The organism is Chengkuizengella marina (genome assembly GCF_009910845.1).
Lineage (GTDB): Bacteria > Bacillota > Bacilli > Paenibacillales > KCTC-33759 > Chengkuizengella > Chengkuizengella marina.
Genome location: NZ_SIJB01000005.1, coordinates 1 through 57,671 on the forward strand (window position 1 = coordinate 1; position 57,671 = coordinate 57,671).

The 57,671-nt window shown below is 34.3% G+C and carries 54 protein-coding genes, 10 tRNA genes and 1 other RNA gene (1 of these 65 running past the window's edge); 61 read left to right on the forward strand and 4 right to left on the reverse strand.

Features of this window, described 5'->3' with window-relative positions:
• Positions 1 to 225 precede the first annotated feature (225 nt).
• From ERL59_RS01580 to ERL59_RS01695, 24 genes are all read left to right on the forward strand, one after another.
• Positions 226 to 316: transfer RNA gene (locus ERL59_RS01580), tRNA-Ser, on the forward strand.
• A 17-nt stretch (positions 317 to 333) separates the two neighbouring features.
• Positions 334 to 410, forward strand: a tRNA-Met gene (locus tag ERL59_RS01585).
• A gap of 63 nt (positions 411 to 473) precedes the next feature.
• Positions 474 to 549, forward strand: a tRNA-Val gene (locus ERL59_RS01590).
• Between the two features lie 3 nt (positions 550 to 552).
• Positions 553 to 628, forward strand: a tRNA-Thr gene (locus tag ERL59_RS01595).
• 11 nt (positions 629 to 639) lie between these two features.
• Positions 640 to 716 (forward strand) — tRNA-Asp (locus ERL59_RS01600).
• A 144-nt stretch (positions 717 to 860) separates the two neighbouring features.
• Positions 861 to 936 (forward strand) — tRNA-Phe (locus ERL59_RS01605).
• A 23-nt stretch (positions 937 to 959) separates the two neighbouring features.
• Positions 960 to 1,044: transfer RNA gene (locus ERL59_RS01610), tRNA-Tyr, on the forward strand.
• 6 nt (positions 1,045 to 1,050) lie between these two features.
• Positions 1,051 to 1,126 (forward strand) — tRNA-Lys (locus tag ERL59_RS01615).
• 174 nt (positions 1,127 to 1,300) lie between these two features.
• Entirely contained in the window at positions 1,301 to 2,098 is a 798-nt protein-coding gene (locus tag ERL59_RS01620) for a ParM/StbA family protein (protein WP_160643828.1), read from the forward strand.
• A complete protein-coding gene (locus ERL59_RS01625) occupies positions 2,095 to 2,319 on the forward strand; it encodes a hypothetical protein (RefSeq protein WP_160643830.1) in 225 nt (74 codons plus the stop codon). The genes ERL59_RS01620 and ERL59_RS01625 overlap by 4 nt, the downstream gene beginning before the upstream one ends.
• Before the next feature lie 131 nt (positions 2,320 to 2,450).
• Positions 2,451 to 2,535 (forward strand) — tRNA-Leu (locus ERL59_RS01630).
• Positions 2,536 to 2,751: 216 nt separating this feature from the next.
• Positions 2,752 to 4,173: a dihydrolipoyl dehydrogenase family protein gene (locus tag ERL59_RS01635; RefSeq protein WP_160643832.1), complete on the forward strand. Its 1,422-nt coding sequence runs from the start codon at positions 2,752 to 2,754 to the stop codon at positions 4,171 to 4,173.
• A gap of 16 nt (positions 4,174 to 4,189) precedes the next feature.
• Positions 4,190 to 4,849, forward strand: a complete 660-nt coding sequence (locus ERL59_RS01640; protein WP_160643834.1) for a TVP38/TMEM64 family protein — start codon at positions 4,190 to 4,192, stop codon at positions 4,847 to 4,849.
• A gap of 24 nt (positions 4,850 to 4,873) precedes the next feature.
• Positions 4,874 to 6,115, forward strand: coding sequence for an ABC transporter substrate-binding protein (locus ERL59_RS01645; protein WP_201763448.1), 1,242 nt, complete (start codon positions 4,874 to 4,876; stop codon positions 6,113 to 6,115).
• Entirely contained in the window at positions 6,099 to 6,992 is an 894-nt protein-coding gene (locus tag ERL59_RS01650) for an ABC transporter permease (RefSeq protein WP_160644037.1), read from the forward strand. The genes ERL59_RS01645 and ERL59_RS01650 overlap by 17 nt, the downstream gene beginning before the upstream one ends.
• Positions 6,983 to 7,795, forward strand: a complete 813-nt coding sequence (locus ERL59_RS01655) for an ABC transporter permease (RefSeq protein WP_160643836.1) — start codon at positions 6,983 to 6,985, stop codon at positions 7,793 to 7,795. The genes ERL59_RS01650 and ERL59_RS01655 overlap by 10 nt, the downstream gene beginning before the upstream one ends.
• Positions 7,796 to 7,819: 24 nt before the next feature.
• Positions 7,820 to 8,908, forward strand: a complete 1,089-nt coding sequence (locus ERL59_RS01660) for an ABC transporter ATP-binding protein (protein WP_160643838.1) — start codon at positions 7,820 to 7,822, stop codon at positions 8,906 to 8,908.
• Between the two features lie 58 nt (positions 8,909 to 8,966).
• Complete coding sequence (locus tag ERL59_RS01665) at positions 8,967 to 9,554, forward strand: CDP-alcohol phosphatidyltransferase family protein (protein WP_160643840.1); 588 nt, start codon at positions 8,967 to 8,969, stop codon at positions 9,552 to 9,554.
• A gap of 275 nt (positions 9,555 to 9,829) precedes the next feature.
• On the forward strand, positions 9,830 to 10,855 hold the full coding sequence (locus ERL59_RS01670) for an FUSC family protein (RefSeq protein WP_160643842.1): 1,026 nt from the start codon (positions 9,830 to 9,832) through the stop codon (positions 10,853 to 10,855).
• A gap of 564 nt (positions 10,856 to 11,419) precedes the next feature.
• Positions 11,420 to 12,379 (forward strand): MraY family glycosyltransferase, encoded by a 960-nt coding sequence (locus ERL59_RS01675; RefSeq protein WP_328699884.1) that lies wholly within the window; start codon positions 11,420 to 11,422, stop codon positions 12,377 to 12,379.
• Positions 12,380 to 12,916: 537 nt separating this feature from the next.
• On the forward strand, positions 12,917 to 14,656 hold the full coding sequence (locus ERL59_RS01680; RefSeq protein WP_160643844.1) for an ABC transporter ATP-binding protein: 1,740 nt from the start codon (positions 12,917 to 12,919) through the stop codon (positions 14,654 to 14,656).
• Positions 14,657 to 14,670: 14 nt separating this feature from the next.
• Positions 14,671 to 16,695, forward strand: coding sequence for an ABC transporter ATP-binding protein (locus ERL59_RS01685; protein ID WP_160643846.1), 2,025 nt, complete (start codon positions 14,671 to 14,673; stop codon positions 16,693 to 16,695).
• A 235-nt stretch (positions 16,696 to 16,930) separates the two neighbouring features.
• On the forward strand, positions 16,931 to 17,131 hold the full coding sequence (locus ERL59_RS01690; RefSeq protein ID WP_160643848.1) for a DUF378 domain-containing protein: 201 nt from the start codon (positions 16,931 to 16,933) through the stop codon (positions 17,129 to 17,131).
• A 262-nt stretch (positions 17,132 to 17,393) separates the two neighbouring features.
• The gene (locus tag ERL59_RS01695) at positions 17,394 to 17,603 is read left to right on the forward strand and encodes a DUF378 domain-containing protein (RefSeq protein ID WP_160643850.1); all 210 of its coding nucleotides are present in this window, start codon (positions 17,394 to 17,396) and stop codon (positions 17,601 to 17,603) included.
• A 57-nt stretch (positions 17,604 to 17,660) separates the two neighbouring features.
• Here the strand turns inward: ERL59_RS01695 and ERL59_RS01700 are convergent, their stop codons facing one another.
• Positions 17,661 to 18,899 carry an MFS transporter gene (locus ERL59_RS01700; protein WP_160643852.1) on the reverse strand — a complete coding sequence of 413 codons (1,239 nt, stop codon included), beginning with the start codon at positions 18,897 to 18,899 and terminating at the stop codon, positions 17,661 to 17,663.
• 161 nt (positions 18,900 to 19,060) lie between these two features.
• Complete coding sequence (locus ERL59_RS01705) at positions 19,061 to 19,522, reverse strand: MarR family winged helix-turn-helix transcriptional regulator (protein WP_160643854.1); 462 nt, start codon at positions 19,520 to 19,522, stop codon at positions 19,061 to 19,063.
• Positions 19,523 to 19,772: 250 nt separating this feature from the next.
• Between ERL59_RS01705 and ERL59_RS01710 the strand changes: the two genes are divergently transcribed.
• From ERL59_RS01710 to ERL59_RS01825, 24 genes are all read left to right on the forward strand, one after another.
• Positions 19,773 to 20,843 (forward strand): PucR family transcriptional regulator, encoded by a 1,071-nt coding sequence (locus ERL59_RS01710; protein ID WP_160643856.1) that lies wholly within the window; start codon positions 19,773 to 19,775, stop codon positions 20,841 to 20,843.
• Positions 20,844 to 20,928: 85 nt separating this feature from the next.
• Positions 20,929 to 22,050 (forward strand): ABC transporter ATP-binding protein, encoded by a 1,122-nt coding sequence (locus ERL59_RS01715; protein WP_160643858.1) that lies wholly within the window; start codon positions 20,929 to 20,931, stop codon positions 22,048 to 22,050.
• 133 nt (positions 22,051 to 22,183) lie between these two features.
• Positions 22,184 to 23,119 (forward strand): HPr(Ser) kinase/phosphatase, encoded by a 936-nt coding sequence (hprK, locus tag ERL59_RS01720; RefSeq protein WP_160643860.1) that lies wholly within the window; start codon positions 22,184 to 22,186, stop codon positions 23,117 to 23,119.
• A gap of 40 nt (positions 23,120 to 23,159) precedes the next feature.
• Positions 23,160 to 24,065 (forward strand): prolipoprotein diacylglyceryl transferase, encoded by a 906-nt coding sequence (gene lgt, locus ERL59_RS01725; protein ID WP_160643862.1) that lies wholly within the window; start codon positions 23,160 to 23,162, stop codon positions 24,063 to 24,065.
• A 58-nt stretch (positions 24,066 to 24,123) separates the two neighbouring features.
• Positions 24,124 to 24,627 carry an acyltransferase gene (locus ERL59_RS01730; RefSeq protein WP_160643864.1) on the forward strand — a complete coding sequence of 168 codons (504 nt, stop codon included), beginning with the start codon at positions 24,124 to 24,126 and terminating at the stop codon, positions 24,625 to 24,627.
• Between the two features lie 179 nt (positions 24,628 to 24,806).
• Positions 24,807 to 25,982 carry an ATP phosphoribosyltransferase regulatory subunit gene (locus tag ERL59_RS01735; protein ID WP_160643866.1) on the forward strand — a complete coding sequence of 392 codons (1,176 nt, stop codon included), beginning with the start codon at positions 24,807 to 24,809 and terminating at the stop codon, positions 25,980 to 25,982.
• The gene (hisG, locus tag ERL59_RS01740; RefSeq protein ID WP_160643868.1) at positions 25,983 to 26,612 is read left to right on the forward strand and encodes an ATP phosphoribosyltransferase; all 630 of its coding nucleotides are present in this window, start codon (positions 25,983 to 25,985) and stop codon (positions 26,610 to 26,612) included. It abuts the gene before it with no gap.
• A gap of 28 nt (positions 26,613 to 26,640) precedes the next feature.
• Positions 26,641 to 27,921: a histidinol dehydrogenase gene (gene hisD, locus ERL59_RS01745; RefSeq protein WP_160643870.1), complete on the forward strand. Its 1,281-nt coding sequence runs from the start codon at positions 26,641 to 26,643 to the stop codon at positions 27,919 to 27,921.
• Between the two features lies 1 nt (position 27,922).
• Positions 27,923 to 28,516, forward strand: coding sequence for an imidazoleglycerol-phosphate dehydratase HisB (hisB, locus tag ERL59_RS01750; protein WP_160643872.1), 594 nt, complete (start codon positions 27,923 to 27,925; stop codon positions 28,514 to 28,516).
• A gap of 3 nt (positions 28,517 to 28,519) precedes the next feature.
• The gene (gene hisH, locus ERL59_RS01755; protein ID WP_160643874.1) at positions 28,520 to 29,137 is read left to right on the forward strand and encodes an imidazole glycerol phosphate synthase subunit HisH; all 618 of its coding nucleotides are present in this window, start codon (positions 28,520 to 28,522) and stop codon (positions 29,135 to 29,137) included.
• A 23-nt stretch (positions 29,138 to 29,160) separates the two neighbouring features.
• Entirely contained in the window at positions 29,161 to 29,892 is a 732-nt protein-coding gene (gene hisA / locus ERL59_RS01760) for a 1-(5-phosphoribosyl)-5-[(5-phosphoribosylamino)methylideneamino]imidazole-4-carboxamide isomerase (RefSeq protein WP_160643876.1), read from the forward strand.
• Positions 29,893 to 29,895: 3 nt separating this feature from the next.
• Positions 29,896 to 30,669: an imidazole glycerol phosphate synthase subunit HisF gene (gene hisF / locus ERL59_RS01765; protein ID WP_160643878.1), complete on the forward strand. Its 774-nt coding sequence runs from the start codon at positions 29,896 to 29,898 to the stop codon at positions 30,667 to 30,669.
• Positions 30,651 to 31,325 (forward strand): bifunctional phosphoribosyl-AMP cyclohydrolase/phosphoribosyl-ATP diphosphatase HisIE, encoded by a 675-nt coding sequence (gene hisIE, locus ERL59_RS01770; RefSeq protein ID WP_160643880.1) that lies wholly within the window; start codon positions 30,651 to 30,653, stop codon positions 31,323 to 31,325. Before hisF ends, hisIE begins: the two co-directional genes overlap by 19 nt.
• Positions 31,315 to 32,121: a histidinol-phosphatase HisJ gene (hisJ, locus tag ERL59_RS01775; protein ID WP_160643882.1), complete on the forward strand. Its 807-nt coding sequence runs from the start codon at positions 31,315 to 31,317 to the stop codon at positions 32,119 to 32,121. The genes hisIE and hisJ overlap by 11 nt, the downstream gene beginning before the upstream one ends.
• An 18-nt stretch (positions 32,122 to 32,139) precedes the next feature.
• A complete protein-coding gene (locus ERL59_RS01780) occupies positions 32,140 to 33,090 on the forward strand; it encodes a ribose-phosphate diphosphokinase (protein ID WP_160643884.1) in 951 nt (316 codons plus the stop codon).
• Between the two features lie 217 nt (positions 33,091 to 33,307).
• Positions 33,308 to 34,996: a tetratricopeptide repeat protein gene (locus ERL59_RS01785; RefSeq protein ID WP_160643886.1), complete on the forward strand. Its 1,689-nt coding sequence runs from the start codon at positions 33,308 to 33,310 to the stop codon at positions 34,994 to 34,996.
• Between the two features lie 95 nt (positions 34,997 to 35,091).
• Positions 35,092 to 36,039, forward strand: coding sequence for a thioredoxin-disulfide reductase (gene trxB / locus ERL59_RS01790; protein ID WP_160643888.1), 948 nt, complete (start codon positions 35,092 to 35,094; stop codon positions 36,037 to 36,039).
• Between the two features lie 395 nt (positions 36,040 to 36,434).
• Positions 36,435 to 37,385, forward strand: a complete 951-nt coding sequence (locus ERL59_RS01795; RefSeq protein WP_160643890.1) for an ROK family glucokinase — start codon at positions 36,435 to 36,437, stop codon at positions 37,383 to 37,385.
• A 23-nt stretch (positions 37,386 to 37,408) separates the two neighbouring features.
• Positions 37,409 to 38,293, forward strand: a complete 885-nt coding sequence (gene rapZ, locus ERL59_RS01800; RefSeq protein WP_160643892.1) for an RNase adapter RapZ — start codon at positions 37,409 to 37,411, stop codon at positions 38,291 to 38,293.
• 15 nt (positions 38,294 to 38,308) lie between these two features.
• Positions 38,309 to 39,286 carry a gluconeogenesis factor YvcK family protein gene (locus ERL59_RS01805; RefSeq protein WP_160643894.1) on the forward strand — a complete coding sequence of 326 codons (978 nt, stop codon included), beginning with the start codon at positions 38,309 to 38,311 and terminating at the stop codon, positions 39,284 to 39,286.
• A 5-nt stretch (positions 39,287 to 39,291) separates the two neighbouring features.
• Positions 39,292 to 40,218, forward strand: a complete 927-nt coding sequence (gene whiA, locus ERL59_RS01810) for a DNA-binding protein WhiA (RefSeq protein WP_160644041.1) — start codon at positions 39,292 to 39,294, stop codon at positions 40,216 to 40,218.
• A gap of 205 nt (positions 40,219 to 40,423) precedes the next feature.
• Positions 40,424 to 40,693 (forward strand): HPr family phosphocarrier protein, encoded by a 270-nt coding sequence (locus ERL59_RS01815; protein WP_160643896.1) that lies wholly within the window; start codon positions 40,424 to 40,426, stop codon positions 40,691 to 40,693.
• A 179-nt stretch (positions 40,694 to 40,872) separates the two neighbouring features.
• Entirely contained in the window at positions 40,873 to 41,628 is a 756-nt protein-coding gene (locus ERL59_RS01820; protein ID WP_160643898.1) for an SIMPL domain-containing protein, read from the forward strand.
• A gap of 84 nt (positions 41,629 to 41,712) precedes the next feature.
• Complete coding sequence (locus ERL59_RS01825) at positions 41,713 to 42,465, forward strand: SIMPL domain-containing protein (RefSeq protein ID WP_160643900.1); 753 nt, start codon at positions 41,713 to 41,715, stop codon at positions 42,463 to 42,465.
• 282 nt (positions 42,466 to 42,747) lie between these two features.
• Here the strand turns inward: ERL59_RS01825 and clpP are convergent, their stop codons facing one another.
• Together clpP and ERL59_RS01835 are read right to left on the reverse strand one after the other, a co-directional pair.
• Entirely contained in the window at positions 42,748 to 43,332 is a 585-nt protein-coding gene (gene clpP, locus ERL59_RS01830) for an ATP-dependent Clp endopeptidase proteolytic subunit ClpP (RefSeq protein WP_160643902.1), read from the reverse strand.
• 124 nt (positions 43,333 to 43,456) lie between these two features.
• A tRNA-Arg gene (locus ERL59_RS01835) sits at positions 43,457 to 43,531 on the reverse strand.
• 358 nt (positions 43,532 to 43,889) lie between these two features.
• On the opposite strand from ERL59_RS01835, the gene ERL59_RS01840 reads away from it, so the two are divergent.
• The 13 genes from ERL59_RS01840 to ERL59_RS01900 all read left to right on the forward strand — a co-directional run.
• A complete protein-coding gene (locus ERL59_RS01840; RefSeq protein ID WP_160643904.1) occupies positions 43,890 to 44,912 on the forward strand; it encodes a sugar-binding transcriptional regulator in 1,023 nt (340 codons plus the stop codon).
• 91 nt (positions 44,913 to 45,003) lie between these two features.
• Positions 45,004 to 46,008, forward strand: coding sequence for a type I glyceraldehyde-3-phosphate dehydrogenase (gene gap, locus ERL59_RS01845; protein WP_160643905.1), 1,005 nt, complete (start codon positions 45,004 to 45,006; stop codon positions 46,006 to 46,008).
• Between the two features lie 146 nt (positions 46,009 to 46,154).
• A complete protein-coding gene (locus tag ERL59_RS01850) occupies positions 46,155 to 47,336 on the forward strand; it encodes a phosphoglycerate kinase (protein WP_160643907.1) in 1,182 nt (393 codons plus the stop codon).
• Positions 47,337 to 47,419: 83 nt separating this feature from the next.
• Positions 47,420 to 48,172 (forward strand): triose-phosphate isomerase, encoded by a 753-nt coding sequence (gene tpiA / locus ERL59_RS01855; protein WP_160643909.1) that lies wholly within the window; start codon positions 47,420 to 47,422, stop codon positions 48,170 to 48,172.
• Between the two features lies 1 nt (position 48,173).
• Complete coding sequence (gene gpmI / locus ERL59_RS01860) at positions 48,174 to 49,712, forward strand: 2,3-bisphosphoglycerate-independent phosphoglycerate mutase (protein ID WP_160643911.1); 1,539 nt, start codon at positions 48,174 to 48,176, stop codon at positions 49,710 to 49,712.
• 15 nt (positions 49,713 to 49,727) lie between these two features.
• A complete protein-coding gene (gene eno, locus ERL59_RS01865) occupies positions 49,728 to 51,011 on the forward strand; it encodes a phosphopyruvate hydratase (protein WP_160643913.1) in 1,284 nt (427 codons plus the stop codon).
• Between the two features lie 211 nt (positions 51,012 to 51,222).
• Positions 51,223 to 51,981, forward strand: coding sequence for a sugar phosphate isomerase/epimerase family protein (locus ERL59_RS01870; protein WP_160643915.1), 759 nt, complete (start codon positions 51,223 to 51,225; stop codon positions 51,979 to 51,981).
• A 57-nt stretch (positions 51,982 to 52,038) separates the two neighbouring features.
• On the forward strand, positions 52,039 to 52,278 hold the full coding sequence (secG, locus tag ERL59_RS01875; RefSeq protein WP_160643917.1) for a preprotein translocase subunit SecG: 240 nt from the start codon (positions 52,039 to 52,041) through the stop codon (positions 52,276 to 52,278).
• A 153-nt stretch (positions 52,279 to 52,431) separates the two neighbouring features.
• Positions 52,432 to 54,672, forward strand: coding sequence for a ribonuclease R (rnr, locus tag ERL59_RS01880; RefSeq protein WP_160643919.1), 2,241 nt, complete (start codon positions 52,432 to 52,434; stop codon positions 54,670 to 54,672).
• A 108-nt stretch (positions 54,673 to 54,780) separates the two neighbouring features.
• The gene (smpB, locus tag ERL59_RS01885) at positions 54,781 to 55,260 is read left to right on the forward strand and encodes an SsrA-binding protein SmpB (RefSeq protein ID WP_160643921.1); all 480 of its coding nucleotides are present in this window, start codon (positions 54,781 to 54,783) and stop codon (positions 55,258 to 55,260) included.
• A 141-nt stretch (positions 55,261 to 55,401) separates the two neighbouring features.
• Positions 55,402 to 55,768, forward strand: a transfer-messenger RNA (tmRNA) gene (gene ssrA, locus ERL59_RS01890).
• Positions 55,769 to 55,915: 147 nt separating this feature from the next.
• Entirely contained in the window at positions 55,916 to 57,334 is a 1,419-nt protein-coding gene (locus ERL59_RS01895) for an MBOAT family O-acyltransferase (protein WP_160643923.1), read from the forward strand.
• Positions 57,335 to 57,346: 12 nt separating this feature from the next.
• Positions 57,347 to 57,671, forward strand: partial view of a DHHW family protein gene (locus tag ERL59_RS01900; protein WP_160643925.1) — the 5' end (the start) only. The gene runs 887 nt beyond the window's last position; the window shows 325 of its 1,212 coding nt (coding positions 1-325); the start codon lies at positions 57,347 to 57,349; the stop codon falls past the right edge of the window.

Genomic DNA, 57,671 nt, shown 5'->3' on the forward strand with positions numbered 1-57,671 from the left:
TATATACCCCAAAAAGTGGAGTACATCGTAGTGATTCCCAGTTCATGGATGAACTGGTGTCGGAATTGTCACATGAAGTGGCAGTTTATGATCGACCGATTACTTTCCGACGACCCATAACTAATAGGGTTCATAACACTGAGTAGGGAAAACATTCCATAACTAATCTTTGTTTCGCATCTAGTTTTCAGGGAATAATACCTGAGATCATTGATTTGACTTATTGGAGAGATACCCAAGTGGCTATAAGGGGCTCCTCTGCTAAGGGAGTAGTCGTGTAATGCGTGCGTGGGTTCGAATCCCACTCTCTCCGCCAGATCAAAATATTAATAGGGCGGTGTAGCTCAGCTGGCTAGAGCGTACGGTTCATACCCGTGAGGTCGGGGGTTCGATCCCCTCCACCGCCACCAAAAAAGTACTTGATAAAGTGGACAGACCATGATAATATAGTAAAAGTCTTGTCAAAAAGATAAGGACGCTTAGCTCAGCTGGGAGAGCATCTGCCTTACAAGCAGAGGGTCGGCGGTTCGATCCCGTCAGCGTCCACCATACGCCGTTGTAGCTCAACTGGTAGAGCAACTGACTTGTAATCAGTAGGTTGGGGGTTCAAGTCCTCTCGACGGCACCATTTTAAAATTAGGAGCTGTGGTGTAGAGGCCTAACATGCCTGCCTGTCACGCAGGAGATCGCGGGTTCGAATCCCGTCAGCTCCGCCATTACAATCATAAAAAGGGATAATGAACCCAAAAGGGTTCGTCGGAGCATAAACTTCGAAAGGATTACATCGTAGTCTCGCATGAAGTAAGAGCATCCCGTCAGCTCCGCCATTGATCAACCTCAATTATTCGGGTATATAGTAAGGCTCGATAGCTCAGTCGGTAGAGCAGAGGACTGAAAATCCTCGTGTCGGCAGTTCGATTCTGTCTCGAGCCACCATTTCAAATTGAATATTAACTTGTGGAGGATTAGCGAAGTGGCCAAACGCAGCAGACTGTAAATCTGTTCCCATCGGGTTCGGTGGTTCGAATCCATCATCCTCCACCATTTTGAGAGCCATTAGCTCAGTTGGTAGAGCACCTGACTTTTAATCAGGGTGTCGAAGGTTCGAATCCTTCATGGCTCACCATTTAATTTATTTTAAATCAACTTCCTATTTGGAAGTTTTTTTATTTTATTAATAAACAAGATTGGAGCTCTGTTTTGTCAGTCAATAAAATAGCATGTTGACCAATCCGTCGTACATAAATATCTATTATATGTATGTAACATATTTATGTTTATGTGCAAGGGAGGGGAATTGATGAGCGGAGTTATTGGGTTAGATATAGGAAGAAGTTATGTTAAATCATATACAGGTTCTAAAATATTTCATTTTCCTGCTATTATTGGAGAATGGAGAGAACGTAAATTAATAACAGATTATGGAGAAAACGCAATTGAGTGCAAGTACAATGAGGAGAGGTTTTTTGTAGGCGCGCTGGCGCAAAACGAATCAGATTTTTATAGACATATGATGACAGAGAATAAATCTCATGATGACGCACGTTTGTTAGCATTAATATCTGTTCATAAAGCTGCATTATCCGAAAATATCACAGTTGTCACAGGGCTACCTGTAGCACAACATAATGATTCAAATAAAAAAGAATTACAGGATTTATTAATTGGTTATTGGGAAATTGAAGTAAACGGGATTAAGAGGAATTTCCATATCTCTAATGTGAAAGTAGCTGTAGAAGGTGGAGCAGCTTTTTGGTCGTCACCTAAAGACGGTTTAATTCGAGTTATTGATGGAGGCAGTAAAACCATTAATTATGTAACAATGTTTAATCGACGTTATGTTGATCGTGAATCTGGATCACTTCCTTTTGGATTTGGCACGAATAAATCTAACAATCATAAGGAACTTGCAAATCGAATAGCAGGAGAAGTAAGTAAAAAATGGGGAGATTACGATGAAATATGGGTAGTTGGTGGGTGTGCACGGGAGTTAACAAGTCTGTTACAACCATACTTCCCCAATGTAAAAACATTACAAAATCCTTTATATGCGAATGCAATTGGTTACTATCGCATAGGAAAATCGGTTGAATCATGAGTTATAAAAGAAAAACAGTTTATTTCAATATGGAAAATGAAAAACAAAAAGAACTTTACGAATGGTGCACTAGTGAACGGAAAAATTTTAGTATGTTTATAAGGAATTTATTATCTATATATAAGGATAATCAAGTTTTAATAGAAAATAAATCAGTGGATGATCTTCCTATATTACAACCAACTGAAGAAGATAAAATGTACATGAATGATATTTTATAACGAAATTATATCTGAATTGATACATTTTAACTAAATCAATATTGAAATGTTAACCAGTTAGTTGACACTTGGCTTAAAAATATGATAACATCAACTAGCAATCATAATTGTGAGCAGCAATTTCATAATATGCGCGTGTGGCGGAATTGGCAGACGCACTAGACTTAGGATCTAGCGTCTTACGACGTGGGGGTTCGACTCCCTTCACGCGCACCATCCGAACAAAACTCACCGATAGGTGATTTTTTTATTTTCTCCTTTAATATTTTACTCCTCACTCTTAAAGATTTCCTTTGATTTTTTGGACAAGTGATTTAAATTCATACATAATTAATGTGGATGTAATTTATATTACAGATAAATGTAATAATTAATTGTTATATTCACTTTAAGGAACGAAAATATCCTTTGCGGGAAAAGGTGTGAAAATATATGAAACAATATGATTTAATTGTCATTGGAGGCGGGGCAGGTGGTTTAACTGCAGCTGCAGGTGGTGCAAATTTTGGGGCAAAAGTAGCTTTAATCGATAAAGGTTCATTAGGTGGAGATTGTTTATGGACTGGGTGTGTACCTACAAAATCTTTGATACAATCAGCTAAAATTTTGCATACAGCAAAAAAAGCCAATATATTTGACTTGGAAGTTCATGGTTATCCAAATTTTAAAGTGGCAAAAGAGCGTTTAAATCAATCTATTGCAACAATTCAAAAACATGATGATGATCAGCGTTTTATTGACATGGGGATTGATGTATATCACGGTGGAGCATCATTTAAAAATGCCAACGAAATCCGTATAGACGGACAAACAACAATACGAGGTAAACGTATTGTTATAGCAACAGGATCGAGACCTATGATTCCACCGATAGAGGGGATTAAAGAAACTGGATTCTTAACCAATGAAACGGCTCTTCAACTAGAAAAACAACCTAAATCGCTAATCGTTGTTGGTGGAGGTCCTATCGGATTGGAATTTGCACAATCGTTTTCTAGGTTTGGAACTAAGGTAACCGTAGTTGAAATGGGAACTTCTATTTTAGGCAAAGAAGATTCAGAGCTTGTACCTTATGTCATTGGATCATTAAAAAAAGACGGAGTTGAATTCATTACTGGTGCAAAAGTTCTAAAAGCAGAAAACATGGACTCTGGAAAACAAGTCATCATTGAACAAAACAATCAGCAAAAAACTCTGTTATTTGAAGAGATTTTATTGGCTTCTGGTCGTGTTCCAAATACTGATAAATTAGAGCTCGAAAATGCGGGTATTCGCTCAAATCGTGGTTTTATTACAGTAAATCAAAAATTACAGACGAATGTACCTCATATTTACGCTATTGGAGACGTCAATGGATATTATCCTTTTACTCATAAAGCTGGTTACGAAGGAAAATTAGTCGTTTCCAATGCTGTATTTGGTTTGAAGAGGAATGCTAATTATTCTAATCTTCCTTGGGTTACTTATACAGACCCTGAATTATTCCATTTAGGACTAACTGAGGAAGAAGCCACAAACAAAGGAAAAGAAATTAAAGTATATAAAACACCTTTAGATGATGTAGACCGTTTTGTATCCGATCATGAAACTAATGGTTTAATCAAAATCATTACTGATAAAAAAGGAATGATTTTAGGAGCTCATGCAGTGGGTCCAGGTGCAGGGGATTTCATGCAAGAGGTTGTTTTTGCAAAACAGTATGGGCATAAAATAGGCTCTATATCCAATGTCATTCATGCATATCCGACACATGTTGGGGGTGTTCAAAGAACGGCGGATTTATATTGGAGAGAAAAGCTGGTTTCAAGCTCAATCACTAATATTTTAAAAAAGTATGTGAAATGGTTTAGGTGAGAGGAGGTTAAAAAATATGCAAAATCGTGCAGTCAAAAAGTTATTATTATTCGTAGTATTTATTGCTGTTGGAGTGACCATTTTATTTGTCTTTGACTTACGTCGATTTACGCCAGAAAATATTAGGGATTTTATTTTATCTTTTGGAGTATGGGGACCGTTATTATATATATTTCTTTATACGGTTAGACCTTTAATTTTTTTTCCTGCTATCGTATTAACTTTATCAGGCGGTTATACGTTCGGTCCGTGGTGGGGAACATTATATGATTTAATTGGCGCAACACTTGGAGCTTGTTTAGCTTTTATCATTGCAAGAAGTTTGGGGAGAGAAACAGTAGAACGTTGGTTAGGTGATAAATTGAAAAAGATGGATGATATTTCAGAGGAAAAAGGATTTAGAACCATTTTATTTGTTCGATTAGTACCGTTGATTCCTTTTGATGTGATAAATTATGGAGCAGGACTAACAAAAGTAAGACTTAGAGACTATGCACTGGCTACTCTCATTGGTATTCTACCCGGGGCTTTTGCTTACAATTATTTGGGGGCTTCATTTCATAATTTTTCATCACAATTTTATATTGCAATTACGTTAGTGTTAATATTAATGCTCGTTCCAACTGTATATAAGTGGGCAAAAAAAAGAAAAAGTATATCTAATACGAATATCTAAGGAATTTATTAGGGGGATGTTATTTTGAATAAAATAAACTTTGCATGTTTAATTCTTACTATTTCAATCTTAATAGCAGGATGTGGTGTTCAACAAGAACAAGCAGAAGAAGACATCTCTTTAAACCTGCTAGAAACAAACTGGGAGACGATTTTAAAAGAGGCTAAGGATCAAACGGTTAATTTTCATATGTGGGGCGGTGATGACCGTTATAACCGTTATATAGATGAATTTATTGCACCTAGATTGAAAGAAGAAACAGGAGTTACTTTAAATCGCGTTGCAATTACAGATACAAAAGATGTGATTAATAAACTTCAAAATGAAAAATCTGTTAATAAAAAAGATGGGACTGTAGATATCATTTGGATAAATGGTGAGAATTTTAAATTAGCTAAAGACAATGGGTTGTTATGGGGATCATTTGCTTCTCAGTTACCCAATGTAAGGCAATATGTAGACATCAATGCTCCCGACATTCAATACGATTTTGGTGAACATACAGAAGGAATGGAAGTCCCGTGGGGCAAAGCACAATTTGTTTTTATCTATGATGAGGCAAAAATAACACAACCTCCGAAATCAATAAAAGAGCTTGGAGAATGGATCAAACAAAATCCAGGTAAGTTTACGTATCCTGCACCTCCAGATTTTACGGGAAGTGCATTTATAAGGCAAGCATTATATGAAACTACAGGTGGATACGAACAGTATTTAAATGCTGCAAATGAAGAGGAATTGGACTTCATTCCTTTATGGGATTATTTAAATGAAATTGAACCTAATTTATGGCGAGGTGGAGAAACCTATCCTGAGAGTTTAGCCAAGTTAGATCAGCTTTATAGCAATGGAGAAGTTTGGATGACGATGGCTTATGATCCTGGAAAGGCATCTAGTCAAATTGAAAAAGGGGTTTTTCCTGAAACAACACGTACTTTTGTTTTAGAAGGAGGAACGTTATCTAATACACATTATTTGTCCATTCCTTTTAATGCTGAACATCAAGCAGGGGCAATGGTGGCTATTAATTATTTATTATCACCTGAGGCACAGTTTGCAAAGATGGATCCAGTACATTGGGGTGAAGGCATGTCACTAGATCCTTCCAAACTATCTAATGAGGATAGAGAACAACTACACTTGTTGGATCTAGGAAAAGCTACTTTACCAGCGGATGAATTAGCTAAATATAAAGTTCCGGAAATACCAGCAAATTATGTGAAATGGTTAGAGGAAGGCTGGTTTGAACATGTGGCAAAAAGGTAATCCATATTTATATGTGTTACCAGCTGTATTTTTTATGATTATATTTTTTTTTGGTGGAATCTTGCAGGGTGTGCTTCAAAGTCTGGGAGTATCGATTTTTCATGATGATGCACAGTTTACTTTCAAAGCTTATCAGGAGCTAGCTCAATCTATAGATTTTTGGCAATCTCTTAGCCTTACTTTTAAAATTGCTTTTTTATCCACTTTATTATCGGCTTTATTAGGTATGATCATTGCTTTTATTTTATTTATAATATCTTTAAAAGCATATAACACTAATCGTTTTCCATTTTTATATCGTATATTTCAATATCCATTAGTCATTCCGCATCTAGCTGCTGGTTATTTATTTTTATTACTTTTGATGCAGAGTGGTTGGCTGTCTAGAATAAGCTTTCAATTAGGTTGGATTGAAGAAATTTATCAGTTTCCTATTCTTGTGAATGATACTTTTGGTTGGGGCATCATTTTAACCTATACATGGAAAGAAGCCCCTTTTATTACATTAATGGTGTATCCAGTTTTGTTAAGAGTTCATAAATCATGGTATGAAGTTGCAAGGTTATATGGTTCAAACATGATTAAATTTCTTAAAAATGTTGCATTTCCACTTGTGTTGCCGGCCTGGTTGTCGTCTATATTTATTGTCTTTGCATTTACATTTTCAGCCTTTGAAATTCCTTATTTATTAGGGGTGACTTATCCACAACTGCTTCCTGTTTACTCTTTTGAATTATTTATGCACGGAGGATGGGAAGAGCGTTCGCAATCGTTAGCATTAAATATTATTCTGGCATTTATAACAGGAATTTTAGGAATCATATCCTATTTATTAAGCAAACGTTGGTTATCAAGTGAGAGGAGGGGATGGGAATAAGGCTAAAAAATGTTGGATGGAAATTTCTTATGATTCTTTTTTTAATCTTGTTTTCCTTTCCTATAATACCCCTTATAATCACAAGTTTTTCTGCAGGGTGGAGATGGCCTGAAATTTTACCAGATCAGTTCAGTTTAAGGGCTTGGAATTATGTTTTTTCACCTTATGCTGGCACGTGGGAAGCGATTGGAAACAGTATATTCATTGCAATAACGGTAACTTTTGTAAACATTCTTCTTTGTTTACCTGCAGCAAACGTCATCGCTAGAATGAATTTTAAAGGAAAAATTTTGATTGAAGGTATTTTATATGCCCCATTAATTATACCGCCTTTTATTACAGTGATGGGAATTCATCTTACCTTCATTTATTTAGGCTTTACAGAGTCTCTTATTGGCGTAATGATAGCTCATATCGCACCTACCTTGCCATATATGTTAAGAGCATTAATCATTAGTTATCAAACGATAGGGTTGCAATGGGAGGAGCAAGCAAGTATGTTAGGAGCAGGAAAATTTAATCGCCTTCGTTTTATTTTACTGCCACACATACTCCCAGGTATAGTAGCAGGTTCTAGTCTGACCATCCTTGTTTCATTAAGTCAGTATCTAATTACGTTTCTTATAGGAGGGGGTCATGTTGTTACCCTTCCTATCATTTTATTTCCATTTATCAGTGGAGGGGATATAGGAATAGGATCTGCGTATATGATAATATTTAGTGGTCTTGCTCTCTTATCTCTGTGGACAATGAACACGTTGTTAAAACGATATTATAAAGCTCGTATTACATTCATAGGTTAAATTATTTTTATTTAGGAGGATATCATGGGAGAGTTAGTTATTCATCGTGTTGAAAAAAAGTACCTTAATCATAATGGAAATCCCAGTAAAAATCCTTCTTTTCAATTATACCCAATGAACCTAAGTATTCAGGAAGGTGAGTTTTTTGGAATTATAGGACCATCAGGTTGTGGAAAAACGACCTTTCTTAAATGTATTGCTGGATTAATTCTTCCTGACTCAGGAAATGTGTTGTTAGGAAAGAAAAATTTAACCTATGTTCCTCCAGAAAAACGACCGTTTTCTATGGTATTTCAACAGCCTTTATTATTTCCTCATTTGAAGGTGATAGATAATGTTTCTTTTGGTTTGAAAATGCAGGGAATAAATAAAAAAGTGCGATTTGATAAAGCAAAAGATATGCTGCAAGCTGTGGGTTTATCTGGTTATGAATTAAGACATCCTTATGAATTAAGTGGGGGACAGCAGCAGAGAGTTTCTTTAGCAAGAGCGATTATCATGAATCCCAAAGTATTATTTTTAGATGAACCATTTAGCGCATTAGATCCAGATTTAAGACAAGAAATGAGAGAGTTAGTAAAACAGCTTCATCAAACGTTTAAAGTGACAGTCTTGATGGTTACCCATGACAGGGAGGAAGCTTTTCAACTAGCAGATCGACTTGCCATCATGCACGAAGGAAAGCTTTTGCAAGTAGGGACACCTAAAAATTGTTATGAAAAACCAGATCATATTAAAGTAGCTCAGTTTTTAGGTTCAAAGAATATGATTGAAGGTGTAGTTTCAAAGAATAAATTTATAGGAAAGTATTTTGAAGTATCACTTGGTTATAACCTTATGAATAAAACTAAAGGCTGGTTGATTATTCGCCCAGAGTTATTCAAACGAATGTGTCCTAATGACCTAAATCAAACTGTTAATAATGTACACATACAGAGTTTTACGGGTAGAATTAAGGAAGTATCTTATCGTTCCGGTTTTGTTCATTATAAAGTAGATATAAAAGGACAATCTCTTTATGTAATAGAAACAAATCAATCTGATTTACCTTTGGTGAATGATCAGGTAACCTTACAGCTGAATATAAAAAAACTACACTTTATCCCCCAATGATAAAACCAGATGATTGAGGTGTAATCTGTTCAAAATAAGGTGTGAGGAGGGAGTTATAATGTTAGATACACATGCAAGACATATAGTTCAACCAGTGATTAATCAAACAGCTAAATCATTTTTAAACTTAGGATTAACAGCGAATCAAGTCACATGGATTGCTTTTATGATTGGGATTAGTTCGGGTATTTTTATATATTTTCATTTCTTTGTTATCTCTGTTATTTTACTCTGGGTTTCTGGTTTTTTAGATGCAGTTGACGGCTCGATGGCACGAGAGGAGAAAAAGACAACAGCTTGGGGTACGGTCATGGATATTACTTTTGATCGAATAGTAGAGTTATCTGTGATCATAGGATTAGCTATCATTTTTCCAGAAGCTCAGTTTGTTTTATTGTTATTAACCGCATCGATTGTTTTTTCAATGACTGTATTTTTGACTGTTGGGGCATTATCAGAAAAAAAAGGAATTAAATCTTTTTATTATCAAGCAGGATTAGCAGAACGTACAGAAGGATTTATTTTATTTTCATTTATGATTTTATTAAATGATTGGTTAATATGGATTACACTTCTATTTTTTATTGTAGAAATGATTACGGGATTGCAACGATTGTTAGAAGCAAGAAAGATACTGAAAGACTAAATATTAGATGTAGAGGTTGTCAGCCATAAAAAAATATAAATCAAATATAATGGAGCGGTTTTTAGTTTCATAATAAAGGCCGTTTTCAAAAACGGTTTTTTCTTTTTTCTAGACCTATAGTCACAAAAGTAGTAAATTTATATAATAAAGTGAATGAAAGTATACTTACTTTTTTATTGTAGTATATTTCAAGTCATTTGATTGTATAAGGTAAAAATCACAGATAGGTGATTTTCTTAGTATATTAAAGTAATAGAAATTGAAGGGATTTAGACATGAATAAAGTAAAAAAATGGTTAGCTTTATTACTTGGCAAACGAATTTTTAAAACTGGATTATCTGTTTTTATAACGGCAACCATTTGTGAATTTTTAAATTGGCCTGTATTGTTTGCAATCATTGCTGCAATCGTAACGATAGAACCTACAGTGAATGCATCGATTCAAAAAGGGAAAATTCGTCTACCAGCTGCTGCAATGGGGGCTGGTGTTGCTATGATATTTGATTTTGCTTTAGGTCAAACCCCAATCTCTTATGCTTTAGCAGCATTCGTTACGATATTGCTATGCCATAAGTTTCGTTGGGATGATGCAATAATTGTTGCTACTCTAACAGCCGTAAACATGATCGCTATAACTGAAAATGATTTTCTTGTCAGCTTTCTAACTCGAGTAGGCACTACTTCAGTAGGTATTATTACCTCTGTTGCCGTAAACTTTTTTGTACTTCCTCCTAATTTTATGGGGCAAATAACGAAAGCCAAAACAAATTTAATGAGTGATACTAAAAGTTTGGTTGATAAAATTATTTCTTTTCAATTGGATCAAAAAGGAAATCAAGAAGAACTAGAAAACTCACTCACTTCTCTACAGAAAAGGTTAGATCATACGATTAAGTTAATTGAATATCAGAAGGAAGAATACCGCTATCATCGATTTAAAAACACAGAATATAAAATATTAAAACGAATACAGACAAAGTTGAAATTATTAGATAAAATTAATCATCATGTATACGATATGTTGTATCTAACATCAGAAGATCGATGTATGCATACAAACGATAAAGATATATTAATGAAAGCTTGGTCTGATATCTCTATATACTTTGATTGGGAACACAAAAATACTGAGAAAAATTTTGAAATTCATCAAAATATATCAGAGCTTTTTTATTTGTTACACAGACAAATTGATGTTGAGCAAACAGAAGATTATATGGATAAAAGCAGTTCCATTGCATACGAATTATTGGCTATACATTCTTTAATCTGTAAAAGGTCATTTTTGAAATCAACTTAGTAACAGAGAAAGGTAAGGTAATACCATCCATTTTAATAAAAATGAGGAACTAAAATAAAAGTGGATGAAGAAAGGGGCAACTTTTGAATTATTGTAATCGCTTAACTTGAATGGAGTTAAAAGTTTTGTTTATAAAAATTTTAATTTTTTGCCCAATGAAAAATTGAGGGAATGTTTTCCATTGGGCAGTGAAACAAATTTAAAAAAATAATGTAAATATTAAACCCTAATTTACATGTCATTAATATTAACATGGCATCTAAAAAAATGCACTGTACTAGACTAAAATCAAGAAAATAATTATAAATTAACATGGATGAGTTATGTAATATTACACAAGTTGTTTAATTGAATGGTTAAAAATGGGTATACAACCTAATCAACATTTAATGTTGATTAGGTTGTTTTTATTATTATAGTTATTTGTTGTTAAAAAAACGTGATCACTACGCCTTCTGTAAATGTATGATTGAATTTTGTGATTTATATTAAATTTATGGACTGAGGGTCGTATGAGGCAAGTTAATTTCGGAAAAACTAACGATCATTGACATGTAAGAGGATGTGATCGTAATTTTACTTTATCTAATCCCATTTATCGTGGCTTTTGGAACAGTGTATGCTCTAGTGCCTGTAATGAAAGATACAGCAGTGAAAATAAAGTTTGTGGATCAGCCCAGTAAGAGGAAAATACATCATACTCCCATTCCTTTAATGGGAGGTGTGATTATTTATATCGGTTGTATATGTTCTATGTTGATTTTTGATGGGCTATCACCAAGAACTTTAACATTGCTTATTGGAGGTACGATGTTGTTATTGACAGGATTAATGGACGATTGGTATAAAACAAAAGGATTAGATTTTCCCATATTACCTAGAATTATTGTCTATGTTTTAGCAGCATCTATTCCAATTTATTATGGGTTAGAAATTCAAGGTATAACAAATCTTACGGGTCAGGGGATGATATTTTTCCCCAGCTGGATTAGTTGGATAGTCACGATCCTTTGGGTTTTTTGCATTACAAATATGGTGAATTTTATTGATGGCGTTGATGGATTAGCAACGGGAATTGTGACAATATCGGCCTGTACTTTATTTGTAGTTTCAATGTTAAAAGGTCAAGAGGGATCAGCCATAATGGCAATCATAATTGTAGCTTGTTGTTTAGCTTTTCTAGCTTATAATTTTTATCCGGCAAAAATTTTTATGGGTGATGCTGGTGCTATTTTTTTAGGTTATGCACTCGCCATTCTTTCTTTGGATGGAGCATTAAAAAGTGCGACAGTGGTTTCTATTGTTGTATCTGTATTTGCAATCGGAGTTCCTATTTTTGATACGATTTTTGTATTAATCAGAAGAATGATTCAAAACAAAGGGTTACATAAAGCAGACAATCTTCATACACATCATAGTTTAATGAAATGGGGACTTACCCAAATTCAAACGGTTTCTTTTTTATATTTAGTTGGTGTTGTTTTTTCATTGATGTCCATTATAATATTACTTATTTTTAAATAATTCGTTATGTATAAATTTGTGACTGTCTAAAAAAATGAATTGACAACATTCTTGTTTCAATGTTAAGGTTATAAAGAAATTTTTAGAAAAGGAGGGTTTTTAATGAACTTCATGACAATGTTATTTCAAAAGTTTGACTTTAGAATTGATATTAGAACATTCCAAATCGATTTAGAGACCTCTCCATCGGTGGACTTATTTTAAAAAATAATCCATTTTATTACATAAACGATGGTGCAGGTCACTAGTTGATCTGTGCCTTTTTAATTTCTAAAAAAAGGCACTATCATTAAATGATACTGCCTTTTTTGTTTTCTGAAGTATTTATTTTTGCAAATTTTAACTTTTAAATATAAAAGCAAAAGAAATATTTTATTAGTTTTTCAAGAAGCTCGGATAATATATGGAAATTACTGATATTTTTAATGGAGGTGAAGTTTATTAGAAAAAAACTTGAAAAAAAATGTTTGTATGATAATATAAAAACAAACATGTGTTCGGTATTTTTTATTTCAGTTTATGAAAGGGGGAAAAACTTTGTTTTCAGTATTAGTGAAATTAAGCTGGTTTTTTAAAAAGCATTGGATTCGTTACAGTATAGCCATATTTTTACTTATTTTTGTGGGAGTTTTGGAAATCATTCCACCAAAAATGTTAGGTGTTTCCATTGATTACATACAGAATGGTACGCTAACATTTAATAAATTGCTTGAGTTTATTTTCATACTGGGTGGATTAGCTGTAGTTATTTATGTAATTACCTATGTATGGATGTATCAATTGTTTGGCGGATCCTTTCTTGTTGAACGTACTAAACGCTCTAGACTTATGAAACACCTTTTAAAAATGACACCTACTTTTTATGAAAAGAATAAAACAGGGGACTTAATGGCAAGAGCAACAAATGATTTAAAGGCAATTTCTATGACAGCTGGGTTCGGGGTTCTGACGCTTGTAGATTCATCAATATATGCTTCAGTTATCTTACTGTCTATGGGGATTATGATTAGTTGGAAGCTTACTTTAGCAGCTATCATTCCATTACCGCTTATGGCTTTGGCTATGAATAAATATGGGAAAGCTTTACATGAGAGATTTACTGAAGCCCAAAATTCATTCGGTGAAATGAATGACCAAGTCCTCGAATCGATTGCAGGTGTACGTGTTGTTAGAGCTTATGTGCAAGAAAAAGCAGATCAAGGGAGATTTTTTGATGCAACAACAGACGTTTACAATAAAAATATTTCAGTAGCAAAGGTAGATTCATTGTTTGAACCGACTATTAAAATATTAGTTGGATGCAGTTATTTAATTGGGTTAGGATACGGAAGTTATCTTGTATTTCATAACGATCTTACATTAGGAGAGCTTGTTACATTTAATATTTATCTTGGCATGATGATCTGGCCTATGTTTGCGATCGGTGAATTGATTAATGTGATGCAACGCGGAAATGCCTCTTTGGATCGTGTAAGTGAAACACTTTCTTATGACCCTGATATTAGAGATAAAGAAGAAACGATAAAAGTTGCTGCTGCAAAAGATATTCATTTTGACGATGTAACTTTTAAATATCCAACATCTACTTTTGACAATTTAAAAAATGTTTCATTTTCTATTAGACGTGGAGAAACATTAGGAATTGTAGGTAAAACAGGCAGTGGTAAAACCACATTGTTAAAACAACTGCTACGTGAATATCCACTAGGTGAAGGAAGAATTAAGATTTCTGGAACAGCTATAGATGATATAGCACTTCATGATTTAGGAAAATGGATAGGTTACGTACCTCAGGAGCAAATCCTATTTTCAAAAACGGTACGGGAAAATATTTTATTTGGAAAAAGCAATGCTAGTGAACGTGACATTGAAAAAGCACTGGATCTAGCTTCATTGAAGAAAGATTTGAATACATTGCCTGATGGGTTGAAAACTTTAGTAGGAGAAAAGGGTGTAGCTTTATCAGGTGGACAGAAGCAGCGGGTTTCTATCGCGAGAGCGATTATCGCTAATCCAGAAATTCTAATTCTAGATGATGCACTTTCAGCAGTGGATGGAAAAACAGAAGCAAAAATCATAGGCAACTTACAAAAAGAAAGAAAAGGGAAAACAACGCTAATATCAACCCATCGTTTATCTGCTGTTCAACATGCTGATAACATATTAGTTCTTGATCATGGAAAAATTGTTCAGCAGGGAACTCATGAAGAGTTAATTAAAGAAGATGGTTGGTATAAAGAACAGTACGAACGTCAGCAGCTTGAGGACGTGGAATAGAAAGAGGTGGAAATGTGAGTACTGGAAAAAGATTATTTGCATACGCACTAAAGTTTAAAAAAACAATCATATTAGCTTTGTTGATGTTATCTATAGCTGTTGTTGCAGAATTATCAGGTCCTTTAATTGCGAAGCAAATGATTGATAAACACATTTTAGGAATTGAATATGGGTGGTATGAAACTACAAGACAAGATGCATATTCCGTTGAATATGAAGGTCTTTTATATAAACGTAGTGATCATTTTGAAGTAAATGAATACAAAGGACAAGAAATAAGAGTGCTTCAAGTAGAAAGAGATTATTATTTTATAGATGAACCCGTTTTATTTGATGGAAAGAGAAGTGTTGAAAACAATACATTAACGATAACAAAGGGTGAGGAAATAGCAACTTATTCTGCTACAAAATTGACAGCTGCCCAACTCTTTCAATTTTATAAACCTGAAACGAAGAGTTTAATTCAATTAAGTGGGATTTACATGGTGTTAATCTTGGTTTCAGCTGTATTTCATTATGGTCAGACATTTTATTTGCAAAAGTCTGCCAATCAAATTATCCAAAAAATGAGAACAGATGTTTTTGAACACATTCAAAAATTACCCGTTCAATATTTTGATCACAGACCTGCTGGGAAAATTGTATCAAGAGTAACGAATGATACTGAATCCATTAAAGAGTTATTTGTAAATGTATTAGCGAGTTTTTTTACAAGTGCAGTTTATATGATTGGGATATTTGGTTTTGTATTTATTTTAGATTATAAATTAGCTTTGATGACTTTAATTATTATTCCAATATTAACTGCTTGGATTGTTATTTATAGAAAATTTGCATCAAAATATAATCATGTTATTAAAGCAAGATTGAGTGAAATTAATGGAATGATTAATGAATCTATTCAAGGTATGACGATCATAAGAGCTTTTCGTCGTCAAAAGGAAACTACTTCAGAGTTCGAATTTTTAAATGAACAATACTTTAAACATCAAAACAAGTTATTAAATCTAAACGCATTAACATCTCATAACCTAGTAAACTTGTTGAGAAATAGTTCATATGTAGCTATTATATGGTATTTCGGAGGCCAGTCTTTAGGTGTAGGTACTTTTATATCTATTGGTGCATTATATGCTTTTGTTGATTATTTAAATCGATTATTTCAACCAATTACTGGAGTTGTCAATCAGTTGGGTCACATGGAAGAAGCTATAGTTTCAAGTCAACGTGTTTTTCAGTTATTAGATGAAAAAGCAGAAAATTTATCTGATGAACAAGTGGAAAGATATCAAGGTCATGTCGTTTTTGATCAAGTTTCATTTGCTTATAAGGAAAAAGATTATGTGTTAAAGGATATTTCGTTCGAAGCAAAACCAGGTGAAACCATTGCATTAGTTGGACATACAGGTTCTGGGAAAAGTTCAATCATGAACTTATTATTACGTTATTATGATATCCAAAAAGGCACTATTACCATTGATAATCAAGATATCTCGCAATTGCCAAAGCAGTCTATTCGACAGCACATGGCCATTGTATTACAAGAGCCTTTTCTATTTACGGGCACAATTGCTTCTAATGTAAGTCTGAATGATCCAGTGATAGATCGAGCAAAGGTTGAGAAAGCATTACAAGATGTTGGTGCCGATCAATTAATAAAAAATCTAGCTAAAGGATATGATGAACCTGTAATTGAAAAAGGGAGTACGTTATCAGCTGGTCAGCGTCAACTTATTTCCTTTGCGAGAGCGTTGGCATTTAATCCAGCAATTCTGATATTAGATGAAGCAACGGCGAATATTGATACAGAAACAGAAGCTATTATACAAAAAGCACTAGATGTACTGAAGAAGGGTAGAACAACTTTTATTATTGCACATCGTCTTTCAACAATTCGAAATGCGGATCAGATTATTGTGTTAGACCATGGGAAGATATTAGAAAAAGGTAGTCATGAACAATTAATGAAAAATAAAAGTAATTATTATCAAATGTATCAAATGCAGCAAGGAAAGAGGAAAATTGCTGCTGCAACATAATTTGAAAAGAATAAGGAGAGATTTAAATTGAGTACATTACTTATATTAGTGAACAGAAAAGTTTATATAAGGGAGCACTATTCCTCCATGCCTATTGATGTTGATGACCGATTTTGGAAGCATGATTATTAGTGATGTGAAATGTGGTGGTTTCAGCACATATTTTAATTAAATTACCAATATACATGTTAGTGAAAGTAAATTCATCATAAGCTTAAATGGGAGGGAGTTACCTATGAAGACTTGTAATGTAATTGCTCTGCTTCTTGTCATTATTGGTGGTTTGAATTGGTTATTAGTTGGAATCTTTGAATGGGACCTAGTTGCTGAATTATTTGGAGGCATGGATTCAATTGTATCTAAAATAGTATACATTATTGTTGGTTTGTCTGCGATTTATTCATTGTCTTTTTTCAACAAAATTAATCAACAGTAAGATGAAATAAGATTTGCCGATTTATAATTTCTAAAACCTGCTTGAAAAAGCAGGTTTTTTCTTATAGTTTAGGAATGTATCCTACTTTTCAGTGTAGATCCTTCTTTTACCTCACAAGTAGAAGAAGTTTTTTAATATCACATTAAGAATTTTATAGAGGCTAAGATAGGAGCTTTTGTTATTTTATAATAAAATTACATTTAATGGGTATCATATTATATGAATGATAAATTTTTCTTGAAATGTCAGGAGGTAATTTCACATGAAAACACTAAACGTGATTGCGTTACTTTTAGTTATCATAGGCGGATTAAATTGGTTGTTATTTGGGCTTTTCCAATGGGATCTTGTTGGAGGACTCTTTGGTGGAATGGATTCAGGTCTATCCCGTACAATTTATGTGATTGTAGGAATTGCAGCCATTTACTCATTTAGCTTTTTCAACAATGTAACATATGCAAGAGATGAGTAATTCAGATTTAGTATTGATTTAAAAAAAGGCTTCCATTATATATATGGAAGCCTTTTTTTATTTATTGTTTTGTAATTCGATGCGAGTATTACTTTTCAATATTTTTTGATCGTTCTTTAATTCAAGTTCCGTGCTGATCAATGCACCTATGAAAATAATAGTAGCGGAGATGATAAAGACTGTTATTAATGAAGTAAATGATAATAATGGACCTGCAGCTGCTGATCCCAATAAAATTCCGCCTATGAAGAGAGGTGTTAATATACCGTTTGTTCTTCCAACAAATTTTTCATCCACTATTTTTATAATGATCATGCCTAGTATGGTTTGCCACATAGCTAATATTAAACCTGTTAAAAATCTCATAGTTGCAGTTAATATAGTCCAAACAGATAAAACTTCAATGATGAGTGAGATGGATAAGAAGCATAATCCACCAACTATCACAGTTTTCATATTTAATTTATTACCTAGAACAGCGGCTATTACACTTCCAAAAAACATTCCAATACCAGCCAACATATAAAACCATTGAATACTTTCTTTCTCTAATCCTAGTCGATTAATAACGATAAAAATATCGAGAGGCTGAACAATTCCAGCACCTAATCCAATAAAAATAAATGCAATCGCAATAATACTAAGGTTTTTTGAGTTTTTCACATAATGAATGCCTTCCTTCATTTCTTTTATAAAATTAGAAGATAATTGTTTCTTTTCTTCTTTTTTAGAGTTTGGAAGAAATAATAAAGTAACTGAAGAAACAAGAAAAGCAACTGTGATACAGATTAAAGATGTAATCAGTCCAAACCAACTATAAATTAACGTTCCAATGATGGGTCCGATAATGAGGAATAATGCTTGCAAACTTTGAATGATTCCAATAGCTGGTGCGATCATTTCTTCAGGGATATGTTTTTTAAACATAATGGAAGATGAAGGTTGCGATATCTGACTTACAATACTAGATACAAGTGTAGCCAAAAATAGGACTTGCCAATTTCCATTTGTCACAAAAAAGATGATAATGATAATCGATAATGCACTGGCAAAATCACCATAAATCATAGTCTTTTTAGGATTCCATCGGTCTGCTAATGCACCTCCAATAAATGAAAATATAAAAATAGGAGCATATTCAATCACAGTTAAAAGTGATACGAAAATAGGATCATTATTAGTTAATTCCATTACAAAAAATAACAGTGATATATTTCGAATCCAAATCGCAGTTTGTTGAATTAAATCAGTAAAAACAATAACTACAAAAACTCTGTTTTTTAATAACATTAACATAAATACCTCCAAAATAATGAATAGATTAGTTATATAAAAAATTAAGATATCTTAACTATATTCCAAAAAAATACATTAATTATCTATATTAATAATTTAATTTGATAAATAGTTTATTTATATTTATAATTAAATATACTTAACTAATTTATAAAAAAAATTTAGTTTCCCTCTCTTTTTTGAATTTCTAGAGCAATTTTATAAATTTTTTCCTGTAAGTCCACTAAATTTTCTAAATCCTTTTCACTTAATTTCGAATAGTATTTTTGAATGAGATGTAATTCAAATTTTAACATCAATTGATTGTATTCAATTCCTTTTTCATCAAGGTGGACAATGATTTCTCTACGATTATTTAAATTTATCTCTCTTTTTAAATAACCTTTTTTTTCTAATTTGTTTATAAGTTGTGTTGCTGCACTAGGCGTAATAGAAAAATGTTTGGCTATTTCACTATTTGTCAAAGGTTTTTCATTAAGCAAATCTAATAAAATGCTTTGTTTAGGAGTTAAATTAAGCACTTCTTTATCTACAAATTTGTGATAATCATTTAAAAATATAGTGTTCAGAGCATCTGAAGAAGCTTTTATTCTTTTATAATAAAAAGCAGTGATATCTTCCATAAAAATTCACCTTTATCTTTTTGATTATTTACAGTATAAAACATTTATAAATGTTAAGCAACCTAAAATGTTAATTTATTTAAATAGTTTTATTGCTCTCATATAGGTTGGGAAATATGAATGTGAAGCTGCTCTGATTGGTATATTTACACTCTAAACGGTATAATAAAGTGACTTATATATAAGACTAGTTTAAAAAATTTCTACTTCACTTCAATGATTAGGTATAACATAATAAGGAGTTCATGTAATGAATTGGGATGAAATAAAAGCGAAATTAGAACAAATTTTAGATTTGCGACTTAAAAGGGAAGTTTTACATAAAAATGATTGGTTTTCTGATCGTAATGTAATAGAAAAAAACAATCAAATTTATTTTTACTTATATTCTGAAGGAAATCATGATTATACCTTTTCCTTAAACCATACATCCTTAACTCCATCTGAGAAAAATTTGATTGAAATGACCCTAAGCCTATACCGAGCAAATCTGGGGCAAACGAAATCAACTAGTGACGAACAAAATTCTATTACTCTCCGTGACTGGATTTTGAATCAACTTCAGTATGGTTCAAATCATTATGAGAAACTGCCTGAGCCTTTGGTGCAAACGCCTCAACTTCTTACAAAAAATATACCTATTTTAATACAAACTAATGCATCTGAGGAAAATACAGAAGAAGAATTGTTAAATCTATTGAAGTCTTTTTACGGTTCTCAAATCGTATTAATTCCTCTTTCTAATAAAGAATATGTATTATTATGTTCACTTGATTTATTGGAAGAGGAAATAGAGGAGCAGGGTAAAGACATAGAGTTGGAAATAGAGGAATCTTTACAGGTTTTTAGTTCTAGTTTATATGAGATGTTGTTAAGTGAATGGATAGGTAAATGTCATATTTCAGTACATTATCCTATAGTACCATGTGAATCAGTGTTATTTGTCATTAAACAATTAAGAGAAGTTATGGAGTTAGGGCGAAAATATTATCAAAATGAGTACATCTACTCTCCATGGAATTTACAATTAGAATCATTATTAGATATTTTGCCGGATGAAGCGAGAAGCGGCTTTATAAAACATGTATTTAAACAAGTTGATTTTATACTAGATGCAGAAATGAAAACGACCTTAGAGCAATTTTTCAATACAGATTGTAACGTGAGTGAAACTGCTAAGAAATTATTTATTCATCGTAACACATTAATTTATCGACTAGATAAGTTTAAACATGAAACTGGACTAGATGTAAGAGTTTTTAATCAGGCGGTATTAGTGAAGGTATCTTTATTGTTGTATAAAGTAACAAATCGATCTTAGTTATTTTGTACAACTTGCACATAGGCTTTTTTATCTTGCTAGGATACAATAATGGATATAATAAATCTCTAGGAGGAATTTCATCATGGCAGGTCTAAGTCTAAAAAACATTTATAAAATATATCCAAATTCTGAAACTCCATCTGTATCTGATTTTAATTTAGAAATCGCAGACAAAGAATTTTTGGTACTCGTAGGTCCTTCTGGTTGCGGAAAATCTACTACGCTTAGAATGATTGCAGGATTAGAAGAAATTTCAAAAGGTGAGTTGTATATTGGAGATCGTTTGGTTAATGATGTTGCGCCAAAAGATCGCGATATTGCGATGGTTTTCCAATCTTATGCATTATATCCACATATGACAGTTTATCAAAATATGGCATTTGGTTTGAAATTACGTAAAATGAAAAAAACAGAAATAGAAGAGCGTGTTCGTGAGGCAGCAAAAATCTTAGATATTGAACATTTATTAGAGCGTAAACCAAAAGCGTTATCAGGGGGACAACGTCAACGTGTTGCTCTAGGCCGTGCTATTGTTCGTGAACCACGAGTGTTTTTAATGGACGAACCTTTATCTAACCTTGATGCAAAACTACGTGTACAAATGCGTACAGAAATTGGAAAGTTGCATAAACGTTTAGAAACAACTTTTATCTATGTAACACATGACCAAACTGAAGCAATGACAATGGGAACCCGCATCGTTATTATGAAGGATGGTATAGTTCAACAAGTAGACTCTCCTACACAAGTATATCATCATCCTATTAATATGTTTGTAGCTGGGTTTATTGGTTCTCCATCTATGAATTTTGTTGAAGGTAAATTGGAGGAAAAGGGTAAAGACGTACACTTCACAGCTGAAGGTGTGGATATTGTAATTCCAGAAGGAAAAGCTAAAATTCTTCGTGAAAAAGGGTATTTATTAAAGGACATTTTATTAGGTATACGTCCAGAAGATATTCATCAAGAACCTGTTTTCTTAGAAGCATCTCCGAATAGTGTTGTTAATGCACATATTGATGTTGCTGAAAACTTAGGACATGAAATGAACTTATACCTTTCTGGGCTTGGAAATAAGATATTTGTAGCTCGTGTAGATGGTCGTGCTAATATTAAAGAAGGTTCAAATATTCAACTTGCTTTTGATATGAATAAAATTCATATTTTTGATAAAGATACTGAATTAAATGTATTTGAAAATTAAGTTTAATTGAATTCGAAAAAGGTCAGCTAATGCTGACCTTTTTAATATTGGAAGTAATTATCTTGTTTTTTCAGATCATTTCCATTACGATAAAAATATAAATTTATGGGTGTCAAAAGGAGAACATAGTCATATGCCCAAAAAAGTAAAAGTAAAAGAATTAGTAAAGAAATTAGACTTGGAAGTAGTGTGTGGGCAAGAAGGGTTAGATCGATACATAACGGTTGCAGATATATCACGACCAGGGTTGGTGATGGCAGGATTCTATGCATATTATCCAAAAGAACGTGTTCAGATTTTAGGAATGACAGAATTAACTTATTTTAAAACTTTAAGTAAAGAAGAAAGATTTCAACGAATGCATGAAATTTGTCACGAAGAAACACCTTGTATTTTTATTACGCGTAAATTGGAAGCTCCAGAAGAATTAGAAAATATTGCAGCTGAGAAAAATATTCCAGTTATAAGAAGTGCCTATTCAACAACGATTTTGATTAGCAGAATAACAGGATTTTTAGAAAATAAATTGGCTCCTACTACAACGATTCACGGTGTTTTGGTAGATGTCAATGGAGTAGGAATGTTAATAACAGGACATAGTGGAATTGGTAAAAGTGAAACTGCCTTAGAATTAGTTAAGAGAGGTCATCGTTTAATTGCTGATGATGCCGTTGAAATTAGACAGACTGCTGACAACGATCTTTATGGTAGTGCACCTGATTTAATTAAACATCTGTTAGAAATTCGTGGTGTGGGCATTATTAATGTAATGACTTTATTTGGTGCTGGAGCCATTCGTAATATTAAAAAAATAACACTTGTTGTGAAATTGGAAACATGGAATCAAGAAAAACAATATGATCGATTAGGTTTGGATGAAGAAACAACTCAAATTATTGATACCAAAGTTCCTCTTGTTACCATTCCCGTTAGGCCAGGACGTAACCTTGCAGTTATTCTAGAAGTTGCGGCAATGAATTATCGTTTGAAACGCATGGGATATAACGCAGCAATGCAATTTACGAATAAATTAACTGAAACGATAGCTGATGAAGATGACATTGATTAATTTAATAGGTAGCTCAAAAGAAATAAAAGGAGGAAATTGAATGTTTTATGTAATAGATCCTGTCTTGTTTTCAATCGGTCCAATTGATGTGCATTGGTATGGGATTATATTAGGAAGTGCAGCTTTAGCTGGTTTGTTATTAGCTATTTTAGAAGGTAAGAGGTTTAATTTGTCTCCTGACTTCTTTTTAGACTTATTGTTAATTGGTGTTCCATCTGCAATTGTGGGTGCAAGGTTATACTACGTAGCATTTAAATGGGATAGTTATAGAAACGATCCGTTAGAAATTATTATGATTCAAAATGGTGGACTAGCTATCCATGGGGCTCTCATAGGTGCTGTTATTGGAGCGGCTATTTACTTTAGAGTGAAGCGAGTCAGTTTTTGGCGTATTGCAGATATTTGTGCACCATCTTTAATTTTAGGACAAATGATTGGACGTTGGGGAAACTTTATGAATCAGGAGGCTCATGGAGGGCCAGTAGCTGAATCTTTTTTAAGAGATACTCTTCGTTTACCTGATTTTATTGTTAATCAAATGTATATAGATGGTCTATTTTATCACCCTACGTTTTTATATGAATCCATTTGGAATTTAGCTGGATTATTGTTATTATTCGTATTGAGAAGAAGATCATTTATAAAGTCCGGTGAAGTGTTTTTCACCTACATTATGTGGTATTCATTAGGGCGTTTCTTTATCGAAGGATTACGTACGGATAGTTTGGCGTTTACAGGTCCTCAATTGTTAGCTGATTTTATGGATATTTTATGGGCTCCGATGTCACTGATCTTTGGTGATGCAGGGAATATGGCATACGGGAACATTAGAATTGCCCAGTTCATTAGTTTACTGCTGATTGTGTTTGCAGTAATCATGATTATTATACGTAGAATGAAAAATCCATATCTTCCAAAGTATTCAGACCCGATCGAACGTTACTAGCTGTAGTTTTTTAGTAGTGATGAACACGTATTATGAATAGATAGTGAGGAATTAAGTTTTGAGAAATACAGAACGTTTCCCTATGAAAGGAAACAATTCATTATGGCAAATATATAAAACTGTAAGTAAATGGAAGGGGTTTCGCAATTTTATTTTTATCCAAATTACTCGCTACTCCCCTTCTTTAAAGCTGAAAAATTGGATTTATAGAAATATATTAGGTATGAAGGTTGGGGAACAAACTGCCTTTGCATTAATGGTTATGGTAGATGTATTTTTTCCAGAAAAAATTCATGTAGGAAAAAACTCTATTATTGGATATAATACAACCATTCTTGCTCATGAATATCTCATTGAAGAATATCGTTTAGGGGAGGTTCATATCGGCTCAAATGTATTAGTTGGGGCAAATACAACCATCTTACCAGGGGTTATCATAGGAGATCATGCTGTGATTGCCGCAGGATCAGTTGTACATAAGGATGTAGAAGCAGGTAGTTTTGTTGGCGGGAATCCTATTCAGGTCATAAATAATAACTTCAACAAAAATAAAAATAGTTGAAGATGATCTTCTTATATCTTACTGTACCATAACAAAAGGATTTTTTTCTATATCAAATGTGCGTAGAGCAATAACCGTTGACGTTATTGCTCTTTTTGTGTTAAAATTGATTACTCTTTAACTTGGTAGCATACTAAAGTGTTTTGAGTTAATGAGAAGTATTGAATGAGGTGAAGTCGGTGTCAAAACCAAAAGTTTTTGAAAAACCATCTGGCGTAAGAGATTATTTGCCTTACGCTGTACGAGAGCTGAGAACGATAGAAAATAATGTATTACATTGCATGCAAAAGTGGGGGTATCAGGAAATTCATACACCTACATTAGAATATTACGATACTGTAGGTATGGCAAGTTTAACGTCAGACCACAAGCTTTTTAAGCTTTTAGATAAAAAAGGTACAACACTTGTATTAAGATCAGATAACACTGCCCCAATTGCAAGGGTTGTTTCATCATTATTAAAAGATGAACCCCTTCCCATTCGGTTATCTTATCATTCTAACGTGTTTAGAGCGATGAAGGATGAAGCGGGGAGAGACGCTGAATTTTTACAGACAGGAGCGGAGTTAATCGGAGATGGATCTCCTGATGCAGATGCTGAAATCATTGCACTTGCTATATCTTCTTTAAAAGCAGCGGGTATTGAGAATTTTAAAATTGCATTGGGTCACATGGGATTTCTACAAGGTTTATTTGAAGGGACATTCATTGCTCAAGAAAAACAAAACATCTTGAAAGATCATTTATTGAATAAAAATTATGTAGGTTATAAACAGGCAATTAAACACTTGTCTATTCCAGAGGAAGCAAAACAAGAGTTAGAAGGTCTACTAAAGTTAAGAGGCGGAAAAGAAATTTGTGAGCATGCTAAAACCTATGTTAATGATCCATCAACAAAACAATCCATTCACCATTTATGTGAAGTGTGGGAAGTATTAGAAGCTTATGAAGTTTCTCAACATGTCGTTATTGATTTAACAATGCTTGGAGATTTTTCTTATTATACAGGAATGACTTTTGAAGGATATGCAGGTAAACTTGGTTTCCCAGTATGCAGTGGGGGAAGGTATGATAATTTACTTACGCAGTTTGGTAGACCCGCACCTGCGACCGGATTCTCATTAAAAACAAATCGAATTTTAGAGGTTGTGAGTCAGCATTCTAGTTGTGAATTTCCTCGTATCTTAATTTTATATGATGAACAAAATCGTACGGAAGCATTAAAACATGCACAAATGTTAAGAGCTGACGGTCAAATCATTGAAACTAGAAAAACAACGTCCACATTTGAGTTAACGCCTCATCTATTGCAAAATTACACAGACATTATAAATATGACGAGAGGAGGTAAGTAGATGGAAATATTAAAAGTAGCCATGCCTAAAGGTAGAATTTTTAAACAAGCATCTCAGTTATTCCGTGATGCTAACATACCAATACCAGATGATTTTGACGATTCTCGAAAATTAATTATACCTATTCCAGAAGCAAATATGGAGTTTATTATGGCGAAACCAGTAGATGTTCCCACTTATGTTGAATATGGTGTAGCTGATGTTGGTATTGTAGGCAAAGATGTATTAATGGAGGAAAATAGAGATGTTTATGAACTTATAGACCTTGGAATTGCTAGATGCAGAATGTCTGTGATTGGGCTTCCTACTTGGAAGGAAGTGATGAATCCAAAGGTTGCTACAAAATACCCTAATCTAGCTAGTCAATATTTTAGAGAACGTGGTCATCAAGTGGAAGTTATTAAATTAAATGGTTCCATTGAACTTGCTCCTTTAATTGGATTGTCAGATCGAATTGTAGATATGGTAGAAACAGGCCGAACGCTCCGGGAAAATGGATTGATAGAGTTAGAAGAAATGTTTTCTATTACAAGTCGTTTAATCGCAAATCGAGTGAGTTATAGGATGAAAAACCATGCAATTCAACTGCTTTGTGATCAGCTTCAATCGGTAATAGAAATCAAAGTATAAAATAGGAAAATGGAGGAGGTGTAATAGGATGAGAATTTTACGTGCTAAAGAATTTGCTATAAATCGAGAAGTTGAATATGGCTCAGTAGAACAAAATAAAGTTGTACAAAATATTATCCAGGCTGTTATTCGTGAAAAGGATAAAGCCTTAATTAAATATACAAAGCAATTTGACGGTGTGCAATGTGCAAATTTAAGAGTATCTGAACAAGAGCTAGATGAGGCTTATGGCCAAGTTGATTATCAATTTCTATTCGCTTTAAGAAAAGCTTCTGAAAACATAAGAGATTTTCATGAAAGACAAAAGCGCAATTCTTGGATGGATTTACAGGAGGATGGAAGCTTATTAGGACAAGTCATAAGACCTTTGAAAAGAGTAGGGATTTATGTGCCTGGGGGAACAGCTGCTTATCCTTCATCTGTATTAATGAATGCAATACCTGCGCAAGTTGCTGGTGTTTCTGAAATCGTCATGGTGACACCTCCATCCACAAACGGGGAAGAAGGGATTAATCCGTATATTTTAGCGGCAGCTAAGGAACTTGGCATTCAAGAAGTGTATCGAGTAGGTGGAGCACAGTCGATTGCGGCTTTGGCATATGGAACAGAAACGATTAGACCTGTAGATAAGATTTGTGGTCCAGGAAACATTTATGTAGCATTAGCAAAACGTGAGGTATATGGTGTTGTTGATATTGATAACATTGCTGGACCTACAGATATTACGATTTTAGCCGATCAATCAGCCGATGTCTCTTACGTAGCTGCAGATCTTTTATCTCAAGCAGAACATGATGAACTATCCACAGCAATATTAGTAACAAATTCTTCTGAGCTAGCATCTCAAGTTCAACAAGAAGTAGAGAGTCAATTGAACGTTCTGCCTAGAAAAGAGATTGCTAGTAAATCTATAAACGAGAACGGTGCTATTCTAATTGTTGATCATATTGAAGAAGGGATTCAGGTGGTTAATGAATTGGCTCCAGAGCATTTAGAAATTATGGTCGATGATCCGATGAGTATTTTAGGTAGGATTGAAAATGCAGGTGCAATCTTTCTAGGCAGATATAGTGCTGAACCTGTAGGTGATTATTTTGCAGGCCCTAATCATATTTTACCCACAAATGGAACCGCTCGGTTTTCCTCCCCTTTAAATGTGGATGATTTTTTTAAAAAATCAAGTGTTATTTATTATAGTAAAGATGCCATTTTACAAAATGGTGAATATATTATGCAGCTTGCTAGACAAGAAGGTTTTGAAGGACATGCTAGATCAATACAAATTCGATTAGAAAAGGAAGGAGAGTAGGATGGATAACAATCGTACTTCTGAAATTAAAAGAAAAACAAACGAAACGGACATTTCTCTACAACTTGCAGTTGATGGTACTGGGAAAACGGAAATTGAAACTGACATCCCTTTTTTGAATCATATGTTGGATCTGTTTACAAAACATGGACAATTTGATTTAGAAGTTAAGGCTCAAGGAGATATAGAAATTGACGATCATCACACGGTTGAAGATATCGGAATATGTTTAGGACAATCGTTGTACAACGCACTTGGAAATAAAAAGGGAATTAAAAGGTATGCTAGTGTTTTTGTTCCTATGGATGAAGCATTAGCACAAGTGGTTATAGATGTCAGCAATCGTCCACACTTTGAATATCACGCTGAGTATCCTTCTAATTTAGTTGGGAGCTTTTCTACTGAGCTTGTACATGAATTTTTATGGAAGTTTGCACTTGAAGCTAGATTAACATTACATGTTATTGTGCATTATGGCCACAACACGCATCATATGATTGAAGCTGTGTTTAAGGGTCTCGGACGTGCATTGGATGAAGCAACTATGATTGATCCACGTGTTCAAGGAGTTCCCTCTACGAAAGGGGTGTTATAACCATTGATCGCAATTATTGACTATGGTATGGGTAATCTGCACAGTGTAAGTAAGGCAGTAGAAAGATTAGGTTACGCCGCTTTGGTTACTTCTAATGAACAAGAGATACTTGATGCTGATGGAGCTATTTTACCTGGAGTTGGGGCGTTTGGTGATGCAATGGAACAATTAAAACAAACCGGACTTCAAGAGGTTATATATAAGTTTGTACTCACTGGAAAACCTCTGCTGGGTATTTGTTTAGGTATGCAACTTCTTTTTTCAAGTAGTGAAGAATACGGGGAACATGAGGGTTTGAATTTGTTGCCTGGTCGAGTGACTCGTTTTAAAGGTGATTATAAAGTTCCACATATGGGCTGGAATCAATTGATTGTTAAACAGAAACATCTATTATTTGAAGGTTTAGAGGAAGGTCATGTTTATTTTGTGCATTCTTTTCATGTGAAACTTGATCAGCCTACCGATTTATTAGCATCGACAGAATATTTTCAAGAGGTTACAGCGATTGTAGGGAGAGATAATGTATATGGAATGCAATTTCACCCTGAAAAAAGTGGAACGATGGGGATTAAATTATTGAGTAACTTTTTGAAAACATCAGAAATATCTATTTTGAAATAAAGTTAATTATGGAGGAGACGAACATGTCATCATTTACAATTTATCCTGCGATTGATATTTTAGATGGGAAATGTGTACGATTAGTGCAAGGAGATTACAATCAAGAAACAGTATACCATCAAAATCCGGTTGATGTTGCAAAAACTTGGGAAGAGCAAGGTGCATCATGGATTCATGTAGTAGATTTGGATGGTGCAAAGGCCGGTTATCCTATTAATGAAAAAGTGATTGGAAACATTGCTTCTTCCGTAAACGTGCCTATTCAAGTGGGTGGAGGCATACGTTCAATAGAAAATATAGAGCAACTCTTAAAATTGGGTGTTTCTAGAATCATCATTGGAACGGCAGCGATAGAAGATCGTGATTTTGTAGAGAATGTATTAGAACAATATGGAGACAAGGTAGCCATTGGAATAGATGCAAGGGATGGATACGTTGCCACTAGAGGTTGGTTGGAAACTTCCAAAGTAAAGGCAGATGAACTAGCGCAGCAATTAGCACAAAAAGGAGCAAAAACATTTATTTTTACAGACATATCTAGAGATGGGATGATGCAAGGACCGAATGTGGAGTCCATCGTTAAGTTGGCTAAATCTTCAGGACAATCTGTCATAGCTTCTGGAGGTGTAAGTGAATCAGATGACTTAAAGAAGTTGGCGGCTCATAAACAGGATGGTGTTATAGGTGCAATTGTAGGAAAGGCACTTTATACAGATAAAATCCATTTGGCTACAGCGATAGAGGAAGGATTCTAATTTATGTTAGCAAAAAGAATTATCCCATGTTTAGATGTGAAAGATGGACGTGTCGTAAAAGGAATTAATTTTGTTAATCTACGAGATGCCGGTGATCCAGTTGAATTAGCAGAAATATATGATAAAGAAGGTGCTGATGAACTAGTTTTTCTAGATATATCTGCATCCGTTGAAGGCCGTGCAACAATGGTAGAAGTGGTTAAACAAACGGCAGGTGAGATTGCAATTCCCTTTACTGTAGGTGGGGGTATAAGTAGTGTAGAGGATATGAAGAAATTGCTTCGAGCAGGAGCTGATAAAATAGGGATAAATACAGCTGCTATTCAGAACCCTACTCTAGTTTCAGAAGGTGCTCGTAAATTTGGGTCTCAATGTATCGTTGTAGCCATTGATGCGAAGTATAATGAGGAATGGAAAGATTGGGAAGTTTATACACATGGAGGAAGAAATGCTACAGGTATTAAAACCTTATCATGGGCCAAAGAAGTTGAAAACTTAGGTGCTGGTGAAATTTTATTGACAAGTATGGATACGGATGGCACAAAAGATGGATTTGATATACAATTAACAAGGGCAGTTTCAGATCTTGTGAGTATTCCTGTCATTGCATCAGGAGGTGCAGGCAGATCTGAGCATTTTTATGATGCTTTTTCTCAAGGTAGGGCAGATGCCGGTCTTGCTGCTTCTATTTTTCATTATAAAGAATTATCCATTGATAACCTAAAACAAGAGTTAAAGGAAAAAGGGGTGGAAGTACGTTGGCAAAGCAACACTTAAAAGATTTAAATGAGGTATTAAATAGAATAACTTGGGATGATCAAGGTCTAGTTCCTACAATCGTTCAAGATCAAAACAGTAAAGATGTATTAATGATGGCTTATATGAATAAAGAATCATTAAAGTTGTCATTGGAAACAAGAGAAACTTGGTTTTGGAGTAGATCTCGTCAAAAGCTATGGCACAAAGGTGAGACATCTGGTCATACTCAATCCATAGTAAAGTTGAAATATGATTGTGATGCAGATACTTTGTTAGTATTTGTCAATCAAAAAGGTTCTGCATGCCATACAGGAGAACAAAGCTGCTTTTTTAATGAAGTTGCTATTTCAAAGTCAGAAGATAATGTACCAAAAGATCCTGGAGAAGATGATTTTAAAATAATATCTGTTTTAGAATCTGTCATTTCAAAAAGATATGAGGAAAGAACCCAAGGGGCATATACGACTTATTTATTTGAAAAAGGCATCGATAAAATATTGAAAAAAGTTGGTGAAGAAACTGCAGAAGTTATCATTGCAGCTAAAAATAAAGACAATCAAGAACTGACTTACGAGGTAAGTGACTTAATGTTTCATATTATGGTATTGTTAAAAGATAGAGACTTACCAATTAAAAATATAATGAAGGAGTTAGAGAAGCGTCATGTTGATTGATTATCATACACATCATGAGCGTTGTGGACATGCTTCTGGATCCTTAGAGGAATACGTAAAAAAAGGCATTGACATCGGTTTGCAGCAGTTAGGCTTATCGGATCATATGCCTTTAATTCATGTAGACCCAAAAACGTATTTACCTGGAATGGCTATGCCTGCAAATGAACTTCCAAGATATGTCGAAGAATGTTTTTTATTAAAGGAAAAATATAAAAGCCAAATTGAGATTAAAGTTGGACTTGAGGCAGATTACATTGAAGGATATGAAGCTGAAATTGAAAAAATCATCTCTTCCTACGCATGGGATTATGTCATTGGATCTGTTCATTTCTTAGGAGAATGGGATATTTCAGATTCTAGACAATTAGATGGGTGGGATCATAAAGATGTGGATGACGTGTTTACACAATATTATGATGCAGTTCAAAAAGCAGTAAAAACAGGTTTCTATGACTATATTGGTCATTTAGATGTGATAAAAAGGTTTGGTCGGAAGCCAAAAAGTGATATGATAGAGAAAGAGAGGCAAACGTTAAATCTCATTAAGGAACATGATTTAGCGATAGAATTAAATGCCTCTGGTTTACGTATGCCCGTTGAAGAAATGTTTCCAAGTGAACGTATTCTAATCGAATCTCATAAACTCGGCATTCCTTTAACGATTGGCTCAGATGCTCACAAACCAGATCAGCTTGGATTGTTTTTAGATCAAGCGCGAAATTTGTTGAAAAAAATAGGTTACACTCAGTTGGCTACGTATGATCAACGTAAGCGGATCATGGTATGTTTATAAATTTTCAGGAGGTAAATCATGAATTATGAATGTGTGAAAGTATTCACAGGATCTGCCAATCCTCAGCTGGCACAACAAATATGTAATAATCTTGGTAAATCATTAGGGAAGATTAAACTTTCCAGATTTAAAAGTGGTGAGATTTATGTCCATTATGAGGAATCTATTCGTAATTGTGATGTTTTTCTTGTTCAATCTATTTCACACCCGATTAATGAACATTTGATGGAACTTCTTGTTATGATTGATGCTGCTAAAAGAGCTTCTGCAAGAACCATTCAAGTTGTATTACCTTATTATGGGTATGCTCGTCAAGAAAGGAAAGCAGCTCCACGTGAGCCTATTTCAGCAAAGTTAGTTGCAGACTTATTAACTACTACTGGGACTAGCCGTGTTATTACAATTGATTTACATGCTCCTGCTATTCAAGGGTTTTTCAATATTCCAGTGGATCATTTAACAGCATTGGATCATATCACGCACTATTTAAAAGCGCAAAATATTGAAAATCCAATTGTCGTTTCTCCAGATGCAGGTAGAGCATCCACTGCAGAAAAGCTGGCCAATTATTTAGATTCACCTTTTGCGATCATGATTAAAAAACGCCCTGCACATAATGAATCAGTTATTACACATATTATTGGAGATGTTAAGGGACAAACCCCTATTATTATCGAAGATATGATTGATACTGGAACTACCATTGTCAATGTAGTAGAAGGTTTAAAAGAAAAAGGTGCCAATGATGTTTATGTATGTGCAACACATCCTGTATTCTCTGGTCCAGCCTTGGAACGGTTAAATCATCCAAATATAAAAGAAATTGTAGTCACTGACTCCATCGCATTGCCAGAAGATCATCCAACTAAGTTTAAAGTGATCTCAATGGCAGGGTTACTTGCGGACGCTATAAAAATTATTATGGAGGGTGGATCTATCAGTACTTTATTTAAGTCAGGTGGAGTTTAAACCTGTTTTAGCAATAACATGATTTGAGTATTATCTTGTCAAATCATCACTTTAAAAATCCCCAAAAGGTAAAGAAAAAGGGCTTCCTTCTTTTTTGCTTTTTGGGGGTTTCGATATGAACGTTACTTTTTTAGGTAGTTAAGATATGTTATACTTTGTTTGATTCTTTCTAATAGAGGTTATTTGAACCTGTACTTATATGGAGGTGCCTACAGAAATGCAAAGAAAAAGAACAGTGGTTGAAAGGGATAAAACGAATATTGTATCACTTAGCATGAATGCCACATTCTTTTATGAAAAAGCTGTCCATTTTTTGGATCGTTATCAATATGCTAAGGCACTAAAATATTTTAGAAGAGCCATGGAGTTAGAACCGGAAAATCCGGTTAATCATGCTAACTTGGCTGGCGTATATTCTGAATTAGGTGATTATAGAGAATCGAATAAAATTTTAAAAAAGGTACTCGATGAAGTGGATCCTTCCATGACAGAGTGTCATTTTTATATGGCGAATAATTATATGAATATGGATTTATTTGAATCAGCTGAAGAGGCATTAGTTTCTTATTTAGAAAAAGATGTTGAGGGACAATATTTAGAAGAATGTGATGATATGATTGAACTTTTAAGTATTGAACTCAATCGAGATATTCCCATCAAAAAAATGAAGTCGAAAGAAAAGTTTTTTGAACACGATCGTGCACGACTTTTATTAGAAGAGGGAAAATGTCCTGAGGCCATTCATTTATTAAAAAAAATTATTAAAAAATATCCAGATTTTATTGCAGCTCAGAATAACCTAGCTTTAGCATATTATTATATAGGTGATTATGATAGAACAGCTGAACACATTGAAGATGTTTTAAAAGTAGATCCAGGAAATTTACATGCTTTATGTAATTTAGCTATATATTATAGACAAATTCAAGAAGAGAACAAATTATCAGAACTTTTACAATTGTTAAGCAAAACGTATCCATATCTTCCAGATCAGCTCTACAAACTTGCAATGACCTTGGGATTATTAGGTAATCACGAAATGGCATACCATCATTTTTTAAGATTAATAAAAACAGGCGATGAGGCTATTGAGCCGTCTTTGTTTCATTATGCAGCTGTTGCCGCTTTTAATACGAAAAGGTATGAGAAAGCGTTGAACCTGTGGAAACAGGCAAAGAATTTAGATGCTAAAGAGATTGTACCCAACTTTTTTATTGAAGAATTTGATAAGTTAATAACCAATCAACATATAATATTAAGTTATCATTATTTTTTACCTTTTGAAGAGCATTTTCATATGCTTGGGAAATGGAAGGAAAATGTATTAAATGAGTGGAATACAAATCATATTGTTCGAACCTCGCTAAAATGGGGTTTGTTTCATGGTACGATGACAAATAAACTTCAAGTTCTGGAAATCATAAGCTTTATCCAGAATAAAGATGTAGAAGACTTATTAAGAAAATTTCTTTTAGAACCAACTGAAAAAGATAAACTTAAAAGAATGGCTGTTTTTTTACTTCGAACTATGAAAGCTTCGGAGCCTTACGAAATGATAACAAATGGGGAAAAATTAAATATAGATTTATTACCTCTTTCCAATAAGCTAATCACTTGGGATGAGAAATGGCATTTGATTATCAATGCTGCCTTAATACACATGGAAGATCGATATGATTTACAGCAAAAATATGAGTTGTATACATTGTGGGTTCATTTTCTTACCATGAAATACCCAAATGTACCTAAAATAAATAAGCCAAAAGGTTGGTCTGCAGCACTTGAGTATTTAATCGCGAAAATGTACAATGTTGAAATCACCTATCGTGAAGTCTCAGAAAGATATCAAATATCTGTGTCTACGATTAAAAAAAATGTTGATTTAATAAAAGATAACGTTTTGTAATATAAATTACTTTATTTTTTCTTATTTTACTTTATAATAATTATTAGATGATATTTATTATAAAAAACATAAATAACGAGTTGGGAGGAATTATGATGTATAAATCAGTTGTTGTAGGAACAGGACCATCAGGACTAACTGCTGCTATTTATTTAGCTCGTGCAAATCTTGAGCCTTTAGTTATAGAAGGACCGGAACCAGGTGGACAGTTAACAATTACTACAGATGTAGAAAACTTTCCTGGATTCCCAGATGGAATTATGGGACCTGAATTAATGGACAACATGCGTAAACAAGCTGAAAGATTTGGTGCTAAGTTCAAAACTGGATGGGTGAACAAAATAGATCACTCTAAACGTCCTTTTAAATTATTTTTAGAAGGATCAGAGGAAATTGAGGCGGAATCTGTTATTATTTCTACTGGTGCTTCTGCTAAATTACTGGGTATCCCAGGTGAATCAGAGAATATGGGACGTGGGGTAAGCGCGTGTGCAACTTGTGATGGATTTTTCTTTAGAGGAAAGAAAGTCATCGTTATTGGTGGAGGAGATTCTGCAATGGAGGAAGCAAACTTCCTTACTAAGTTTGCTACAGATGTGAAGGTTGTACATCGTAGAAATGAATTACGTGCCTCTAAGATTATGCAGGATCGTGCACGTGATAATGACAAAGTAAGTTGGGCGTTAAACAAAACACCGATTGAAGTTATAGCTGGAGACAATGGTGTAACTGGTTTAAAGGTTAAGGATAATGAAACGGGACAAGATGAAATTATTGAAACAGATGGCATTTTTGTTGCTATCGGTCATCGTCCAAATACAGGATTTTTAAACGGAATTTTAGAAACAGATGAAGTAGGATATATCCAAGTTAAACCAGGTACTACACAAACGAATGTAGAAGGTATATTTGCTTGTGGAGATGTTCAAGATAAAATTTATCGTCAAGCCATTACTGCGGCAGGATCAGGATGTATGGCTGCATTAGATGCAGAAAAGTATTTAGAAGGAAGCGCAGTCCACGACTGGAGTCAAACTTTATAATACTTACAAAAACAAAAGAACTCGCCATCAGGCGGGTTTCTTTTTGTTTTGCTGATAAGATTGAACATTGTCAAAAAAAATCAGTTTTTGACTTAAGGTGTATATCGACTTAATGGTAATATAGTCCATAGTATTCTTTGGCTATTTATAGTGTCTTGACCTAGTTTAAAGCATAGCTTATAGTTGGAGTTAAAAGATTGTTTGAATAACCCGCATTAAGCGGAATCAATTAAAGACAGTCATAGTGGATTGGGCATTTATTTTTTTAATTTAAAAAGTCCCCTTTTCATTATATGATGTCAGCGTAGATTAAGTTGACCAATGTCATCGATGCTGAAAATGGAACTTTTTAGATTGAATGTAGTTAAATTAATAAAAAATTTGAGGTGTAAACAATGTCGGAGCAGGTTTATATAGGTGTAGATTTAGGAGGAACAACCGTTAAAGTTGGAATATGTGATAGTAAAGGCAAGCTAATTCAAACCCATGAAGGTCCTACGGAATCTGAAGGAGGTTATGAACAAGTTACAGACAATATCACAACCTATGTAAAAAAGATTGTTGAAGAATCTACTTATAGCTGGGAGAATGTACATGGTATTGGTGCGGGTATTGCAGGATTTGTAGATAAAAAAGGATTAGTAAAGCGAGCGGCTAATTTAGGATGGGAAAATGTTCATGTGAAGCACATTCTAGAGGAGAAAATAGGAAAGCCAGTCATTGTAAATAATGATGCAAATGTTGCGGCGTTAGGGGAAGTTTGGAGTGGCGCTGGTGAGGGTGTTTCAGATGTCATTTGTTATACTTTAGGTACAGGTGTTGGTGGTGGTATTATTATAGAAAATAAAATACATCAAGGATTCAATGGAATGGCTGGAGAAATCGGTCATATGTCAGTTGTTCCTGATTTGGAAGCAATTCAATGTGGATGCGGACAAAAAGGGTGCCTTGAAACAGTATCTTCAGCTACAGGTATTATTCGTATGGCTAAAGATGCTGTTGAGAGAGGGGAAAGAACATCTCTATCATTACTAGAGACTATTTCGGCGAAAGATGTTTTTGATGCGGCGAGAGTAAATGATGAAGTATCCATTCGAATTGTAAAGCGAGCGGCATATTATTTAGGAAGGTCGATGTCTATGTTGGCATTTGTGTTAAATCCACAAAGATTTATTGTTGGAGGTGGGGTATCAAAAGCAGGGGATATTTTATTTGATCAAATTCGAGAGAATTTTGAGAAATTCACACCAGACGCAATTAAAGAAGGTGTGGATATCGTTCCGGCAACATTGGGAAATGATGCAGGGATCGTTGGTGCTGCAGGATTAAATTTATTTAAAATTTAGCCTTACTTCAAGGGGGAGAAATCATGGAGAGCTCCAATCACATAGCTAAATTAGTGATCATAACAGGGATGTCAGGTGCAGGTAAAACTGTCGCTGTTCAATGTTTAGAAGATTTGGGTTTTTTCTGTGTAGATAATTTACCACCCGTTTTAATTCCTAAGTTTGCTGATTTGATTGAACAATCAAATGGTAGAATTGGCAAAGTAGCGTTAGTGATTGATTTAAGAGGAAGAGAGTTTTTTGAAGCATTATCTGACTCTCTAAAATATATAAAGAACAACCATACAATAAAGTGTGAAATCCTATTTTTAGATGCTACAGACTCTGTTTTGGTGCAAAGATATAAAGAAAGTCGTAGACGTCATCCATTGGCCGCTGAAGGATTACCTCTAGATGGTATTCAATTAGAGCGTAAATTGCTTGAGGAATTAAAAGGCTCATCAACTTTGGTTGTGGATACGAGTTATCTAAAATTGGCTGAACTTAAACAAAAAATCACATCTAGTTTTACTAAAAACCAACAAAATGGGATCCATATTAATGTGATGTCGTTTGGGTTTAAATATGGGACACCTATTGATGCTGATTTAATTTTTGATGTTCGCTTCTTACCTAATCCTCATTATATAGAACAGCTTAGACCTCATACTGGAAAAGATACTGAGGTTTATGATTATGTCATGAAGTGGGGAGACACACAAACATTTTTAACGAAATTATTAGATTTACTACATTTCTTGATCCCGCAATATATTAAGGAAGGAAAAAGTCAAATTGTGATAGGTATAGGATGTACAGGCGGTAAACATAGATCTGTTGCTATTGCTGAATATTTAGGGAAAATGATTGGTAATAGTGAGTCAGAAGTGATTAGAGTTAGCCATAGAGATTCAGATAGAGATCATTAGTTGGGGGGAGCTTATATGGATAGTAACTTAGGGCTTCCTAAAATAGTAGTCATAGGCGGGGGTACAGGTCTTTCTGTTATGTTAAGAGGCTTGAAAAAGAAGCCATTAGATATTACAGCTATTGTAACAGTAGCTGATGATGGTGGGAGCTCAGGCATTCTAAGATCTGAACTGCAAATTCCTCCACCAGGTGATATTAGGAATGTTATAACAGCCCTGGCAGATGCTGAACCCATACTATCTCAAGTTTTATCTCATCGCTTTACAAGTGGGACGGGGCTTGCTGGTCATAGTGTAGGTAATTTAATTCTTGCGGCTATGACAGATATTACTGGTGATTTTGTCACAGGTGTAAAAGAACTAAGTAGGGTATTAGCTGTTAGAGGCAGAGTGTTACCTGCTTCCGGTCAAGCCATAGTTTTAAAAGCAGAGATGGAAGATGGTAGTATTATTGTTGGGGAATCTCAAATCCCAAAAGTGGGTAAAAAGATAAAGAAGGTATTTATTGAAAAAAGTGAAGTTACTCCATTACAGGAGGCAATTGAAGCGATTAAGGAAGCAGATGCCATTTTGATCGGTCCTGGAAGCTTATATACTAGCATCATTCCGAATCTATTAGTCCCACAAATAGCGGATACGATCGATCAATCTTCTGCTGTTAAAATATATGTAAGCAATGTAATGACGCAACCAGGAGAAACAGATAATTATACGGTAAATGATCACTTACAAGCGATTTATCAACATATAGGACATCATTTTTTTGACTATGTCATTGTAAATAATGAAGATATTCCATCACATGTTCAACAAAAGTATGCAGAAAAAGGAGCTATACCCGTAAAAGTTGATTTAGATGAGATTATGAAAAACGGTTTTGAAGTCATATCTGACAATCTTGTATTATATAGAACTTATTTAAGGCATGATGCCGAAAAACTGAGCATGCATATTTATAGACTAGTTGAGCGTGGGATGTTAAGGAAGAGGTGATTCGTTTGTCCTTTGCGGCACAAACGAAAAAAGAACTAACAATGATTGAAGTGGATCGCTGCTGTGCAATGGCTGAGCTTTCTGCATTAATCCGTATGAATGGAACGATTAAAATAACCAATCAGAGAGTGGTCCTGGATATTTTAACTGAGAATGCAGCTATTGCAAGGAGAATGTATTCTTTAATAAAAAAACAATTTAATATTCATACTGAAATTTTAGTTCAAAAGAAAATGCGGTTGAAGAAAAATAACGTTTATATTGTTCGAATCCCTGATCAAGTTCAATCACTCTTGTCTGATCTGAAAATTGTATCAGAAGGTTTTATTTTTAAAACGAATATTGATCAGCAAATCATTCAAGATACATGTTGTAAAAGAGCTTACTTAAGAGGTGCTTTCCTTGCAGCAGGATCTGTTAATAATCCAGAAGGTTCTTCGTATCATCTTGAAATTGCTTCAATGTATGAGGATCATTGTAATGCTCTCTGTGATTTGGCAAATGAATTTGATTTAAACGCTAGGTGTATTGAAAGGAAAAAAGGATTCATTTTTTACATCAAAGAAGGGGAGAAGATCATTCATTTGTTAAATATTATCGGTGCTCACCAAGCATTGCTCAAATTTGAAGATGTTCGAATTATGAGAGATATGCGTAATTCAGTAAACAGGTTGGTAAACTGTGAAACAGCTAATCTTAATAAAACGATTGGTGCTGCGATGAGACAAATAGATAATATTAAACTGATTCAAGAGACAATGGGTTTGGATCACTTACCAGATAAATTGAGAGAAGTTGCTGAATTAAGATTACAGCATCCAGATTTAAACTTAACGGAGTTAGGTGAACTTTTAACAGATAAAGTTAGTAAATCAGGAGTGAATCACCGACTAAGAAAAATTGATAAGATAGCAGACCAGCTTCGAAATTAAATATCCCAAAAAGTGAAGTAACTCTACATGTTAAATCCTAATATTTTTGGGGATCCTAGAATTAAGGGGGAAAGTATAAGGGCACCAACCCCTCTGCCATCGCCTTTATGGCTCGTCAATAGGGGAGTTTTCTTTATAGAATTAAAATGTTAATAGTGGTATAATATAAATATTTATAGAAGTAGTATAGGGGGTATTGAAGTTAATGGTAAATCACCCAGTCGTTGTAAAGTTAAAAACAGGCCTTCATGCAAGACCAGCTGCATTGTTTGTACAAGAAGCTAATAAATTTTCTTCAGAAATCTTTGTAGAAAAAGATGATAAAAAAGTAAATGCCAAAAGTATTATGGGAATTATGAGTCTAGCTATTAGTTCAGGTACGGAAATTAATATTAGTGCTGAAGGTTCTGATGCGGAACAAGCTGTAAACGCTCTAGTTGATTTATGCAGCAAGGAAGAATTAGAAACTCAGTAATAATGATAAACAATGCAAGCCAGTGTTTAACTTCTTAGGAAGCTTAAATGCTGGTTCTTTATTTTCTCCTACATATTAAGTAATTCATTAAAATTTTTATTTTTCAATTAGATCTGCAACCTTTTGTTTCCATGTATCGTCTATTTGTTTGAGAGTCTTAAAAAGAGGGGGATTTGCAAATGACGATGAAGTGGAAGCGGTTGTCTATATTGGTTTTTACCGGTATTTTAGCTGCATTGACTTGGTTTTTCATTTTACAATTATCAGATGGAAATGGAAAGGTTCAGGCAGAAGAAACGCTAGCTGCTGACATTAATTCAATCACGGTTACTGGTAAAGGTGAGTTTACAGTTGAACCTGATGTTGCCTTCGTAACAGTAGCCATTGAAACTAAGGGAGATACAGCCAAAGATTCACAAGAGCAAAATGCTAAGGTAGTGAAAGAAGTAGAGAAGGTAATTTCTGGTACGTATAAACTAAATAACGAAGATATGCAAACCATTAGATTTAATGTTTATCCAAAGTATCAGTATAAAGAGAATCAAGCTCCAGTATTATTAGGTTATGAAACAAACCATACTTTGAAAATTACTTATAGAGATTTACAACAAATTGGAAAACTATTGGATGACTTAACAAAAACAGGCGTAAATAGAGTACACAACATTGAATTTGGCACGGAAAAATCAGATGAGTATGAATTAGTTGCTATTGAAAAGGCAATGAACAATGCGAAGAACAAAGCTGAAGTGATTGCAAAAGCGGAAAATAAAAAGATTAAAGGCATCATTCATGTCGTTCAAGGAAACCCTAATTTTAGTAATCCATTTCCTGTATATGCAGTGAATGAAGCTGCAATGGATAGCAGCAGGACTTCGATATCTAGTGGACAAATTAAAATTGTAACGAATGTTAGTGTGCAGTATGAATTCTAAAAATACCCTAAAGAGTGAAGAAATGCTTCCTAGCATATTTTAAAAATTAGGATAAAAAGTTTATTTCTAAAGGAGAGAGAAAAGATGCAAATCACAAAAAAAACAGTTTCAATTACTTTATTAAGTATATTATTAGCGGCTGCGGCTTGGATTGGCTTTTTACAAAACTCAGATGTAAAAGGAAATGTAATAGCACAGGAAGGACAGACTAAGGGCAATACAATCACGGTAACAGGTAACGGAGAAATTATGGTAGAACCTGATGTAGCTTATGTTCAGGTTACAGTTGAAACTAAAGCTGACACAGCTAAAAAATCACAAGATGCAAATGCTAAAAGTATGGAAACTGTTGACAAGATGTTATATGACACTTATAAATTTGATAAAGAAGATGTAAAAACAACAAGATTTAATGTACAGCCTGAATATCAATATATACAGGATGAAGCACCAAAACTATTAGGTTATAAAACAACCCATAGTTTACAAATCACATATAGAGAGATAGATGAGATAGGAAAGTTAGTAGATGATTTGACTAAAGCTGGTGTAAACCGTGTGGACAATATTCAGTTCGGAACAGAAAAATCAGATGAGTATGAATTACAAGCAATTGAAAAGGCAATGGCAAACGCAAAAGAAAAAGCAGCGGTAATTGCGAAAACGGAGAATAAATCGATAAAAGGTATAGTAAATGTGGTCCAAGGTGGAGGTGTATCTATCAGTCCTCTTGGTGGTGCTACTGCTAAATTATATGCTGCTGAAGATTCATCTACTTCTATATCATCGGGACAGATTAGTATTACAACACAAGTAACGGTGCAATATGACTTTTAAATACCCCAAAAAGTGAAGAAGAATTACTTCTATGCTTATCCCAGTTCTTGGATGAACTGGTGTCGACGTTCTCCACATGGAAGTGGAGTGATCTTAGTTGACAAATACTTTTCAGGGACCCTGGAACCAATATAACAATTGTAACAAGTGAGGGCAAAATCTGAGTAGAATAATCCTATTACTTACAGTGGCCCAGAATAACTTTTATAAAAAGTGAAAAAGAAGACTTGTAACTAAACAGACCGTTCTATTTAGAACGGTCTGTTAGTAATTACTTAATATTTATTTCACTTTTTCAATTACTTCGTCTATTAGACCATATTCCTTTGCTTCATTCGCACTCATAAAGTAATCACGGTCTGTATCTTTTTGAATTTTCTTTAAAGTTTGCCCTGAACGATCAGCTAAAATACGATTTAATTTGTCTTTCATATTCACAATTCTCTTTGCTCTGATTTCAATGTCACTCGCTTGACCTTCTGCTCCCCCTAGAGGTTGGTGAATCATGACTTCACTATTAGGTAAAGCATAACGTTTACCCTTCTCACCAGCTGCTAGTAAGAAAGCTCCCATAGATGCAGCCATACCAACACATATTGTAGAAACGTCTGGTTTAATAAACTGCATAGTATCAAAAATAGCCATTCCCGCAGTAATGGAACCACCAGGACTATTAATATATAAACTAATATCTTTGTCTGGATCATCAGATGCTAAAAATAACATTTGTGCAATGATGGAATTAGCAACGACATCATTTACTGGACTTCCAAGAAAAATAATGCGATCTTTAAGAAGTCTTGAATAAATATCATATGCACGCTCTCCACGATTAGATTGTTCTACAACCATAGGCACGTAATTCATAAAATATACCTCCCCAATTTATTGAAATGAATTTTTAAATATCATGTAGTATACATCATAACGCAAAAGCACACTAAAGGTCAAGAAAGGTCAAACAAAGATCAAAAAAAATGATTCAAATTTATGGCGCGCTCGCGAGGAATTGAACCTCGATCTCAGGTTCCGGAGACCTGCGTCATATCCATTGGACCACGAGCGCAAAGTATAAGTACACAGTACTTGATATTATATGATATACATCATTTAAAATCAATACATTCAATTTATAAAATCAGTTTATTTAGCAGACTTAAAAGCTTTACATTCTTATACTAAAGAGTTATAATTATTTTGAAGCTATTTGAATGGCTGTTTATTTTTTTGTCATAGTGGGACTTAAAATGATTATGTGGGACTTATATGGTCCAATGCAGTGAATCAACTCTAAACACCTAGGTATAGTCAAAGCTGGCCAAATATTTGCAATTCATGAATTCTCATTTTTTAACTAGTTCGTAATAGAAGATGAGTTTTTACGGAATGTTAATACAGGATGAATTGATTTGGAGTGAACACGATTGCGAAAAATAATAGATATACAAAAACAGCTATTACCTGATTTAACAGAAGTTTTAAATAAGCGATATACTATTTTACATCATATTTTACTTTCAGGTGTAGTGGGTAGAAGAACATTAGCTTCATCATTGAATATGACAGAAAGAGTATTGAGAGCAGAAGTTAATTTTTTAAAAGCACAAGGACTTCTAGAGATTGAAACGATAGGTATGAGAATTAGTGATTCTGGAAAAGAACTTATAGAACAACTTCGTCCCATTATGAAGGAATTATTAGGACTAACAGATCTTGAAGAACAAATTAAGGTTCGTTATGGCTTAAAGCAAGTGGTGATAGTTCCAGGAGATTCTGACTTCTCAGACTATTCGAAAAAAGAACTAGGTCGTGCTGGTGCAGCAATGTTACTTAAATATGCTGCAAAAGAAGATATCATTGCAGTAGCTGGTGGTTCAACCACATCAGAAATTGCAAATCAATTATCAGCCTCTACTCACTTAAAAGGAAATTTGTTTGTACCAGCTAGAGGTGGTTTAGGGGAAATGCTTGAACTTCAAGCAAATACAATTGCATCAAATATGGCTAAAAGGACAGGAGCTGGATATCGATTGCTTCATGTACCTGATCACTTAAGTGAAGATGCTTATCAATCCTTGATTCAAGAACCGAATATAAAAGAAATTATTGATGTTATTCGAAAGTCTCGCATGGTTGTGCATGGAATAGGTGAAGCTATGGTTATGGCTGATAGACGAAAAGTGGATCATACGACTAGACAAATCCTGGAATCAGAGGGGGCGCTTGCTGAAGCATTTGGATACTATTTTAATCATAGAGGAGAAGTCGTACATCAGATTCCTACAATTGGCTTGAGGATTGAAGATATAGTTGGGACTGAAGTTGTCATTGGTGTAGCTGGTGGCAGCAGTAAAGCAGAAGCGATATTAGCTGTTTTGAAATTTGGTCATGAAGATGTATTAGTGATTGATGAAGGCGCCGCAACAAGAATGGTAGAAGTTATGTGAAGTTTATTGAAAATTAATGATTGAGTCAATAAGACGTGCTTCAATGTTCGTCTTGAATATAAAATATTTTTAACTTTAGGAGGAATTTATAATGGTTAAAGTTGGGATTAATGGTTTTGGACGTATAGGGCGCAATGTATTTCGTGCAGCATTAAATAATCCAGAGGTTGATATCGTCGCTATAAATGATTTGACAGATGTTAAAATGCTTGGGCATCTTTTAAAATATGATACAACTCATGGAAAATTAGATGCTACAGTTGAAGTTGGTGAAGCATCACTAATGGTAAACGGAAAAGAAATAAAAGTTTTTGCTGAACGTGATCCAGGAAACCTTCCTTGGGGAGATTACGGGGTAGAGATTGTTGTTGAATCTACTGGTATCTTCACTGAAAAAACAAAAGCAGAAGCACATTTAAAAGGTGGAGCGAAAAAAGTAATCATCTCTGCACCTGCTAAAAATGAAGATGTGACAGTTGTATTGGGTGTTAACGAAGATCAATACGATCCAGCTAATCACACAGTGATTTCCAACGCATCTTGTACAACAAACTGTTTAGCACCATTTGCTAAAGTGATTAGCGATAACTTTGGAATTGTAAAAGGAATGATGACAACCGTTCATTCTTACACAAATGATCAAAATACGTTAGACTTGCCTCATAAAGATGCTCGTCGTGCACGTGCAGCTGCTGAAAACATTATTCCTTCTACAACAGGGGCAGCAAAGGCAGTTTCACTTGTGTTACCTGAATTAAAAGGAAAATTAAATGGTATGGCAATGCGTGTACCAACACCTAATGTTTCTGTAACTGACTTAGTAGTTGAATTAGAGAAAAATGTGACTGTAGAAGAAGTAAATAATGCACTAAAAGCAGCTTCTGAAGGTCCATTAAAGGGCATCTTAAACTACTCTGAAGAACCGCTAGTATCTAGCGATTACAATGGTGATCCTGCTTCTTCTACAATTGATGCTCTTTCTACAATGGTAGTTGGAGATAACATGGTAAAAGTAGTTTCTTGGTACGATAACGAATGGGGTTATTCTTGTCGAGTAGTTGATCTTTGTAGCTATGTTGCAAGTAAAGGATTATAATATTTTTAAATAGATATGATATGAGGAGGAGAATAATTTTCTCCTCTTTCCTAATTCTAATTTTTCTACGAAAATATATTTATCGGACATATCGATGTAAAAAATGCTAACCAGTTCCTGTAAAACCATAAGGAGGCTTACTTTTTATGAATAAACAAAGTATTCGTGATGTAGATGTTAATGGAAAAAAAGTATTTGTACGTGTAGATTTTAATGTGCCTTTAAAGGATGGAAACATTACAGATGACACACGCATTCGTGCAACTTTGCCAACCATTCAATACTTGGTGGAGCAAGGAGCAAAAGTGATACTTGCAAGTCATTTAGGACGACCTAAAGGTAATGTAGTTGAAGAAATGAGATTGACACCCGCAGCAGAACGTTTATCTCAACTTATCGGAAAACCAGTTAAAAAATTAGATGAAGCTTTCGGGCCTGCAGTTCAAGCCGAAATTGATCAATTAAATAATGGCGACATTGTTGTATTAGAAAACACACGTTTTTATGCTGGGGAAGAAAAAAATGATCCTCAATTAGCAAAAGCTTTTGCTGATTTAGCAGACTTATATGTGAACGATGCTTTTGGAGCAGCTCATAGAGCACATGCTTCAACAGAAGGGATTGCAAAACACATCCCAGCAGTTGCAGGATTTTTAATGGAAAAAGAACTTGAAGTGTTAGGGAAAGCTTTAAATAATCCTGATCGACCATTCACAGCTATTGTGGGTGGAGCTAAAGTAAAAGATAAAATTGATGTGATTAATAAATTAATTGAAATTGCGGATGACATTATCATTGGTGGTGGACTTGCTTATACGTTTATTAAAGCCCAAGGATATGAAATAGGTAACTCATTAGTGGATAATGAGAAATTAGAACTAGCGTTAGAATTTATTCAAAAGGCAAAAGATAAAGGAGTAAATTTTCACCTTCCAGTTGATGTTGTTGTAGCAGATGATTTCAATATAAATGCAAATACGCGAATTGTAAACATTGATGAAATGCCAGCAGATTGGGAAGGTATAGACATCGGACCAAAAACAAGAGAAAAATATAAAGAAATTATTTTAAATTCTAAATTAGTCGTATGGAATGGACCAATGGGTGTGTTTGAAATTCAACCTTTCTCACATGGTACAAAAGCGGCAGCTCAGGCGTGTGCAGAAACATCTGGTTACACAGTTATCGGTGGAGGAGATTCAGCAGCCGCAGTTGAGAAGTTTGATTTTGCTGATAAAATGGATCATATTTCAACAGGTGGTGGAGCTTCTCTTGAATTTATGGAAGGAAAACCATTGCCAGGTGTTGTAGCTCTGAATGATAAATAAGCGATTAACATATTCAAACTTTGATCAGCGAAGTAAAGAGATCTTTTTTAAACGATGAAATTATATAAAGGGAAGTGAACACTATGAGAGAGCCTATTATTGCTGGAAACTGGAAAATGTTTAAAACAGTAAGTGAAGCACAAGCTTTTATCAACGAAGTAAAAGGTAGAGCAGAAATTGATGGGGTGGAAAGCGTTATTTGTGCTCCTTTTACAAATCTTCCAGCCTTAGTTGAAGCCGTGAAAGGTACGAAAATAAAAGTAGGTGCACAAAACTTGCATTGGGAAGAAAGTGGAGCCTTTACAGGTGAAATTAGTGGTGCTATGTTAGAAGATTTAGGTGTGAATTATGTGATCATTGGACACTCAGAAAGAAGAGCTTATTTTGCAGAAACAGATGAAACAGTGAATAAAAAAGTGCATGCATCATTTAAATATAATCTTACTCCGATTGTATGTGTAGGTGAAAAATTAGAGGAAAGAGAAGCAGGGCAAACGAAAGAGGTATGTAAACTACAAGTAAACGAAGCTTTCAGAGGACTTTCCAAAGAGCAAGCAGCTCAAGTAGTAGTTGCTTATGAACCGATATGGGCAATTGGAACAGGAAAATCCTCAACTGCAGAAGATGCAAACGAAGTGATTACCTACATCAGAGAACAACTTATAGCTTTATTTGACGTAGAAACTGCAAATCATGTACGTATTCAATATGGTGGCAGTGTAAAGCCAAATAACGTGCGTGAATATATGAATCAACTAAGTATTGATGGAGCACTTGTAGGTGGAGCAAGTTTAGATCCTAATTCCTTTACTCAATTAGTTGAGGGGGCAAAATAATATGTCTGCACCTAAACCTGTTGCATTGATTATTTTGGATGGATTTGGACTTAGGGATGAAACAGAAGGTAATGCTGTAGCTTTAGCAAACAAACCCAATTATGATCGTTACCTAAAAACATATCCAAATACTACACTTACAGCTGCTGGTGAAGCGGTTGGGCTCCCTGAAGGTCAGATGGGAAATTCAGAAGTAGGACATTTAAATATTGGAGCAGGTAGGATTGTTTATCAGGATCTCACACGTATAACAAAATCCATTAAAACAGGCGAATTTTTTGAAAATGAAACATTGTTAAAAGCTGTTCGACATGCAAAAGACAACAATCGAAAATTGCATTTGTATGCCCTGCTTTCAGATGGTGGGGTACATTCTCATCAAAGTCATCTATATGCTATGTTGCAATTGGCAAAAAAAGAAGGATTAGAAGATGTGTATGTACACGCCTTCTTGGATGGTCGTGATGTTGCACCAGATAGTGCGATAGTCTACATGCAAGATTTGCTTAAAAAAATAAGTGAGGTTGGTGTAGGGAAAATTGCAACCGTTCAAGGTCGTTATTATGCAATGGATCGTGATAAACGTTGGGACAGGGTAGAAAAGTCATATTGTGCCATGGTATATGGTGAAGGACCAAAATATCATGATCCGATCAAAGCGATTGCAGAATCGTATAAACAATCCGTATACGATGAGTTTGTACTGCCAACAGTCATTGTAGATCGTGACAACAATCCGCGTGGACTCGTTGAAACAAATGATGCTGTTGTTTTTTTAAACTTTAGACCTGATCGAGCGATTCAATTATCTCAAGTATTTACGAATAAAGATTTTCGTGGATTTGACAGAGGAGAACATTTTCCAAAAGATATTTATTATGTAAGTTTAACGTTGTTTAGTGAAACTGTCGGTGGTTACGTTGCGTATAAACCAAAAGATTTGGATAATACTTTAGGAGAAGTATTGGCCCAAAATAATAAGAAGCAGTTAAGGGCAGCTGAAACTGAAAAATATCCTCACGTTACATTTTTCTTTAGTGGAGGTCGGGATGTTGAACTTCCAGGTGAAACCCGCTTGTTAATTAACTCACCTAAGGTAGCAACCTATGACTTACAACCTGAAATGAGTGCATATGAGTTGGCGGATGCTGTGGTGAAAGAAATAGAATCTGATCAATTTGATTCCATTATATTAAATTTTGCTAATCCTGATATGGTCGGACATTCGGGAAAATTAGAGCCTACAATTAAGGCTGTTGAAGCTACGGATGAATGTTTAGGTAAAGTTGTTGAAGCGATTCTTGCAAAAGGGGGAGCTGCAGTCATTACTGCAGATCATGGTAATGCCGATGTTCTTGTTGATAAGAATGGAGGACCTCATACAGCACATACAACTAACCCAGTACCATTGATCGTAACAGATAATAATGTATCATTAAGAGAAGGTGGAATACTAGCTGATATTGCACCAACCCTACTAGAACTATTACAATTAAAACAACCTGAAGAAATGACAGGTACATCAATTATAAAAAAATAAGGAGTGGTTATTGAAATGACTATAATTTCTGATCTTTACGCTCGTGAAGTACTAGATTCACGCGGGAACCCAACTGTAGAAGTAGAAGTTTATTTAGAATCAGGAGCGCTTGGAACAGCGATAGTACCTTCTGGTGCTTCCACAGGGGCTTATGAAGCAGTTGAGCTTCGTGATGGTGATAAGAGTCGTTATTTAGGAAAAGGGGTTATGAAAGCAGTAGATAACGTAAATGAACTTATCGCACCTGAATTAATTGGATGGGATGCTTTAGATCAAGTAGGTATTGATAAAAAAATGATCGAACTTGATGGTACTCCGAACAAAGCTAAACTTGGAGCAAATGCTATTCTTGCTGTTTCAATGGCAGTAGCTCGTGCTTGTGCTCAAGCGTTAGATCTACCTTTATATGCATACTTAGGTGGTTTCAATGCCAAAACTTTACCTGTTCCAATGATGAACATCGTTAATGGTGGAGAGCATGCTGATAACAATGTAGATATTCAAGAATTTATGGTGCTTCCAGTTGGTGCACCTAGTTTTAAAGAAGCATTGCGTACAGGTGCAGAGATATTTCATGCACTGAAAAAAGTACTAAAAGATAAAGGTTTAAATACTGCTGTAGGTGATGAGGGCGGTTTTGCTCCAAATCTTGGATCTAATGAAGAAGCAATCACAACGATCATTTCTGCAATTGAAGCTGCAGGATATAAACCTGGTGAAGATGTAATGTTAGGAATGGACATCGCTTCTACCGAGTTTTATAGAGATGGTAAATATGTATTATCTGGAGAAGGTAAATCCTTTACTTCAGAAGAATTCGTAGATTATTTAGCAGGTTTAGTTGAAAAGTATCCTATTATCTCCATCGAAGACGGTCTAGCTGAAGATGATTGGGAAGGATGGAAATTACTTACTGAAAAGATTGGTAATAAAGTACAACTTGTTGGAGATGACTTGTTTGTAACAAATACAGAACGTCTTTCAACAGGAATTGAAAAAGGAATCGGCAATTCCATTCTAGTTAAAGTAAACCAGATTGGAACTTTAACTGAAACTTTTGATGCTATTGAAATGGCGAAACGTGCTTGTTACACAGCTGTTATTTCACATCGCTCTGGAGAGAGTGAAGATACTACAATCGCTGATATAGCAGTTGCAACAAATGCCGGTCAAATAAAAACAGGCGCTCCATCACGTACAGATCGTGTTGCAAAATACAACCAATTACTTCGCATTGAAGACGAATTGGCAAACATCGCTATTTATGATGGAAAAAAAGCATTTTATAACTTAAAATAAAACTATTTTTTAATTTACACCCCTCTATTGAAGGTTGTTTACACAACCTCAATAGAGGGGTGTTTTTTCTTCTTGTCCTTCTAAATTCACTTATTCTATCCCAAAATAACATAAAAACATAACTATTATCGTAATATGTTTATTGTTTCATCCTCGTTATAATGAACATATAACAACCTAAATATAATTTTATTTATATGGGAGGGTATTTATGTCAATTCCAGTTGGTTTACAGTTATATACACTACGAGAAGAAACGGAAAAGGATTTTGTTGGTACTTTAAAAGCAGTGGCTACTATGGGATATCAGACAGTTGAATTTGCCGGTTATGGTCGTATAAAAGCCAATGAAATGAAAAAGGTCTTAAATGATTTAGGTCTTAGTTCACCGTCCAGTCATGTGTCTATTGAAAACCTTCTTACTGAGTTGGAAGAACAAATACAATACAGTCTGGAGATTGGCGCAAAATACATTGTTTGTCCATATTTAGATGCAGGAACATATTTGCATGGTGAGCAAAACTTAAAAAATACGTTAAGCAGCTTTCAAAAAATTGCATTGAAGTGTAAAGAAAATGGTCTTCAATTTGCTTATCATAATCATGATTTTGAATTTGAAAAATGGGATGTCAAGTCTTATTTAGATCATATTTTTCAATCCATTGACGAAGATTTATTAGTGGCTGAATTAGATTTGTTTTGGGTGAAAAAAGCCGGACTAGACCCAATTCAATATCTATCTTCTCTCAAAAACCGTTGCCCAATTATTCATGTAAAAGATATGACAAATGACGATCGAAAAACATTTTCAGAAGTAGGACACGGTATTATTAACTATCCTTCCATATTTAAAAGGGCTCAACAAATTGGAATTGAGTATTATATTGTTGAGCAAGATGTTTGTGAACGCCCTCCTCTTGAAAGTGTTAAAATGAGTATTGATTATTTAAAATCGATCGGTATTGCGTAAGGATTGCTCGTATGATATAATATGTGCATTGATTTCTGTGCTTTTAGGAGGAACATTATGGGAACATTTCTAACAGTTTTACTCGTAATCTTTTCTGTGGGATTAATTACAGTCGTGCTTTTACAAAAAGGGAAGAGTGCAGGTTTATCTGGTGCTATCAGCGGTGGTGCTGAACAATTATTTGGTAAACAAAAAGCTAGAGGATTAGATTTGTTACTACAGCGTTTAACATTAGTGTTAGCTGTTGGTTTTATTGTTTTAGCTCTAGTTGTATCTTACATTTATCCACCACTTTAATAATGAATATGTAAATAATTTAAATTAAACAGCAGGTGAGAGTATCCTGCTGTTTTCTTTTTGTTTAATATTGTATGGATATTATGTTTAATTGTGTTTTTACCCGAGAATACTAATAAAATAATAATGAAAGAGAACTTATAGAGGTGAATTATGGTAACAGAAGAACGGTTACTTAGCTTTATGCGCGAAGATGCATACAAGCCGATGAGTTATAAAGAGTTAGAACAGCATTTTCAAATTGAAGGTGCTGAACAATTTCGAAGTTTTTTGAAATTGTTAAATGAGTTAGAAACGAATGGTATGATTATACGAACAAGAACAGATCGATACGGAGTACCAGAGAGAATGGATTTAATTCGAGGGAAAATACAAGCACATGCCAAGGGCTTTGCTTTTCTTATTCCTGATGATAAAGATCAAACAGATGTCTATATCCATGCAAATGATCTTTTGAGTGCTATGAATGGTGATGTTGTTTTAGTTAGAGTGAACAGCAGAGGTCCTTCAGGTGGAAAATTAGAAGGGGAAGTTATTCGAATAATTGAACGTTCTGTTACTCAAGTTGTAGGAGTATTTCAAAAAAACGGAGCATTTGGATTTATTCTTCCTGATGACAAAAGGATTAATAAAGATGTTTTTGTTCCAAAAGAGAGTTTTTTGGGAGCAGTAGATGGACAAAAAGTAGTAGCTGAAATTGTCAAATATCCAGAAGGAAGAGCATCAGCAGAAGGCAAAATTATTGAAATTCTTGGACATAAAGATGATCCTGGCGTGGATATTTTGTCTATTATTAGAAAATATAATTTACCTGAAATGTTTTCAGATGAAGTTATGGATGAAGCTGAAGCAGCACCTGATGCGATTACAGAAGAAGAGATCCAAGCGCAAGGTAGAAGAGATCTAAGGGATAAAACCATCGTTACGATTGATGGTGCGGATGCAAAAGATTTGGATGATGCAGTTAATGTTGATAAATTAGAAAATGGACATTACCGTTTAGGTGTACATATTGCTGATGTAGGTTATTATGTAAAAGAAAATTCTAAACTGGATCAGGAAGCCTTCAACCGAGGTTGTAGTGTTTATTTAGTGGATCGAGTCATTCCAATGTTACCTCGAAGATTATCTAATGGGATATGTAGCTTGAATCCACAAGTTGATCGATTAACGATGTCTTGCGAAATGGAGTTTGATGCAGCTGGGAAGTTGATTAGTCACGATATTTTTACAAGTGTGATTAATACTACTGAAAGAATGACCTATACAGATGTAAGAAAGATTTTAGAGGACGACGACTCCCAATTAATGAATAAATATAGTCATCTTGTTGACACTTTTAAACAAATGCAAGAGTTAGCATTAATTTTAAGAAAAAGACGTATGAAACGTGGTGCAATTGATTTTGATTTTCAAGAGTCCAAAATTATTGTAGATGACAAAGGTATACCAGTTGATATTGTGAAAAGGGAAAGATCTATAGCTGAACAAATCATTGAAGAATTTATGCTGGCCGCAAATGAAACAGTAGCAGAGCATTTTTATTGGTTAAAGGTTCCTTTTTTATATCGAATTCATGAACATCCTGATGCAGAAAAACTAATGAATTTCATCACCTTTATTAATAATTTTGGTTATGTTATTCGTGGACGCAGCAACTCTATTCACCCAAGATCTTTACAAACGATCATTGAAGAAATTAAAGATACAAAGGAAGAGACAGTGATCAGCACATACATGTTAAGATCTATGAAACAAGCAAAGTATGATGCTGAAAGCTCAGGTCATTTTGGCTTAGCAGCAGATTTTTATTCTCATTTTACCTCACCCATACGTAGATATCCTGATCTTGTCATTCATCGAATTATCCGTGAAGTTTTAACTAAAGGGACCTTAACAGATAAAAGGCATGAATACTTATCAAGTAGAATGGAGGATATTGCAGTTCAATCCTCAGAAAGAGAAAGATTAGCCGTAGATGCTGAACGGGAAACAGATGATCTGAAAAAAGCAGAATATATGCTGGATAAAGTTGGTGAAGAGTTTGAAGGGATTGTCAGCAGTGTGACTAGTTTTGGTATGTTTGTAGAACTAAATAATTCTGTTGAGGGTTTAATTCGGTTAAGTGATTTAACGGATGATTATTACCATTATCACGAAATGCAACTTGCACTGATCGGTGAAAGAACGGCAAATATATACCGCATAGGAGACGAAGTAAAGGTCAGGGTTTCACGTGTGAATATTGAAGATTATACGATTGATTTTGAGTTAGTAAATATGAAGCCAAGAAAAAGTAAAGTGAATTTGTTAGATGATAAAAAAGGAGAACAAAACCAAAGTTATATTAAAGCTAAGAAAAGGAAAAAAGAGAAAAAAAGACCTAAAATATAATGTTGATTTCAGTGAACGTTACTGATAAAATTAATTTCTAATTACTTTTATAGAGTAGTTTCTATAGGATTTTGGGATCGTATGTATGCTCTGGAGAGGAGTGAAAAAATGAGCAAAAAAAACACAGATAAACCGTTAGCTCAAAATAAAAAAGCATCCCATGATTATTTTATTGAAGACACGTTTGAAGCGGGTCTTGTTTTAACAGGAACTGAAATCAAGTCTATTCGTGGGGGAAAAACGAATCTATCTGATAGCTTTGCTACGATTCGTAATGGGGAAGCATTTATTCATAACATGCATGTTAGTCCTTTTGAACAAGGCAATCGCAATAATCCAGATGATCCAACTCGACCCCGAAAATTATTGCTCAAAAGAAAACAAATTGATACATTATATGGTGCCTCAAAACAGCAGGGTTATGCGTTAGTTCCATTAAAAATTTACATTAAAAATGGTTTTGCTAAGTTACTGCTTGGTTTAGGCAAAGGTAAAAAGCAATTCGATAAAAGGGAAACAGCAAAGAAAAAAGATGCTCAACGAGATATTCAAAGAGCACTTCGAGAAAAACAAAAAGTGGCAAGATAGTTCCCAATCTAGACCTTCGTTTCCAACAATTATTTTAGATAAAAGAGAATTGATGTGTTATACTATATGTACAGCATCAAACAAACACTATTAAAGTTTATTATTAAGTAATAGCTTCTCATGGAAGCTTTTTTCTATCCTGGGGGCGTTTATGGATTCGACGGGGATAGTTTGAGCATGAGTAGCGGGTAGTGGGGACGCGTCCACTTCATCAACGCTAAAGCCAATTTAAACGGCAAACAAAACAACAACTTAGCTTTAGCTGCTTAATAACCAGCGGGCTAGCTCTAACCTTCCATCGCCCATGTGGCAGGCTTAGGGCTCAACTTTAGTGGGCTACGCCGTCTGATCTCCGTCTGAGGTCAGCGGAAGAAGATAATCAGACTAGTTTAAACAGTAGCGGGTTACTTGGCGGCTGTTTAAGCGAAACTTACTCAAGTAACTACACCCGTAGAAGCTTGTGTGGCGATATTTTCGGACAGGGGTTCGACTCCCCTCGCCTCCACCATGGAAACCCAGACTGCATGAGGTCTGGGTTTTCTTTTTGTCTATTTCTCTAAATTAACTCCTATAGAAGCTTTTGTTCTGTCCATTTTTGTTGTAAAATGTAATAGCTTGTATTTTTTTTGAGACAGAAGAAGGGGTTGAATCCAGATTGGTTTTTTCTAGTTTAACATTTCTTTATTTATTTTTTCCTTTATTACTTTTATCGTACTATGCTTTTAAATCCCCTTTATATCGGAATTGGATATTAATTATAGCCTCTTTTATTTTTTATGCATGGGGTGAGCCAGTATGGGTCATTTTACTATTAAGCTGTGCTATTGTTGGCTATTATTTTGGCATTTTGATTAATAAAAATAAAGATCATGTGAAAAGAAAAAAATGGATTTTAGCCATTGGTATCACGATCAATTTAAGTGTGTTAGTTTTTTTTAAATACATTGACTTTTTAATCCAAAATTTTAATTTATTATTACATGCAGATCTTCCATACTCAGGAATTGGATTGCCGATAGGGATATCATTTTTCACGTTTCAAGTTATTTCTTATCTTGTAGATGTATATAGAGGAGATGTTCCGAGTTCAACTTCAAAGGTAAATGTACTTTTATACATTTCATTATTCCCGCAACTAATCGCTGGTCCAATTGTTCGTTACACAGATATTCAACATCAAATGGAAAATCGTTCATTTTCTCTATCTAACTTTAGTCAAGGAATTAATAGATTTGTAATAGGTTTAGGAAAAAAGGTTATATTTGCAAATACAGCAGGTGAAACGGCCGCTCTCTTTTTAGACGGAAATGTAACCGAAGTTTCAGTGTTAGGTGCTTGGTTTGGAATATCTTTGTTTGCGATTCAGATTTATTTTGATTTTTCAGGTTATTCTGATATGGCTATTGGACTTGGAAAAATGTTCGGTTTTACATATCCTGAGAACTTTAATTATCCTTATGTTTCAAGATCAGCTACAGAATTTTGGCGTAGATGGAATATGTCTCTCGGTGCTTTCTTTAGGGATTATGTTTATATCCCACTAGGTGGAAATCGAAAATTGCCTGTAAGAAATTTATTTATTGTTTGGTTTTTAACGGGATTATGGCATGGTGCTAGCTGGAATTTTATTATCTGGGGCCTATATTTCGGAATATTGATTTTCATAGAAAAGAAATTTTTACTTTCTTTATTTAGTAGATTACCAGTTTGGTTTTCTCATCTTTATTTGACTGCTGCGATGTTAATAGGCTGGGTGTTTTTCTACTATACAGATATGAAACAAGGGTTACTATTCATTAAAAGTTTATTTGGATTAAATTCAAACGTATTTGTGGATGTCATTTTGAGTGTCCAGTTTAATAATAATTTGATCTTTTTTATTGCAGCTATTATCGCATGCACACCAATACCAAAATGGATTTTTAATAAATTGATAAGGGTTTTACCTAAAAAAATGCAAACTAAGTTTTCAAATGATATCGCTGTACCTATATTTAACTTTTTTATACTAATCATTTCTACAACATTGTTAGTAGGTAGCACGTACAATCCATTTTTATATTTTCGTTTTTAGGAAGGTGTACTTATGAGTGAAAGAGTGAATTTGAAGGTTAGTATAAATGAAGAAGCGCCCCTAGATATTAGTAAGAAAAAAAGAATGAATTTAAACGTTCTTTTATTTATTGGAACTCTAACTATATTTTTTGTATTAAATTTTGTTAATACAAATGATGCTTCAATCTCAACGAAAGAAAATAGGACTTTAGCTGAGATGCCTGACTTTAGTTGGAGTAACTTAATTTCAGGGAAATTTATTCAGGATTTTGAATTGTTTTATTCCGATAGTTTTCCTTTTCGTGAGTCCTTTATATCATATGGTAGTACTCTATTAGATCTGAAAGGTTTTTCAG

Bases quoted from the DNA above. Each gene is read 5' to 3' on its own strand.
- ERL59_RS01620 (WP_160643828.1), top strand. From the start codon at position 1,301: ATGAGCGGAGTTATTGGGTTAGATATAGGAAGAAGTTATGTTAAATCA.
- ERL59_RS01625 (WP_160643830.1), top strand. From the start codon at position 2,095: ATGAGTTATAAAAGAAAAACAGTTTATTTCAATATGGAAAATGAAAAA.
- ERL59_RS01635 (WP_160643832.1), top strand. From the start codon at position 2,752: ATGAAACAATATGATTTAATTGTCATTGGAGGCGGGGCAGGTGGTTTA.
- ERL59_RS01640 (WP_160643834.1), top strand. From the start codon at position 4,190: ATGCAAAATCGTGCAGTCAAAAAGTTATTATTATTCGTAGTATTTATT.
- ERL59_RS01650 (WP_160644037.1), top strand. From the start codon at position 6,099: ATGTGGCAAAAAGGTAATCCATATTTATATGTGTTACCAGCTGTATTT.
- ERL59_RS01655 (WP_160643836.1), top strand. From the start codon at position 6,983: ATGGGAATAAGGCTAAAAAATGTTGGATGGAAATTTCTTATGATTCTT.
- ERL59_RS01660 (WP_160643838.1), top strand. From the start codon at position 7,820: ATGGGAGAGTTAGTTATTCATCGTGTTGAAAAAAAGTACCTTAATCAT.
- ERL59_RS01665 (WP_160643840.1), top strand. From the start codon at position 8,967: ATGTTAGATACACATGCAAGACATATAGTTCAACCAGTGATTAATCAA.
- ERL59_RS01670 (WP_160643842.1), top strand. From the start codon at position 9,830: ATGAATAAAGTAAAAAAATGGTTAGCTTTATTACTTGGCAAACGAATT.
- ERL59_RS01690 (WP_160643848.1), top strand. From the start codon at position 16,931: ATGAAGACTTGTAATGTAATTGCTCTGCTTCTTGTCATTATTGGTGGT.
- ERL59_RS01695 (WP_160643850.1), top strand. From the start codon at position 17,394: ATGAAAACACTAAACGTGATTGCGTTACTTTTAGTTATCATAGGCGGA.
- ERL59_RS01700 (WP_160643852.1), bottom strand. From the start codon at position 18,899: ATGTTAATGTTATTAAAAAACAGAGTTTTTGTAGTTATTGTTTTTACT.
- ERL59_RS01705 (WP_160643854.1), bottom strand. From the start codon at position 19,522: ATGGAAGATATCACTGCTTTTTATTATAAAAGAATAAAAGCTTCTTCA.
- ERL59_RS01710 (WP_160643856.1), top strand. From the start codon at position 19,773: ATGAATTGGGATGAAATAAAAGCGAAATTAGAACAAATTTTAGATTTG.
- ERL59_RS01715 (WP_160643858.1), top strand. From the start codon at position 20,929: ATGGCAGGTCTAAGTCTAAAAAACATTTATAAAATATATCCAAATTCT.
- hprK (WP_160643860.1), top strand. From the start codon at position 22,184: ATGCCCAAAAAAGTAAAAGTAAAAGAATTAGTAAAGAAATTAGACTTG.
- lgt (WP_160643862.1), top strand. From the start codon at position 23,160: ATGTTTTATGTAATAGATCCTGTCTTGTTTTCAATCGGTCCAATTGAT.
- hisG (WP_160643868.1), top strand. From the start codon at position 25,983: ATGGAAATATTAAAAGTAGCCATGCCTAAAGGTAGAATTTTTAAACAA.
- hisD (WP_160643870.1), top strand. From the start codon at position 26,641: ATGAGAATTTTACGTGCTAAAGAATTTGCTATAAATCGAGAAGTTGAA.
- hisB (WP_160643872.1), top strand. From the start codon at position 27,923: ATGGATAACAATCGTACTTCTGAAATTAAAAGAAAAACAAACGAAACG.
- hisA (WP_160643876.1), top strand. From the start codon at position 29,161: ATGTCATCATTTACAATTTATCCTGCGATTGATATTTTAGATGGGAAA.
- hisF (WP_160643878.1), top strand. From the start codon at position 29,896: ATGTTAGCAAAAAGAATTATCCCATGTTTAGATGTGAAAGATGGACGT.
- hisJ (WP_160643882.1), top strand. From the start codon at position 31,315: ATGTTGATTGATTATCATACACATCATGAGCGTTGTGGACATGCTTCT.
- ERL59_RS01780 (WP_160643884.1), top strand. From the start codon at position 32,140: ATGAATTATGAATGTGTGAAAGTATTCACAGGATCTGCCAATCCTCAG.
- ERL59_RS01785 (WP_160643886.1), top strand. From the start codon at position 33,308: ATGCAAAGAAAAAGAACAGTGGTTGAAAGGGATAAAACGAATATTGTA.
- trxB (WP_160643888.1), top strand. From the start codon at position 35,092: ATGTATAAATCAGTTGTTGTAGGAACAGGACCATCAGGACTAACTGCT.
- ERL59_RS01795 (WP_160643890.1), top strand. From the start codon at position 36,435: ATGTCGGAGCAGGTTTATATAGGTGTAGATTTAGGAGGAACAACCGTT.
- rapZ (WP_160643892.1), top strand. From the start codon at position 37,409: ATGGAGAGCTCCAATCACATAGCTAAATTAGTGATCATAACAGGGATG.
- ERL59_RS01805 (WP_160643894.1), top strand. From the start codon at position 38,309: ATGGATAGTAACTTAGGGCTTCCTAAAATAGTAGTCATAGGCGGGGGT.
- ERL59_RS01815 (WP_160643896.1), top strand. From the start codon at position 40,424: ATGGTAAATCACCCAGTCGTTGTAAAGTTAAAAACAGGCCTTCATGCA.
- ERL59_RS01820 (WP_160643898.1), top strand. From the start codon at position 40,873: ATGACGATGAAGTGGAAGCGGTTGTCTATATTGGTTTTTACCGGTATT.
- ERL59_RS01825 (WP_160643900.1), top strand. From the start codon at position 41,713: ATGCAAATCACAAAAAAAACAGTTTCAATTACTTTATTAAGTATATTA.
- clpP (WP_160643902.1), bottom strand. From the start codon at position 43,332: ATGAATTACGTGCCTATGGTTGTAGAACAATCTAATCGTGGAGAGCGT.
- gap (WP_160643905.1), top strand. From the start codon at position 45,004: ATGGTTAAAGTTGGGATTAATGGTTTTGGACGTATAGGGCGCAATGTA.
- ERL59_RS01850 (WP_160643907.1), top strand. From the start codon at position 46,155: ATGAATAAACAAAGTATTCGTGATGTAGATGTTAATGGAAAAAAAGTA.
- tpiA (WP_160643909.1), top strand. From the start codon at position 47,420: ATGAGAGAGCCTATTATTGCTGGAAACTGGAAAATGTTTAAAACAGTA.
- gpmI (WP_160643911.1), top strand. From the start codon at position 48,174: ATGTCTGCACCTAAACCTGTTGCATTGATTATTTTGGATGGATTTGGA.
- eno (WP_160643913.1), top strand. From the start codon at position 49,728: ATGACTATAATTTCTGATCTTTACGCTCGTGAAGTACTAGATTCACGC.
- ERL59_RS01870 (WP_160643915.1), top strand. From the start codon at position 51,223: ATGTCAATTCCAGTTGGTTTACAGTTATATACACTACGAGAAGAAACG.
- secG (WP_160643917.1), top strand. From the start codon at position 52,039: ATGGGAACATTTCTAACAGTTTTACTCGTAATCTTTTCTGTGGGATTA.
- rnr (WP_160643919.1), top strand. From the start codon at position 52,432: ATGGTAACAGAAGAACGGTTACTTAGCTTTATGCGCGAAGATGCATAC.
- smpB (WP_160643921.1), top strand. From the start codon at position 54,781: ATGAGCAAAAAAAACACAGATAAACCGTTAGCTCAAAATAAAAAAGCA.